The following is a 57,671-nucleotide window of genomic DNA, read 5'->3' as shown; positions in this document are numbered from 1 at the left end:
GGCTAGCAGCGCGGTGTGTTGTTGTGCCGCGAAACGCCGTTCCGCCCCGGTTTCCGGCACGGGCGCTGGGGCGTTCGGCACGGCTTCGTCCAGCGAAGTGTCGTAATGACAGGCCAGCAGCGCCAGCAGTAGCATGCGGTCGCAGCGCACTGAAATCTGTCCATGGTTGCATGCATAGGTGCGCCAGACGGCCGCATTGCGCGACCGCATCGCGGCGACAGAGAGCTCGGTGACGACGAAGCGCGTGCCACGGCGCAGATTGAACCGTTCATGAAGGGAGTGGTCGATTCTGCGCTTGATATCTTGCAGCACATCCTCGAGCAAATGGTATGGACGCCCCAGCGTGCACGGATCAAGCACCACCGGAGATGCGGCTCGGCTGCTGCGGGAGTGGGAGGGAGATGCTGACACGGTCAAGGGGTCGTTTTGAAGAAGAGTGGGCGCCATTGTCGGCAGCGTGCTGCATGGAGCGGAGAATGTTGAACAGAGTTTGAACACCCCAAAAAAAACGACCCGCTCGCGGCGGGCCGGTTTTGGACTCCAGTGAATCGCGAGGCAATGCTTACTGGAGCAGCGACAAGACCATCTGGTTCATGCTGCTGGTTTGCTTGAGCATGGACATGCTGGCTTGCAGCAGCACTTGCTCCGAGCTCATCTTGGCGGATTCCGATGCCATGTCGGCGTCCATGATGCGGCCTTCGGCGTCAGCCGTGTTCGTCGACATGTTGGCCAGGTTGTTGTGGGTGTGCTCGAGGCGGTTTTCTGCCGCACCGATGGCCGAGCGCAGCGCGCCCACGTCGTCAAGCACGTTGTTGATCAGATCGATCGTCGCGTTGGCCTCCTCAGTCAGCTCCTTGCCGGCCACTTCAGGCTGGCCTGCTTCCGGGCCCTTGTAAGTTGCCGACAGGCCCTCGAACTTGGTGTGCGCGTTTGTGACGTGCTTGGAGAAATCGACGGTCATCGTTTCGTCCTTGGTGGCGCCGATCTGGAAGGTGATTTCCTTGGTCAGGCGACCGCCCTCGCTCGCTACCGTGTCGTCTGCATTTTTGACTTCCTTCTGCATCAGCTTGGCGCCGCCGTACGACGTGTTCTTCATGATGTTCGACAGTTCCTTGCCCAGCGCATCGTACTCGGCCTGCATGGCAGACTTTTCGTTTGCCGAGGACGATCCGTCAGCGGCCTGCGTGGCCAGATCCTTCATGCGGTACAGAATGTTGGTGACTTCCTTCATCGCGCCGTCCGCGGTTTGGAGCAGCGACGATGCATTTTGCGTGTTCTGCATGGCCATGCCCATGCCGCGGGTTTGCGCTTGCAGGCGCACGGCGATCTGCAGGCCGGCAGCGTCGTCCTTGGCGGAGTTGATGCGCAAGCCGGTGCCCAAGCGGGTCATCGTGGTGTTCAGGCTGCTACTGGTGCTGCCGATCGCCTTCTTGATGTTCATGGCGGCGGCGTTGGTGTGCAGGCTCAGCATGGTATGTAATCCTTAAATCTAGACTAGGTTTGGGGTATTTGTTTGTCGCTGCCCACTTGTCAGGAGGCGACGCCTGTTCAAGACGGCAGGCGATCCACAGACGTTAAATCGAATCGAGTCGGCCAAGCGGGAGATGCGGCGCGGCGGACGTGCAAACGTCGAGATTGCTTCTCCGCTGGCGGGGGAATGCTTGCCATTTGAGCGGTGCCGAGCGATGGCGCTATGAGTCGCTGCAATAGCGCCAGTGAAAACTGGCCGCGGCCTTTTGCCGTGGACTGATCTCGCGTATGTCCGTGCGCGCTGAGATAGGCGGGCTCGCCACGGGGGGGGGGCAGTGAATACTGCTGTGCTGGCGTTCCCGCGCGTAGCGACATGCAATTGATTCGGCCCGTTAAAATGTGGCGACTCCGGAAAATAAGAGTTGTCTGATATTGGGCATGGCGGATTTCGCTCACACTTTAGCTCTACATTGGGATCTGTATCGCAGGTCCAAAAGGAGCTGGTTTGAGATTCAGGTCTCGCCGCGCAAACTTCACACTTGGCATTTCTCTTGCCACCGGTTCGCACTTGGATGGCCCGTCCGTTAGGTTGCTGGCGATTCGCCGGCAGTGACGAGCGTTGCGCATGACGCGTGTTGAGAAACGTACGAGTTCGGTTTGACTGACGTCTGATCTTCAATCTCATGGCCTTTCTCGCACCCTGTGCATGCGCGGGCTGCTGACGCAGTGCCGAGCGATTTCGGCTCCGCTGAAATGTTTGCGGCCTCGCGATATTTTTTCGCATCAAGGACGCCGCAATTCGTAGTGTGCATTCTGTCTATCCTTGCGGGGGGAACTCCGCTGCTTAACCGTGGGCTCCACGAATTCCGTTCGATCGCGTATTGACGGGGATACGTCAGTGGGTGCCTCCCAAAATCCTCATCAGTCTCGCAATCATGTCGACAGTCACACCCGCCGATGCAAAAAAGCCGCGCATTGCGCTCCTGGAAGACAACGTCGCACATGCGAGAACCGTTCGGCACTGGCTCGAGGCCGCGGGCTACGACGCTATTGTCGAGCACGACGGCAGCCGCTTTATCGACCGCATCGGCCACGAGAAGGTCGATATGCTTCTACTCGATTGGGATGTGCCCGGCATGACCGGCATCGACGTGCTGATAGACATGCGCAAGCGGGTCGACTATCTGATTCCCATTGTGTTGCTCACTCAGCATGACGACGAGCGCGACATCCTGCACGGGTTGAGCTGCGGGGCGGATGACTATCTGGTCAAGCCTATCAGCGAGCGAATGTTGATTGCGCGTGTTATCGCCCAGTTGCGCAAATGGTACCCGGGGGTCCAGCGCAATCAGCAAATCAAATTTTCCGGCTTCGTCCTGGACGAGACCACGCGCACGGCGACGTTGCCCGACGGCGAACAAGTCTCGCTGCCTGAGCGTGAATTTTCCATTGCGCTGTACCTGTTCGCGCACGCCGGACGCGTGGTGAGTCGCGATGTGCTGCTCAAGCAAGTTTGGGGTGCTGCGGATTCGTCGAATGTCGGCACGTTGGCGACCTATATCACGCGGGTTCGAAACGGCCTTCGCCTGCGTCCGAACAGGCTCAGAATTTCGAGCGTGTATCGCTACGGGTATCGCCTCGAGCGGTTGGCGGATGGTGCCGACAACGACCTGGATTGAGCTTGCAGCAAGCTGGTGGCTCTATGCGTGCACTCATTTCCCGCTTGATGACGATCGGCCCCTTGCGAGGCATTGTGGTCCTTGCGATGCTGGCGCTGGCTGCGTTGAGCGGTAGCCCCGGCAGCGGCGTGGTGTCGGGCGCGCTTGATCGTGTGCTGTTCGATATGATGGCGCAGGTGGTTGCGCATCGGTCGACGCAACAGGTGGTGGTGGTCAACATCGACGAAGGGGTGATCGCCCAACTGGATCCGCATGGCATGGACGCGTATTTGGCGCAATTGCTCGGCGCCCTTGGGAAGGCGCGCAGCGTCACGCTCGATTTGCCGCTGTGGCCCGGGTTCGATTATTCGAGTCTGCGCGCCGGCATGCGAGCATGTTCGCATACCGTGTTGGTCGAGCCGGGCCTCGCTGGGCACGCAGGAAGCTGTTCAAGCTTGCTGCCGCCGGCACTCAGTTCGCTTGCTGCCGCGCGCAGCCAGCGAATCGTTACGATGGGCCACTACGGTGTGGTGAGCGGTTTCGTACCTTACCGTCTGTCTGCAGGCGTCCGTTATGCACACGTTGCGCTCGACGCGCTGCGGGTGGCGGGCATCGAGCCGCCGTTGCCGGTCGTTGATTTCGTCAGGCCATACGCGCAGTCGATCGGGGCCGCCCGCACGCCGGCGGTAATGACAATGCTGCCGGCATCGATGCACCTCACGCAGTATTCGGATATTGATGTGCTGCAGCAACGCGTGCCTGCGGATGCGTTTGATGGGAAGGTGGTATTCGTTGGTAGTCACGCGTGGGGCGCCGGAGGGATGTTCCAGATCTCGTCGCTCAACTCGCACGAGGTTACGCGCTCACAACTCGACGCGCTCATCGCCGACGCCGTGGCGTCAGGCAATCTCGCGCGCGAAGCGCCCGCCGTCGTCGGGGTGTCGATCTATCTGGTCCTCGCGTTCGGCGTCGTGCTGATCTGCGTGTTTGTGCCTGGTCGGGCGGTGCATCTGGCGGCGCTAGGCTGGGGCGCGCTGATCTTCGCCGTTCCACTGGGAATGTTGGTATTCCATATCTGGTTGCCGCTGGGGCTGCTTCCGGTTGTTTGCCTGCTGATCTACGGCTTTTTTGCGTGGGAGCGACATGCTCGCATGCTCTCGATGTTGCGAGGCGAATTGCGCGAATGGGGAGCGATCGCCGCCGCGATCCATCCGCGAGAGGGTGCCGCCGCGGTCGCTGCGCCGTCCGGGCGGTCCGACGAGCTGGTCGGCATCAAGGCAGCGTTGCTGCAGGTGCGCGGCTGGCAAAAGCTCTACGTCGACATGGTCAACCAGTTTCCGTATCCAGTCTTTCTCACGATGGGCGGCCACGTTGCCGTGTGGAACGCGAAGGCTGCCACTTTAATGCGCGAGGACTCCGCGGGTGACCTGTCCGACGCTCGATTGCCATTCATGCAAGTCGAGCGGCTCGTGGCCGAGAGCGTATGCAAGGGCGGAGACACCAGTCGTGAAATCGAATGGGGCGGTCGTACCTATATGCTGATGTGCGAACGGCTGTCGAGTGGGCTGAGCGGGGATACTTCTTCCGACGGCGATATGCAGATGTCCCACCTGGTTTGTCTGATCGACCTTTGCGATCTGAAGGGATTTGTCTCGCACGACAAGTGGATGTTGCGTCATATCGCCCATGATCTGCGCAGCCCACTAACGGCCATCCTGTCGTTGATCGACCGCCGGGGCGCGTCCGTTGGCAGCAATCCGGACGGGGAGTCGGATCGCGCCTTCCTGAGCGATCTACGGCAGCAGGCTTCATACTCGCTACGTATTGCGAAGGACTTCATGCAGTTGAGCCGTGCCGAACGACTCGATCGGACCGAATTCGAACCGGTGGCATTGAGCGAGGTGGCCGAAGAGGCGATCGACCAGAACTGGCTCGCCGCCGAGCAAAAGGGCGTCGTGTTGCGCGAACCGGCATTCTTGGTCGAAGACACCCTCGTTGGCGGAAATGGTGACATGCTCATGCGTGCGGTCGTCAACGTGTTGGACAACGCGATCAAGTATTCGCCGCCTGGTGCCGTTGTGTCGCTCACCATCGGCTCGGCTGGCGAAGGCGCACTGGTACTGAAGGTGACTGACAGCGGCATCGGCATGACTGACGACACGGTCCGTCGCCTGTTCGAGCCGTTCTTCCAGGCCGAGCGCAAGGCCGACGGCAGCGCCAGCGTCGGATTGGGGTTGCCTTTCGTCAAGGCCGTGATCGAAAGACACGGTGGCACGGTTGCCGTGCACAGTGCACTTGGTGGCGGCACCGTGTTCGAGCTGATCCTGCCGCGCATCTCGGCGAAAGAGCGAGGCGTCGGATCGCTGGAAACGGTCAGCGTAATCCGACCTGCGACGATGGCGATGACTGCGGCGCCCGCGCGTGACTGCCGGTTCGCCATATAGCGCGACGCCGGGGGCGCACGTGAGCCGCACGTCGTGCTCTTGACTGCCAGGGCCTGACGTCTGACGGCACGGGCGCTCGGGCGCGGGGCCGCCCCGAACCCTGTTCCTCCGTTTTGTACCGGCTCATTTGCCGTATGGTCGTTCTCTGCCTGATTGAGCGCGAGAAGTAGCGACAGGCCGCCGTTAGCGCGCCAATCAATGTTTCGTTGAACATTCTCGTTCTACGACGGATGACGTCCCAGAATCCGTGCCATAGCCAATCTGGAGCCGCCATGACTGTCGACCTCTCGAGCGCGATGCTCGATTCGATTCGCCAATCCGTCATCCCAAAAAACGATGACCCGAAAACCGAAGCCGCCTCTGCCGACATCGCGGGAGGCTTCGCCGATTTACTCAAGCAGGCCGTGCGTGGCGCGGATGCGCAACAACATCACGCCGACGATCTCGTCACCGCCGTGGAAACCGGCGCCAGCGATGACCTCGTGGGCGCCATGCTTGCCAGCCAGCAGGCAAGCCTGTCGTTCTCCACAATGGTCCAGGTGCGCAACAAGGTCATGAGTGCTTTTGACGACATCATCAAGATGCAGGTTTGATGAGGACCGCAAACGTGCTTGCTCAAGTCAAGGCTCAGATTGCGCGCTTCGCGCCTCCCGGCCATTTCCGATTGCCGTCCCCCGCGGCGCTGTCCAAAGTGGTGCCCATCGTCATCCTGGCGATTAGCCTGGCCGCGCTGACCATGATGCTGATGCATCGTCAGGACTCGCGCTACAAACCGATTTTTGGCTCCCAGGAAACCGTGGTCGCCGCCGACATGATGGCCGCGCTGGACGCCGAAGGCATTCCGTACCGTATCCACCCGGACAGTGGCCAGGTGCTGGTGCCGGAGCAGAAGCTCGGTGCCGCGCGCATGATGCTGGCCGCCAAGGGCGTGGTAGCCAAATTGCCGGAGGGGCTGGAGCAGGTGGACAAGAGTGATCCGCTGGGCGTCAGTCAGTTCGTGCAGGACGTCCGGTTTCGGCGTGGCCTCGAAGGCGAGCTGATGCAGAGCGTTATGGCGCTCGAACCGGTGTCGTCGGCTCGTGTGCATCTGTCGATTGCTAAATCGGCGTCGTTCATTCTGGCCGATGGCGACAAGAGTTCGGCATCGGTGGTGCTCACGCTCAAGCCCAACCGCAAGCTGAGCAAGGAGCAGATTGCCGCGATCGTCGCGCTGGTAGCGGGCAGCGTGGCGAACCTCGACCCGGCCCGCGTGACGGTGATAGACCAGGCCGGCAATCACCTCTCCGCGCAGATCGATCCGGTACTGGGAAATTCCACACGCGATAGCGAGTTGGGTGCGCAAATGCGTGAACAGGTATTGCGCAATATTCGCGAGTTGCTCACGCCTGTGTTGGGGGACGGCAACTTTCGCGCGAGCGTTGCCGTCGAGCTGGACCACGATCGCGTGGAAGAGACCCGCGAGCAATACGGCGAGGCCCCGAAGGTGACACAGGAAGCGATTCGCGACGAGAAGGACATCGGTCAGGCAGCGTTGGGTGTACCGGGTTCATTGTCGAACCGCCCGGCGCCGCCGTCGACTGCCAGCATGCCCGAAGCGCCACACTCGGCCAAGAACGCGCAGACACGCCAATACGCTTACGACCGCAATGTCGTCCAGATCAAGCGCAGTCCCGTGCGCGTAAAGCGCGTGAACGTGGCGGTGGTTCTGAACAACGCCGCCGCGCCCGGCGGTGGAAAGGCTTGGGCGCCAGCACAACTTGCGCAGGTGGACACGATCCTGCGCAATGGCTTGGGCATCGATGCCGACCGTGCAGATGCACTGACGGTGTCGTCGCTGGACTTCCGCGGCACGCCGGTGTCCGTATCGCAGCCGTGGTGGAAACAGCCCGACAACATCGTAACGATTGGTACTTGGGCAGCGTGGGCATTGGGTGCGCTACTCGGGTTCGTATTCATCTTCCGCCCGCTGCTTAAGGTGCTTCGCATTTGGGCCAACGGCGGGCGCGACCCGCAGTCGCAAGGCGCCAACGCCGTACCCGGCGGTCCGGAAACCCCGGCGCTTGCGGCAGCCGCCGACGCCGACACGCAGCCCCTGCTGCTGGCCGACGCGAATCTCCCGCCGATTGGCTCCGGCGCCGACGTGCTGATCGCACACCTGAAGCATCTGGCCGCTCAGGACCCTGAGCGCGTTGCCGAAGTCATCAAACCCTGGATTCGAGACGATGAGCACACCAACTGACGTACCTGCGACCGTGGACACCGTCATAACGGCAGGCCCGCCGGCCCAGAATCTTGCCGCGGTAGAGCGTGCCGCCATCATCCTGCTCAGCATCGGCGAGGAAGCTGCGGCGGGCGTGCTGCGATGCCTTTCGCGCGAGGAGTTGCTGGACGTGACACTGGCCATGTCACGCATGCAGGGCGTCAAGGTGGAGGCTGTGCAGAGCACCATCGAGCACTTCTTCACGAATTTTCGCGAGCAGAGCGGTGTACGGGGTGCTTCGCGCTCGTTCTTGCAGCGCTCGCTTGAGATGGCGCTCGGCGGTGTGGTGGCCAACAGCGTGCTCAACAAGATTTACGGTGACGCGATAGGCCCGAAAATGGCGCGCCTGCAGTGGGCACAGCCGCAATGGCTTGCCGACCGCCTGCGCGATGAGCACGTACGCATGCAAGCCATGTTCCTCGTCTTCCTGCCGCCGGAGCAGGCGAGCCGCGTGATTCAGGCGCTGCCCGAAGTGCGACGCGAGCAAGTGCTGCTCGATATCGCGCGTCTGACCGAGATCGATCATGACCTGCTGCGAGACTTGGAAGACGTAGTCGACGGCTGCATCGCTAACCTTGGCACACAAAGCACGGCCGTCGAAGGTGTGCGGCAGGCCGCCGACATCATTAACCGTATGCCGGGCGACCGCGCCCACATAGTGGAAATTCTGCGTGCCCGAGACCCGGAGTTGGTGGCAGCGGTGGAAGACCTTATCTACGATTTCGCGGTGATCGCGAACCAGGATGATGAGGTGATCTCCGTCATTCTCGAACATGTCGACACGGCGCTGTGGGGCGTGGCGCTTAAGGGTGCCGACCCAGCTGTGCGCGACGCACTGTTGCGCTCGATGCCGCGGCGCGCGGTGCAGGCCTTCGAGGAGATGTTGCGCCGGACGGAACCCGCAATCCCGGGCAAAGTCGAGTCGGCGCGCCGCGAAATCATGGACATCGTACGAAGACTTGCCGACGACGGCGACATCGAACTTCGGCTCGTGGCGGAGGAAGCACTTCGATGAGGACGTACCGACGCTATGCATTTCCCTCGCTGGCACGCATTCGCGCGGCAAGCGAGCAGCTTGGCGGATTCACGGCGCCCGACGAGGTGGATCTGCTCTCCGAGCAACTGCATGTACCACCGGCCGCGGAATTGCTTGAAGAAGCTCGGCAAGCGGGTTACGAGGAGGGCTTTGCCGCCGGCGAACGAGTCGGCGCCGAAGGCGCACGCCGCGATGTGCGTTCTGGGTTCGATGCGCTGGTAGCACCGGTCGACGCGCTGGTTCGTGGCTTCCAGCGCGTGCAGGAAGCGTATCGAGCCAAGGTGCGCAGCGAAGTGGCCGAGCTCGTTGGCGACGTTGCCCGGCAGGTTGCGCGTGCGGAGCTTGAAACTCGTCCCGAGCGGATCCTCGCGTTTGTGGATGAAGCCGTCGGCACGCTGACGAAACCGCCCGAATCTGTCAGCGTGCGACTGAACCCGGCCGATTACGCGCGCTTAGCTGAAGCGGCACCCGACCGAGCGCAGGGCTGGCAACTGGTGCCGGACGACCGGCTCGAGCCCGGCGAATGCCGCGTGCGGGCCGATGACATCGAAATGGACGCGGGCTGTGGTCAGCGCCTTGTCGCCTGCATCGAGCGGATTACCTCGCAGCTTGCGCATGCCCATGCCGATGACTCGGACGGAGTGCCAGCATGAACGAATCCGTACTCGGCAAGCTTCACCTTGGCGATGTGCCCGTCGCAAGGCCGGTAGGGCGCTTGTCCGCCGTCTCGGGCCTCCTGCTTGAGGTGACCGGCTATGCATTCGAGACCGGTCAACTCGCACGGATCGAAACCGCATCGAATGACTGGCTCGACGCCCGCGTGGTCGGCTTTCGGGAAGGCGTGTCGTATTTGATGCCCTTCAGGCCCGCAGAGGGTTTGGCCGCGGGCGCGCGCGTGTTTGGCGATGAAGGTGCGCGCACACTGTCGATCGGCCCGGCATGGCGTGGCCGTATCGTCGATGGTCTCGGTGAACCGATCGACGGCCGTGGTCCGCTCGTCGGCGACGCCGTGCTCGATCTGGCTCCCCCGCGCGTGAACCCGCTGCGCAAGCAGCCGGTGGAGGGGGTGATGGACGTAGGCGTGCGCGCGATCGACGGCATGCTGACGTTGGGCCGCGGGCAGCGCGTTGGCCTTTTTGCTGGCAGTGGCGTTGGCAAGAGCGTGCTACTCGGCATGATCGCGCGCCAGGCCGCGGCCGATGTGGTGGTGGTTGGCATGATCGGCGAGCGAGGCCGCGAGGTGCGAGAGTTTATCGAGCACTCGCTTGGCCCCGAAGGCTTGTCCAAAGCCATCGTCGTGGTCGCACCGGCGGATGAATCCCCACTGATGCGTTTGATGGCGACCGAGCTGTGCCACGCCATTGCCACACACTTTCGCGATGTCGGCAACGATGTGCTGCTGATGATCGATTCCCTCACGCGTTACGCGATGGCGCAGCGGGAAATCGCGCTGGCGCTGGGCGAGCCGCCGGCCACGCGCGGTTATCCGCCCTCGGTGTTCGGCATGTTGCCACGTTTGGTGGAGCGCGCGGGCAACGGCGAAGGTGTTGGCAGCATGAGTGCCATCTACACCGTGTTGGCTGAAGGCGACGACGAACAGGACCCCGTGGTCGACACGGCGCGTGCGATTCTCGATGGTCACATCATGCTGTCGCGCGATCTCGCCTCCCAGGGGCATTACCCGGCGATCGACGTGCTGCGCTCGGTCAGCCGCTGCATGTCGCTCGTGGCGCCGCGCGAGCAGATCGACGCGGTACGCAAGGTCAAGCAAATGATGTCTCGCTACGTCAATGTTCGCGATCTGATCCCGCTGGGCGGCTACGTGGCCGGCGCGGATCTCGTTACCGATCACGCCGTGAAGATGCACGACCGGATCGAAGCCTTCCTGTGTCAGGCGCAGGACGAGGTCGCGCCGCGCCAGGCGACGCTGGATATTCTGGCGGAGATTGCCGCATGAACGCCCGACATGTCGTTGCCGGACTATCGCAACTCGTTGCGATGCGTGCGAAGGAAGTGGATCGGCTGGAAGTCGATGTCGCCGCGCGCGACGCGGAAGGCGCTCGCTATCGCCATCATATTTCGCAAATGACTTTGCTGATGCAAAGCGTCGACACCGGTACGCACGTACATCCCGAGCACGCAATGAACGGCGCGCGCTATCGCTCCGCGCTCGCCAATCTGATTCATCTGCACGAGCGTCAATTGGCAAAGCACGAGGCATTGGTCGCGGGCTTGCGCGCGGATTTGTGCCACGCACGCCTGCGTTACGAGCAGATCGATCGAGTTCGCAGCAAGAAGCTTGGCGCGCTCGAACTCGAGAAGCGCGCACGCGATCGCAAACTCGAAGACCAGCAGGCTTCCCAGGCGTGGCTGCGCAGGCGGCTGTCGCAGCAACGTTCGATATCCAACCCATTCTGATCAAGCGAGGACGCCATGTTCGGCAGTATTGGAGACCCAGTGGCAAGCGCGAAGGCGCTTACCGAAAAGTACATGCAGAATGCAGTTCAGCGCCTGAAAAGCCAGAAAGCGGGCAACGCGGTTGCCCAGGCCGGGCTTACCCGGTTACAAGGCGCGTTGAGTTCGTTTCAGACCGCGTTGAAGGCCTTATCCGGTGTTGGTGGCATCGTCAAACAAAAGGCTTCGCTGTCGAACCAGGCGCTAGGCGAAGCCACGGCGGCGGCCAGTGCGCAGCCCGGTCGTTACGCGTTCTTCGTCAAGCAGCTCGCGTCGGCGCATCAGGTGGCTTTCAAGGGCCTCTCGTCATACGGTGCCAAGGATGCGGGCACACTCGGAATCGCACTCGCGAACGGCGAATCGTTCAAGGTGGACCTATCGGCGGCCAACGCGGACGCGAGCGGAAACGTGTCGCCGGCCGAACTGGCTCGTGCGATCAATCAGGCCGCCGGCAACAAGGGCAAGGTATCTGCGTCGATCATCACGATCGAAGGTGAGCAGCGTCTCGTGTTGACCTCAGGCGGGACCGGCGAGGCCGGTGCGATTTCGCTCGACACCGGCGGCATCCGCGATGCAGCGCTATCTGCGGTTCTGTCGGGTACGCCAGACGAACTGTCGATGGCACGAGACGCCATATTCAAACTTGGCGGGGAGAGCGGTGTCGACATCAAGCAGTCCAGCAACACTTTCACCGGCATTCAGGGCGTGTCCGTCACGTTCAAGCAGTCGATGGTCCAAGATGACGCACCATTGTTGCTCGATATCAAGCTCGACCAAGGCGGCACGGCCGACGCCGTGCAGGCGTTTGTCGATGCATATAACAAAGTAATGGGCGTCCTGTCCGAGTTGACGAAGGTCAACCCTGACGATCCGTCCAGCGCAGGGCCGTTCGTCGGCGATGCCGGTGTGCGCAACCTCCAACTGCGGATGAACGCGCTGTTGCGCGCCACAGTGGGCGAGAAACGGATGTTGGACTACGGCATCTCGGCGGATCGTACCGGCAAACTGTCGCTCGATACGGGCAAGCTGAACGCCGGGCTGACCAAGAACCCGAACGGCCTCGACGCTCTGTTTGCCGATCCTCAGAAGGGCATCGTCGCGCGCATGGACGCCTACCTGAAGACATGGACCTCGTCCGTCGACGGTCAGGTCAAGCGTCGTCAGGAGTCCGTTGAGCTTGTTGAGCAATCGTTAAAGAAAAAGGAGCGCTCGCTCGAAGTGCAATACCGTCAGGTCTATGACCGATATCTGACCCAGTTCACGCGTGTGGCGGAGCTGCAGAAGCGGATGGAATACACGAAGCAGTTGCTCGACGACCTCCTTGGCGGACACAAGAAATGACGACCCGACATGGTTATGGCAGTTACCAGACGACGAACCTGGCGAGTCAGGCGGCAAGCGCGTCGCCGGTGCGGTTGGTGATTGTGCTGATGGATGGCCTGCTCGACGAGATGGCGCGCGCGCGCGCCCATATCGAAGCTGGACGCTACGAAGAGAAGGGCAACAGCCTGAATAAGTGCATCGGCATGCTGCATGGTCTGACCAGTGCACTCGATTTCGACGTCGGCAACGAGGTCGTCGTCAACCTTGCCCGGCTGTACGAGTACTGCACGGTACGCCTGAATGAAGCCGGACTCACTCTGGATCCGCTCCTTATCGATGAAGTCTCGATGCTGATTCGCACGCTGCGCGCGGCGTGGGAAGGCGTCGATCAACGATTCGGATGATAGACCATGGACCAGAGCGACTATGTGCTACGACTTGCAATGCGCGTACGACAAGCGATTGCGAAGTGCGATTTCGACGCGCTGGTGTGCTTGAGCGTCGAAGTACACGATATCGTGAGCAACATGGCAACCGGAACGGCGTTGACCGCTGCCGAGCTGGAAGCACTGAGACTTCTGACGATCGCGCACCGCGTCGCTATTTCGTTATTGGAAATTGAAGCCGAACGGCTGATCGAGGCGATGAACGATCTCAATGATCGCCGCGAAGTCTGGCAGGCCTATGCAGTTCAAGGGAGCCAGCAATGATGAGCGGTCTTTCGGCAATGGCCGACCTTGCGCCGGCAACGGCAGCCGACGGTAGCGCCGTGCTGGCTGCAGTGCTCAGCGTGCAGCCATCCGTGTTAACCGATGATTTCGAGTCCTTGCTGGTGGAAGGCTCCGGACTGGACGACGGCACGGACGCTACGGCGGATCCGGTGTCGGTGCTGGATCCGTGGTTGGCACTGGCGCGAGCGCCTGAAACCGAACCGCCGGCTAGCGACATGCCGTCGTTGCAGGACGGCGCGGTGGCCGCACCGGGCCTTATGCAGGCACTTGAAGCACGTGCAGTCGACACTGTCGCACCGGACCGGACGACAAGCGACACACCGGTCGATACCGTAGCAATGCAACGCCTTTCCACCATCGTTTCGTTGCCGGCACACACGCATGGGACAGCGCACCCAGTGGACTTGTACCGGCGCGGCGCGATCGAGCAAGCGGTTTTGCCGCAAGTTGATGCGAAGGAACCGGTCGCGCCCATGCTGGCCGCGCGCCTGTTCGACCATCGATCGAGTGCGGTGCCTGGGGCGCTATTGAACCAAAGCATGAATCTCGCGACGACGCACGTGTCGCAGATCTTCGGCCCGCTCGCGTTCGGTGACGCAATCGCTCCGACAGGGCCATCTGCGGTCACGCCCGACTGCGAGGTAGGCACCCGCGCAACACAAGCCGAACTGTTGACGGAAGCGGCAAGGGTACCGGACGCGGCAAGGGTACCGGAAGCGGCAAAGGTACCGGAAGCGGCAAAGGTGCCGGAAGCTGCAACGGTACCGGCAACGTCAACGAGTGCGCCGACCGCGCGTCAGCAGGAGCTGATCGACGCGTTGGGAGAGCGCCTGAGCGTGCAGATGGCTCAGGGCATGCGTCAAGCCGTGATCCGACTCGAACCGGGTTCGAACGGATCGATACGCATCGACCTACGCCAGAACGTCAACGGCATGGCAGTTCACTTGTCGGCCACTCATCCCGAGGTCGTTCTCCAGTTGCAGGCGATCGGAGAAAGCTTGCGCCAGGATCTCGGCGCGCGACATGGTGGCGACGTGACCGTGCAGGTCTCGGCAGGTCGGCAAAGCCATGGCGAGGCGGGCGGCTCGGGCGGCCGCGAGCACCATCCACGCGATGAGCCACCCACGCGAGGGCCTGGTGGCGGATTGGCCTCCGCAGGCGGCGATTCGATATTCGAATTGCCGCCTCGCGAATTAGCGTACGTGAAGAGGATGACGACATGAATCGGAACGCACGGCAACAAGGGCAACACGCGGCCGTGCAATCTGATGCCGGATCTGCTGCTTTCGAGCAACGAAGCGAGTTGCGCGAACGGCTGACGGCGCTGTGCGAGATGGTCCGAGGCGTACCGGCCGCGCGCACGCTGGTCGATGTGCAGTGCATGGAATAGCTCGAATCAGCAGCATTGCTCAATTTGGAATACGAACATTGTGCTGCGGCACCAATCGCACGCTCTCGTAACGTGACGGTAACGAAGGCCATGATGGACCGAATACGATGACTGCAACGATCTACACGGAATACCAAAGTGTACAGCGCGAGAACCAGACGTTGTCCCCTGCTGATGAGGCACGCTGGATGACGCAGTATGCGCCGCTGGTGAAGCGCATCGTGCGCAAGCTCGCGTCGCAGGCGGGCGGAGCGATGGAGGCCTGCGACCTCGAGCAACTCGGACTGATGGGCCTGCTCGAAGCGCTGCGTCGCTACGGCGAGCCCGATGACGAATTCGAGCATTTTGCTCTATTTCGCGTGCGGGGCGCGATTCTGGACGAACTGCGCCGCCAGGACTGGCGTCCGCGCTCGGCACGACAAGGTGCTCACCGTCTGCGCAGCACTGAGCGGGCATTGCGCCGGGAACTGCGCCGCGATCCTACGAAAGAAGAAGTGTGCAACGTGCTGAAAATCGGAGACGACGAATACGAGCAGTTGCAACTGGACGACTGCGCACAAGAGTTCGTCAGCTTTGACGCCTTGCTGGAAGAGGACGCGGAACGGTACGAGTGCGGCGGCAGCGATGGCATTGAACACCGGGCGATGCTGCGCCACTCGCTTGAACAGGCGCTGGGCGTGCTCGATGCGCGCGAGCAGCAGATCATCCAGCTCTATTACGAATTCGATCTGAGTCAAGCGGAGATCGGGGCGGTGCTGGGCCTGACGCGGGCTCGAGTCTGTCAGATCAACAAGAGTGCTCTGGTCAAGATGCGCAAGCGCCTCAGTCAGCATTGACATTGAAGAACATTGCGCCGCTCGCACAGGACGGCGCCCAGGTCGGGAAGAAATCATGCAACAGATATTTGGAATTTTGATCGTGCTTGGCTGTGTATTCGGCGGCTTCGTATTCATGGGGGGCGATTTCCGCAAGCTCTGGCAGCCTGTCGAATTGTTGATCGTCGTCGGCTCGGCCGTTGGTGCGCTGGTGCTCGGCAATTCGCGCCACGTGCTCGTCGACATGGGCAAGCAATTGCGTAAGGTGATGGGCAGGCGCAAGCGCATGGCCAACAAGGAACTCCAGCGCCAGCAACTGCTGGTGATGTATGAGCTATTGAACATTGGCAGAGACCTCAAGGCGCTCGACAACCACGTCGAGAACCCGCACGAAAGCCGGCTGTTCCAGCGCTACCCGCTGGTGCTACAGGGCCCCGAGTTGCTTACCTTCATTGTCGACAACCTTCGCTTGATGGCGATGGGCAAGATCAGTTCACACGAGCTGGAAAGCGTGCTCGAGCAGGAGTTGGTTGCCATTCAAGAGAACATCGAGTTGCCGTCGCGCTCGATCAAGAAGATTTCGGAAGCCATGCCCGGCTTTGGCATTGTGGCTGCAGTATTGGGCGTGGTGATTGCCATGGGCAGACTTGGAGACGGCGCCAGCGCGGCCGAACTGGCCGAGAATGTCGCGGCCGCCATGATTGGCACGCTTATCGGCATTTTCTTCTGTTATGGCGTTTTGGATCCGGTGTCGAATCTGATCAAGCAGGCGATGAAGGCCGAGATGTCGGAAATGGAATGCATGAAGGTGATACTGGTGGCCTTTGCTGGCGGCAAGCCACCGCTGCTGGCGATCGATGCAGGCCGTCGCATGATGCAACCGGCCTGCAAGCCAAGCTTCGCGCAGCTCGAGGGCTGGATCGGGCAATTGGACGCGGGGCGTGAATGAGCTTGGATAGCACCCACGAAAGCGTCACAGCCGAAGATGCACCCGTCTCGCCCGCGACGGCTAATCCTGCCAAGCGAGTTGAACGCCGGGCGGCCCCAATCGACTTGATCGTCAAACGCTCGGTTCGGCGCGATTACGATGACGATCATGGCGGTGGCTGGAAAGTCGCGTTCGCCGATTTCTGCCTCGCACTGCTGTGTGTGTTCATGTTGTTGTGGGCACTTAGTGCGCGCGACGAAGAGACGCGCCGCAAAATGGACGCAATGGTCGACAGTGCACTGTACGACGACGACTGGGACATGCCGGCCAGTGCGCCGTTGGGGCCGAATACTCACGCGTTGCAGGACACGTCGGCGTCGCACGTGGCTGACGATGGGGCTGGCGACGTGAAGCGCAGCCAGCCGATGGCGGACAGCCGCGAGGCGATGGACGCGCTTGCCGAGCGTGTGCGCAAGCTCGGCAAGGACGCCGGGGTGCTCGACAACGTTCAAGCGATCGTCACGCCAATGGGCCTGCGGGTCATGCTGCACGATACCGAAGAGCGCGGCGTGTTCGTCAGTGGTGGTGCGGTACCTTCCGAGCCGTTTCGGCCGATGCTGATCAAGCTGGGCGCGCTCATGGGCTCGATCGGCAATCCACTGTTCGTACTGGGGCACACTGATTCGGTGCCGTATCGCAACTCGGGCGCCGGCTCGCGTTCGAACTGGGATCTGTCGGTGGATCGCGCGATGTCCGCCCGGTCGTGGCTGTTGCAAGGCGGCGTGAACGCCGAGCAAGTGATGCAAGTGATCGGCATGGCCGACCGGGCGCCGCTGGTGAACAATCCTCGCGCCGCAATCAATCGACGCATTGAATTTCTGGTGCTGACGCCGGAACGCGCCCGCGCTATCTGCTCCATGTTCGGCCCAGTCGACCAAGTCGTGCCGCTGACGCCGGGAATTAACGCCACGTCGGCCGGCGATCCTGACGCGGGCCGAGTCGGTGCGGAGGTCGGTGTCAAGCTCGACAAAAAAAGGACTTAACAGATCGATCCGCTTGCTCGTTCTGAAGGAGTGTGAACGGGTAACAATTTTGAGGGCCGCGGGGCCTTAGGGTGACATCATGCGAATTGCTAATCTGGCGGCACACGCCGCAGTCAATGGGACGGAAAGCGTACAGCGTTCCGAGGGCGTGCGTCACAAGCGTACTGTGGCGTCAACTGAGGTGGTGCACGAAAAGACCCGTGATCGCCTCGTGCTGGATGCAGCACGCGCCGTGCTGGACGAGACGCCGGAAATCGACTTGGTTCGGGTGGCTCGCGTTCAGGCCGCGCTGGCCGCCGGCAAAATCCGGTTCGATGCCTGCAAGCTTGCGGGCACGATTCAACGTTATCACGGAGGTAGCGAATGACGGGCACGGGTTCCCCGCACCAACTGCTCGTGGATGTTATCGCCGACTGCGTCGGCTACCGCAAGCTTGTGCAATTGCTGGAAGATCAGTTTGCTGCGGCGCGGCAACTCGATACCGTGAGGCTTGGCGTGCTCGCTGGCGTGATCGCAGCTGAGGCCGATGCGATTGACATGCGGCGCCGCTACCGCATTGAGCGGCTCGGTCAGGTGCCGGGTGCGGTGCTGGAACTTGGTCGGCGTCTGCTGGCCGACGACAGGCACGCAATGCAACGCGCATCGTTCATCGAGCGGTGTGAGGAAGTGAAGCTGCTTGCGGCGCGATGCCACGCCCTCACTCGGCGCAACAGCGGCCTCTTGGTCGCGCAGTACGAGGTGATGCAGCGCCTGGTGTACGGGGAAAGCCACACCTATGTTCCGGCCTGACGTTGCATTCGTGCCCGCCGCGCCGGGTCCGTCTGCCCGCACTCCCTCTCCCGTTGCGTCCGCAAGCGAGTCGGCGATGGGCTTTGGTTCGTTGTACGCATCGCTGAATCGCGATATCCGCGGCACGATCCGTAACGGGTTCGGCCGCTCGAACGAGCCGCAGCTTTCGTCGCAGGCGGCAGCGTGGACCAATATGATGCGAGCCCGCGCGGAAGCGCTCGCGAAGCCGCAGCGGGGTGTCTTGGGAAGCGGCGCGCCTGCGACGGGGCCGAACTTCGCCGATTCGGATCAGCAGGCCTTTCTGGCCGAGATCATGCCGCACGCTCGTCGTGCGGGTGCGATGATTGGCGCGGCCCCGGAACTGATCGCCGCGCACGCGGCGCTTGAATCCGGCTGGGGGAGCAAACCGCTGAAGAACGTACGCGGCGAGACCACGCATAACCTGTTCGGTATCAAATCGACGGGCGGATGGGCGGGGGAGTCGGCTGCTGCCGTCACCACCGAGTATGTCAACGGTTCGGCCGTGAAGATGGTCGACCACTTCCGCGCGTACCGAAGCTATGGCGGCGCCTTTCATGATTACGCCAAGCTGCTGCGCGATTCGCCCCGCTATGCCGGCGTGCGCAACGTAGGCGACGACGCTAGCGCATTCGCCAGCGCGCTCAAGCATGGTGGTTACGCGACCGACCCTGCCTACGCGACCAAGCTTGTGGAAATGGTAGGGCTGGTCAAGCGGATGGTTCGCTGACGTTCGTTATGGCCGGGTGCCGACGGCCGTGTCACCTCTACTTCGTCACGCCGACCGGCTCGACGGTGTCGGCACTGATCACCCGCGCGAAGATTACTTTGCCGGTGCTCGCGTTTTTCACGCGGATAACCTCGTCGACCGCGCCATTCTGCATGGCGGTGCCCGGCACGGATACGCGTATCGGCCCGGAATTAGCCTCGATTTGGACCACCTGACCGCGGCGGATGGTTTCCGCGCCGTTGAGTAGCCGCGCCTGGATCACCTGGCCGGCTTTTACCGTGCGGCGCAGCGTGCGCCCAACAGCAAGGGTGGGATCGGTCAGCGCATCGGGGGTGAGCGCAAAGTCGCGGACATCCTGCTTGAAATCCGCTTCGTTGAGCGTGTGGCCGGAGCGCAACGCGGTTGCCGCTACCAGCACTGGCGTGTCGATATGAGCCTTCACCAGATAGGTCGTGGCGCGCGGGTCCCCCTTGCAGCGCACTGAAAAACGCATGCGGGTCAGCGTCTTGGTGTCAGTCGCGGCGATTTCGTAGGGCTCGCTGCACGTCGGGGCGGGCCGACGTGGGGACGACACCGCGACTGAAGCATGGGGTTTGGTTAGCGCGCGATCGGCAACATAGCGCTCAAGCCACGTCAGAGCCGCCTTCTCGACCTGCGGAACGGCCGGATCGCCCGGATGCGCCGCGGCGGGGGCGGGTGCCTGCGCAAAGGCTGCAAGCGGCATCGCCAACGCCGCGATGACTGCTGCCAGCACCACATGCTCGTGCGGTTGCTTGCGGGAGTGTGTCGGAGCCATCGCGTCCTTTTTCTTGAACTGAATGTCGCTCGATTATAGGGCGCCGCGCGGCTGTAGCGAACGCTCGAGCGCCGTGTTCAAGTTCTGTAAAACCTCTTCGCGGCCACGTTCGCTCGCCCGTAACCTCCAGCCGGTCTATGACTCAACCGCTGCCGGTAACAACCGCGTGGCACTTTCCGGAGGCAAGCCGCCACTATGGGATTGAATCTCGAACAAGCACTTGGCGTACATGCGGCCGCACTCAAAGTGCGTGCCGAACGCACCAAGCTCCTTGCATCGAACTTGGCCAACGAATCGACGCCGGGCTACCAGGCGCGCGATCTGGACTTCCGTGCGAGCCTCGGCTATGTGCTCGCCAACGATGCCTTCGATGCCGCGCTGCGATTCGGTGGCGATGAACCGATGTACCGCGTGCCCAGCAGTCCTTCGCAAGATGGCAACACCGTCGAACTGGGTGTCGAGCAGGCGGCGTTCTCGCAAAACGCGGCGGATTTCCAGACCAGCCTGACATTCGTCAACATGAAAATCAAGGGTCTGAAATCCGCCATCACGGGGAACATCTGATGAGCTTCAAGGACATTTCGCAGATCGCGGGTTCGGCGTTGTCCGCACAAGCCGTGCGACTCAACACCATCGCCAGCAACCTCGCCAATGCAGGTACGTCCGGCACCGAGGAAACCGCGTACCGCGCGCGCAAACCGGTATTCGCATCGGTGTTCCAGAACGGCGGTGCGCGCGTGCAGGTGCTGGACGTGATTGCCACCGACGATGCGCTCGCTGCTCGACATGAGCCGGGCCATCCGCTGGCAGATGAAAACGGCATGGTGTTTTACTCGAACGTCAGCGCCGTCGAGGAAATGGCCGACATGATGGCCGCTTCGCGCGCTTTTTCCACCAACGTCGAGGTGCTTACGCGCATCAAGGGTATGCAGCAGGACCTGCTGCGCATGGGTGAGGGCTGAACACGGTGGATATCCAGAACAATGTCAATAACGTCACTGGCATAGGCGGTTCGACCGCCACGCCAACAGCAGGCAATGGCGAAGGCGATGTGTCTGCCATGTTCACCCGGCTGTTGGTCGCGCAGGTCAAGAATCAAGATCCGCTGGCGCCGATGGAAGCCAACCAGTTCGTGACGCAGTTCGCGCAGATGAGCCAGGTGGAAGCCATGCAAGCGCTTGCCAACCTTAGCGCCGCCAACGCCAGGACGCAGGAAAGCATGCTCGTCGTGACGCTCGGGTCTCAAGTCGGATCACAAGTGCGCGTGCGATCGGAAAAGGTCGAGTTGGGCGATGCGGGGGTCAAAGGGGGCTTCAAGCTCGAATCGTCGGCGTCGGAGGTCGGCGTGATCCTGACCGATGGGGGCGGCACCGAGTACAAGGTCTCGCTTGGCGCAAAACAGGCGGGCGACGTCGACTTCAACGTCGACCCCGCAGAGCACGGCCTGCCGCCGGGCAATTACACGCTCCGTGTGGTTGCCGACTCCGGCGAGAAGCCCCCCGTCGAACTCGATGGCAATCTGCAAAGCGTGCGTCTCGGAACGGACGGTCGCGTGATCTTGACGATCGCGGGCATTGGTGATGCGGCGGCCACCGACATCACTCGCTTTCTCGGCCGTTCAAATCAGCAACGTATGTCTTCGGAAACCGCGTCTCTCCAGAGTCTCCCCATTTCAAAGAGGTTCCAGTCATGAGTTTCAACATCGCGCTCGCCGGCATCAACGCCATCAACGGGCAGCTCAACCAGATCAGCAACAACATCGCAAACAGTGGCACGCTGGGCTTTAAATCGGGCCGCGCCAACTTCGCGTCGAGTTACATCAATGCGATGCCGTCGGGCGTATCGATCGGTTCGACCTCGCAGTCGATGGACGTCACCGGGAATTTTTCCGCGACGGGTCGCAGCATGGACGCCGCGATCGCAGGCAAGGGGTTCTTCATCTCGCGCGACACCGACGGCTCGATGGTGTATTCGCGCGCCGGTGTGTTCAACATCGACAAGAACGGCAACGTGACCGATTTCATGAACCGCGTCGTGCAGGGGTATGGCGCGGACGGGGCGCTGGGCAGCCTGACGATTCCCCAGGGCTCGATTCCCGCACAGGCGAGCAGTTCGCTGGAATACGTCGGCAATATGTCTGCCGACTGGACCAAGCCGACGGTCTCGCCATTCAACAAGGACGATCCGAAGTCGTACAACGGCATCTCGGCCGCCACCGTGACGGATTCTCTCGGTCGCGAGCACACCGTCACCCAGTATTTCGTGAAGGATGCGGGCAACAAGATGCAGATCTATTACGCGATGGACGGTCAGGATGTCGGCAACCCCGTGGAGCTGAGCTTCGATAACGCCGGCAAACTGGTAACGCCGACCGCTACCGTAGAACTTGATCTCGGCACGCCAACCGACGCCGCACCGATGTCGATTGCCATCAGCTACGCCGGCACGACGATGTTTGGCGGCAAACAGACGACCGACAAGAATCGTGCGGACGGCTACAAGGCCGGCACCGCGACCGGTGTGTCGCTGGCCGAGGACGGCTCGATCGAGGTGCAGTACAGCAACGGCAAGAAGCTGTCGGCCGGCCAATTGGCCATCGCGACGTTCCAGAACGAAAACGGCCTGGTGCCGGTGGAGGGTTCCGCCTGGCAGGCCAGTTCCGCTACCGGTGAACCGCTGGTCGGCAAGCCGGGCACCGGCATGGCCGGCAAGCTCGCCGTGCGCGCGGTCGAGCAGTCGAACGTGGACATGACCGCGGAGCTCGTGAGCCTGATGGGCGCGCAGCAGAACTACCAGGCCAACTCGAAGGTGCTGTCGACCGAAAACGAAATGATGCGCGCGTTGATGCAGGCGCTGTAACGCGATGGACAACCTCCTCTACACCGCGATGACAGGCGCCGAGCATTCGCTGTGCGCGCTCAACGTGCGAGCCAACAACCTCGCCAATGCACAGACCAGCGGCTTTCGCGCCGATCTGGCCAGCGTGACAAGCGAGGCAGCCAGGGGTTATGGCTACGACTCGCGTTACCACGCAACGCTCACGTCGACGCATATGAATCACGAGCCCGGCAAGATCAGCGAAACGGGTCGAACGCTGGATGTGGCTATCGACGGAGCCGGCTATCTGGCGGTGGAAACCGCTCAGGGCGTGGCGTACACGCGAGCTGGCGCGCTCACGCTCGATGGCGACGGCGCACTGACCCTGAACGGTAACGCCGTATTGGGGGAAGGCGGTCCGATCGTGCTGCCCGAGCACGACGCGTTGACGATCGGCGCGGACGGCACGATCTCCGTCGTGACGGCGGGCGAGAAGGATGTGCAGGACGCGGGTCGCCTGCTGCTGGTGAACCCGGAGCCGACCGACCTGGTGAAGAACGCGCAGGGCCTCATCGTTTCGCGCACGGGTACCGACTATCCGGCCGACGACAGCGTGACCGTCAAGGGGGGCCATTTGGAAGCCAGCAACGTGTCGGCCGTCGAGGAAATGATGCAAACGATGTCGCTGACGCGCTCATTCGAGATGCAGATGAAGCTATACAAGGTGGCCGATGAAATGGCCGATGCCGGCAACCGGCTCATCCGCGGGTAAGCGCTCGGGTGGACCGGCGCCAAACGAATCAACCAACACTGAAGGGCAACGATGAATCACGCAATGTGGATCAGCAAGACGGGCATCCAGGCCCAGGACGCGAAGCTGCAGGCGATTGCCAACAACCTTGCGAACGTCAACACGGTCGGCTTCAAACGCGATCGTGCCGTGTTCGAGGACATGTTCTACCGTGCCGAGCGCCAGCCCGGTGCGCAGGTATCGGACAACGCAACCGGGCCGGGTGTGCAACTCGGCAACGGCACGCGGATTGCCGGCACACAAAAGGTGTTCACCACGGGTGCGCTCCAGGAGACCGGCCAGCCGCTGGACGTGGCCATTGTCGGCAATGGCTTTTTGCAGGTGGAAATGCCGAACGGCGAAGTGGGCTACACGCGCGCCGGCCAGTTGCGCCTGAACGACCAGGGCCGCCTGATCAATGCACAGGGCCTGCCGCTCGTGCCGGGTATCGACATTCCGCCTGAGGCGGTGGGTATCACCATCAGCGAGAACGGGACGGTATCGGTTTCGATGGGCGCAGGCAAGACGCTGGCCGAAGTCGGCCAACTTCAGCTTGCCCAGTTCGTTAATCCGGCTGGCCTGCTCGCATTGGGCGGCAACCTGTATGCGGAAACCGTTGCCAGCGGCGCGCCCACCGAAAGCGAGCCCGGTCAGAATGGCACCGGAACGATCAAGCAAGGTGCGCTCGAGGGTTCCAACGTGTTGGCCGTGGAGGAAATGGTCGAGATGATCGCTGCCCAACGCACCTACGAGATGAACACCAAGGTGCTGTCGGCTGCCGACAACATGATGCAGTACCTGTCGCAGGCAGCGCGCTGATGACGGTCGTCCGCTTCGTTGCTATGGGCGGCATGCTGGCCTTGCTGGGCGGTTGTGCGACCGGGCCGTTCGATCGTTCGCTGCCGGACTTCGACGACGGCATGCCCGATACCGTTTTCGATGTCCGCCGAGGCACTGCGGGCGGCGTGCTGGTTCCCGATCAGGCTTGGTCGCTCACGTCGGACGTGCGCGCCTTCCGCGCCGGCGACGTGTTGACGGTGGATCTCGAAGAGTCGACCCAGGCGAGCAAGAAGAGCGGCACGCAGGTCGGCAAGGACAGCAGTCTCAGCGCCAAGAAGCCGTCGCTGTTCGGCAAGACGCTGCCGGTCGAGGCCGAACTCGGCACGAAGAGCGGGTTCAACGGCGCGGGTTCCAGCTCGCAACAAAACACGCTGCGCGGCTCGGTGACGGTGGTGGTGCTGCGCGTGATGCCCAACGGCCTGCTGCAAGTGCGGGGCGAGAAGCGCCTCGTGCTCAACCAGGGCGAAGAGAACGTGCGTCTGGCGGGTTACGTGCGTGCCGCCGACATCGACTCGAACAATCGTGTGTCATCTCAACGCGTGGCGAATGCGCGCATTACCTACGCGGGCCGTGGGTCGCTGGCGGACGCAAATCAGCCTGGCTTGTTGACCCGATTCTTCAACAGCCCGTGGATGCCGTTCTGAGTTGACGACGACGAACGGACTGAACCAGGTCGACGCCCAATCGACCACAGGATGAAACGATGAAACCAATCCGACTCACCACCCGTGCCGCCGCCCTGGCTATCGTAATCGGCATCGCGCTGAGCAACACAATTGAAGCGCGCGCGCAGACCGTCGGTAGCCTGGTCGACGTAGAGGGCGTGCGTGAGAATGCGCTTGTCGGCTACGGCATCGTGGTTGGCTTGGCCGGATCAGGTGACGGCACGCAAGCGAAGTACACCACCCAGTCGCTGACGAATATGCTCAAGCAATTTGGCACACGGCTGCCGGAAAATATCAACCTGCGTTCGCGCAACGCGGCCGCGGTGATAGTGAGCGCGACTTTCCCGCCGGGCTATCGGCGCGGCCAGAAAGTGGACGTGACCGTTTCATCGCTCGGCGATGCGAAGAGCCTGCGTGGCGGAACACTTCTGATGACCCCGTTGCGCGCGGCGGACGGCGACGTCTATGCGCTGGCGCAAGGCAACCTGGTGATTCCAGGTCTGAACGTGCAAGGGCGCAGCGGTACCAGCGTCACCATCAATACGCCCACCACGGGCCGGATTCCCAAGGGTGCGACGATCGAGCGGGAGATTGCCACCGATTTTGCCGATACGCCCACCGTACGCTTGAACCTGAAACGTCCGGATTTCCAGACCGCCTCCAGTATCGCCGACGTGATCAACAACGCGCTCGGCAGCGAAGTCGCCAGCACGGTGGACGCCACCTCGGTGGATGTGGTCGCCCCCCCGGTGGCGAGCCAGCGCGTGGCGTTCGTTGCGCGCCTGAACGCGTTGAAGGTGAGTAAAGGCGCAGAGGTGCCGCGCGTTGTCTTTAACTCGCGCACCGGTACGGTCGTTATCAGTCAGGGAGTGACGGTCAAACCGGCGGTCGTCTCGCACGGCTCGCTCAAGGTGACGATTGCCGAAGGCACGATGGTCAGCCAGCCGAACGCATTCGCCAACGGCAGCACCGTGACGGCGCCCGTGAGTGAGATCGGGGTGACGCAGGCGGGCGGCAATGCGTTTCAGTGGACATCGGGCGCTAGCTTGCAAGCGATCGTCGACACGATCACCCGCACCGGTGCCACGCCGGATGACCTGATGGCGATCCTGCAAGCCCTTGCCGAAGCTGGCGCGCTGACAGGGGATCTGGTGGTGATCTGATGAAGAATTCGATTATGACGTTTGAACCCGAATACCTGTCACACGCACGGTACGCTGCGATCGAGACGGCGGCCGTCAAGGTGTCGGATCCAGCTTACCGCGCACGCGTGGAAGATGCAGCCGTGAAATTCGAAGGCCTTTTCATCGCCCAGATGCTGAGCGAAATGAAGAAGGCGACCGACCAGCTCAAGGGGGACGATGGCTTTGCCGACCGTTCCAGCGAAGCAATGCTTGACTACGCGAACCGTGCGGTGGCCGATGCCATCGCGAAGCAACGTGGTTTTGGCATCGCAGACACGCTGGTCGCGCAGATGCTGCCACCTGATGCGACGCCGTCGAAAGCCTGATGCATTAACACATTCACCGCCACACTTTTTGTACTCGAACGTCACTATGAAGATTACCCAAATTGGTTTGTCAGGCGCGCTCGGGGCGCGAGCAGCAATGGACAGGTCGGCACGCAACACGGCAAACCAGCAGACCGTCGGTTACACGCGCCAGGGTGTGCTGCGAACCTCGCGCGTGAGTGGTGGTGTCGATGCGAGTTCGGTGATCCGTTTCGGCAATCACACCAACACGCAGCAGAAGTGGGCGTCGCACGGATCGGTCGGCGAGCACCGGGCGGCGGAATCGTATTTCCGTCAGCTCGAGGAGGTGATGGGGCTCAAGGACGGCAGCATCAAAGTCTCGATGGGAAAATTTTTCAGTGCGCTGGATGCGGCCAGCGCCGATGTGACTAACTCTGCACTGCGGCAGCAGGTGCTGCTGGCTGCCGGCGGCATGGCGAAGAGCTTCAATAGTGTGCAGCAGATGATGCGTGGCCAGCTCGATACGCTGCGCCAACAAAGCGCGGCCACCGTGGAGCAGATCAACGGCCTATCCCGAACTGCCGCCGAGTTGAACCGTCTCGTCGCGGAGGCGGAAGCCAACGGTGGCGCACCATCCGAGCTTATCGATCAGCGCGACCAGGCCATCGACCAGTTGGCGACGTTGGTCGATATTCGCACCGTTCGTCAGCCCGACGGCACCGTCGACGTGAGTCTTGCGGGCGGTACACCGCTGATTGCGGGCCGTCAGGTCGCAAAGATGAAGGTGGAAACGCTGTCCGGCGGCACGTTCGAACTCAAGCTGGAACTGGCCGGTACGCAGTATTCGGTGGACGGTGCCAAGGTTGGCGGTGAGCTGGGCGGCTTGTCGTCTTTTGCAAAGGACACGCTGCTGCCGCAGATGGAGGCAATCCGCTCGCTGGCGGCCGAACTTGCGGGCAGCTTCAACGAGCAAGTCACTGCTGGCTTCGGCATGGGAGGTTCGCCGGGCAAGGCGCTGTTCACGTTCAATCCGGTAACGGGCCAACTGACGGCCAACGAGATGAAGCCCGAGGAGCTCGGCTTTTCGGGCGATCCAAAGACCCCTGGCAACAGCGACAATCTTCTCAAGCTGATCGAACTGCGCTCCCGACGGATCGATTTGCCGGGCTTCGGCGAGTCCTCGTTGGGCGACGCGTACGTCCAACTCGTCGGGAAGCTCGGCGCGCAGAGTGAGCAGAACCAGTCGAGTTTGGCAATTGCCGTGAATGTTCGCCAGCAAGCGGAAGAAGCGTGGCAGTCGCTGTCCGGAGTCAGCATGGACGAGGAAGCCGTCAATCTTTCCGAGGCCCTTCAGATTTACTCGGCCAACATGAAAGTGATTTCCGTCGCAAAGGAATTGTTCGACGCGACGATGCGCGCTTTCTAAGCGGGATGGAATGGATGGCTCGCACCTGCGAGCGTTGTGAGCCAATGAAGAGACGCCGGCAAGCCGTTCTGTCAAAGGCGAGCGGCATCAAAGAGCCCCGTTCGGCAATCGCAATTGGTGATGCAGTGGGGAAATCCGGTGCGATCGGTATGACGGCGTGTGGTCGCCCATACCGGAAAGGCCGAGAGACCGCTACGGCGGCGTAAGCAGCGGCACGGGGCGTCGAAGACTAACTTTTAATTCGGTAAACAGCACATGCGTATCGCCAGTCAACACTTCGGCAACACCATGCTCGCGACGCTACGCGCGTCGAACAGCAAGGCCGCCGATCTCACGTCCAAGATATCCACGGGTCAGCGAGTGCAGCGCGCATCGGACGACCCGATTGCGGCCGCGCGGCTGCTGCTTATTGAGCGCGACACCTCGGTGCTGGAGCGTTATCAGAAGAACATCGACACGCTGTCGGTGCGCTTGCAAAAGAATGAAGCGCATCTTGACGGCATGCTTGGCACGGTGATGTCCGTGCACGATTCGTTGCTGTCTGCCGCCGACGGCAGTCGCAGCGCGGCCGATCTGAATGCGCTCGCCGCGCCACTGCGCATGCGGCTCGACAACTTGAAGCAAGCCGCCAATGCCAAGGATGGCGATGGCAACTTTCTTTTCTCCGGTTCGCAAACGAATACGGCGCCGGTCGCATATGACGCGACCGCGCCTGTCGGCAGCCGCTACTCGTACGCCGGCAACGGTGAACTGCAGCAAGTGGTGATCGGCCACGGCGTCACGCAGCACGCCAACGTCACGGTCGAGCCTCTGGCCGATGTGATGAACAAGCTCGAAGCGGCCATTGCGGCCATGGAGAATCCTGACGTCAATCCGAGCGCACCGGCGGTGCGACGCGTCTTGACGGCGGCGTTGGACTCGGTCAAGCGCAACGGCATCGATGCCTTGAGCGTGACGATTACGGATCTAGGCGGTGCGCAGAACACGCTGGATCTGATGAGCGAGAATCATTCGGCGCAGCTTGTCGCCAACGGGCAAGCCGTTAGTCTGGTAGGGGAACTGGACTTTGCCGAGGCGATCGACCAGTTAAACAACTACATCGCAGCCGTGAAAGGTTCGTACGCGATTTATACGCGCATGACGCAGTTGTCGTTGTTCGACGCAATCTGAGGCCGCGTTCATGAAGATGGGATCTACCACACCCGTTCGCGGTCAGCTGGTTTCCCGGCGTGACGATGCACATGTGGCCAGCCGCGCGCAGCGGGGTGCTCGTACGAAGCACGCCGCCGCACTCACCGCGACACCGATTGCCCACCTGCCGGCATCGGGAATTTCCGCGGCGGCGCCGCGCTTCCCGGAAGTGTCGGTCGCCTTTACCGCACGCCACGCACAACTGAACGCCGACGTGACTGTCGCGCAGCGTGCGCTCGCGTTTGTCGAGACGGCCGCTGGGCAGCTGCGCGGGTTGAAGAGGGCAATCGGCATGGTCTTGAGCGGCGCGGAACGCGGAGGCGATGGTGCTGCTGCACTTATCGAGAAATTCGGCGCATTCTGGCGCGACCGTGCGGTGCTGGCGGGCGGTGTGCTGGATGCGCAGTTGGCGGTGCATCCGGCCGCCGATGCAGTATGTACGTTCCGCATGCGCGCGCTCGATGTCGAGCAATGGCGAAGCGGCGGTGCGGAAACGCTCGTTTTCCACCCGGCCGGCTTGGGCAAGCAGCCGATAGCGGTCAGCTTTGGCGATGCGCCGCTCGACGCAGCCGCCTTTGCGCGTGAGCTGGACGGTGCACTGGCCTGCATGGGTGTTCGCGCGGCGCTGGCCGTGGACGGCCAGATTGATTTCACCGTGGCGGAATCGCGCTGGCCTACCGTGCGCGATCATCTTATGGTGCAGGGTGGGGGCAGGCGGTTCCCTGGAGGCCGCCCCAGCCGCGCGCAAGTCGACGCGATGCCGGAAGCCGTCGATCCCGCGCGCTGGCAAGTGACCGACCGCGTGTCGCAACGCGCGACATTGCGCGACGTGGTGCGCGCGCTCGACGGGCTGACGCAAGCGGACCGCACGCTGCGCGCCCACCTCGATACCAAGGGACAAGCGCTGCAAGGCGACAAGAACGGACCCGCAGTCGCACAGGCGGCGACCGACATTCAGTCGGTATCGGATGCGCTTGCCGAGTCGGCGGACTTCAAAGTGCTGTCCATCGTCACGTCGACGTTGTCTGGTCTAAGCCGCAGGAGAGTCGAAGCACTACTTGTGCATTGACGCTGTGGGGGCGAGAAAAAGCCGCACGGTCCCGATGTGGGCAGGCACGTACGTGCGTGAAGTATGCCCTCGGGATCGAAGTCGCTCAATGGCGCCGTGTCGATTAAACCACCCATCGCTGCCGCGTTCGACGCCCGGTTTGGAACTGACGAACAAGTTGTTGCGCCTCCCGATCGCGATACCACGCAGCGCTCGCTCGGCAATCCGGTTGCGGATCGCGGCCCCGCACGTCGCTGCGGCTTCCCGACACGATTGGAAGAGCGCGATGCCGATTTCGCACTGCTTTACCCGTATCAAGTCAACATCGGGGGCTGAATCTCAACGCGCCTCCCATACGGAAGTCCGGATGTCTCCGGCAGAAGTGGGAACCGAGCGGCGTGGCGCTGATTGAAGACGCACGCCGCGCTGCTCACGTCATCCCCGAATTTCTCTAACGCCGCCGGCTCGAAGCCTGTGCCGAGGCCAACCCGAAACTCATTTGAGACATTTCTGATCGATGTGGTTTGCCACTGTCGGTACCATTAATTTCATTGGACTCCGCCGACAGGGTTCAAAATCTTGGCCACTGGAAACGAAAGGAGAGGGCTTCGGTGAATCACAATCGATGCGAAAACAAGGTAGTCGTTCTGGAGGTCCATCCCGGTGACTATCATCATGTAGAGCGGGCCGCAGAGAGGTTGGGCTACGGAACCCCGGAGTTTGTGATGTTGAGTGCCTCGCTCGTCGCATCCGCCATCGCGAACGGCGACGATGCACTAAGAACACCAGCGGCATTGCGCGAGAGCACTGATCGTTGGTCTCGATGACGCAAGGCGTCGAGCTGTACTCCGGGCGGTAACCCTCGCTCGACACCCTGGTCATCAAGTGCAATGCGTAGCCGTTAGCCGTTGGTCACGGGGCTCGACCGGGGATGGCTTCGATGATTTCGATTAGCAATCCTACTGTGCAAACGGTGGGCACAAATAAGAGTTGTCTGATTGGGTCGGGCTGACCAGAGGCAGAAAATGTGATTGGCGTGCGCATCCTGTTGCGCTGCCCCTATTAATTATTCGTGGAGTATGTATGCATCAATCAATCATTCGTGCGTGTCTGCTGGGCGCGGTCGCAATTGCCGGTACCGCGCACGCAGAGGTCAAGGAGCAGTCCTTTGAGATCAAGCTGAGCGCCGAGGTGCCGGCAGTGGGCGGCTTCGAGGTCAAGGCGCAGGATTGGGATCCTACCGTGCCGCTGAAGCTCGATTGGAACGAGGCCGAAAAGAAGTTCGATACGCAGAAGAAGAGCGTGCTTGCGAAAAGCGGGGTAGGCAACGTGCAGGTCAAGTTCTCGACCTCCGATGAGCTGAAGCTCAGCCACCAAACGAAAGAGGACGCGTTCTTCAAGTTGGGTGTCAAGGTTGGCGGCAAGGATGTCGGCGTTGATCCCGTCGAGGTGGTGACGAAGGACGAAGCGAAGAACGGCAAGTCGATCGAAGTGGAGATCACGCCGGGGGAAGCGAGCGATGCGATGAAGGATAGCCTGGTGGCGGGTGACTATACGGGCACGGTGTCGCTGATGTTTGAGACCAAGGTCGACGGGTAAGGAGGAATGCGGTGAAAAAGCTGGTATTGGCAGTTGCAGCGAGTGCATGGGCTATGTCGGTGTATGCGGCAAATCCGGATCCGATCAATCTCAATGTTCAGATCAAGGGCGAGGTGCCCTCGCAGGATTTCTTTGATGTTACGGTGAACAGCGGAGATTTGGATAACGTTGTCTTTACGCATCCGGATGGGTGGACGAAGGGCGATTCGTCAAAGGTGACCCTGAGCTGGAAGGTGCGCAGCAGCTATGGTGGAGTCCGCATGCTGGCCGGCAACTTGAATGAGGAGGCATCTATTGAAAACGTTACTGGCGACGCCATGCCGATCCGCTGGAACGTCTCGACGCTCAACAATAGTAACGGCTTCGTAGGCCCCTATAAAGTGGGGACTTGGCGCGAGGTTGTTGATGCAGAGGTAGCGAGGACGGGCGGACTGGCCATGTTGGCACTGTGGGTAAAGCTTGATGGAGCGCCGCGGCCCGGAGAATACAGCGGAACGTTTCCAGTGGTCTTCGAGACCGGGTTTGAGGAGTGAGTTTGGCCTGTGCCTTGGCATGGGCTAGACTCGTATGCTTCGGCGTAAATTTTGTGGCGCAGAGGGATTTTCTCTGAAGCTCGCGACTCTCTGCGTCGCTCAATTGGGTTGGCGCATCTTCGAAAATGGGTCTTGTGGGCCCCGTCTCGCGATGGTTAGAGGTCACCATCGCAAGAATTAGAGATGGTCATGTTTCTTTCGTTTCTATCGTCACTGATGTCGATGCAAGACATGCAGGATGCCGTTCAATGCTGCGCCGTCATGCACTGTGCGTCGGCGACCACCTTTGGGTGAAGGCCTGAACACCGGAATCGGCGACTCTAGTGCCGCCCATAACTAGTTACTGATTTTGCGTCTGACCGTGCCGCAACAATATGGCGCTCAGGGTTTTGCGTCTCGGTTGTGTTAGCAGCTCTAAGCGACCCTATATTCATCGACAGCACACAAGATATGAGTTGTCTGATTGGGACGGGCTGACCAGAGGCAGAAAATGTGGTTGGCGTGCGCATCCTGTTGCGCTGCCCCTATTAATAATTTGTGGAGTATGTATGCATCAATCAATCGTTCGTGCGTGTCTGCTGGGCGCGGTCGCAATTGCCGGTACCGCGCACGCGGAGGTCAAGCAGCAGTCCTTTGAGATCAAGCTGAGCGCCGAGGTGCCGGCGGCGGGCGGCTTCGAGGTCAAGGCGCAGGATTGGGATCCTACCGTGCCGCTGAAGCTCGATTGGAACGAGGCCGAAAAGAAGTTCGATACGCAGAAGAAGAGCGTGCTTGCGAAAAGCGGGGTAGGCAACGTGCAGGTCAAGTTCTCGACCTCCGATGAGCTGAAGCTCAGCCACCAAACGAAAGAGGACGCGTTCTTCAAGTTGGGTGTCAAGGTCGGCGGCAAGGACGTCGGCGTTGATCCCGTCGAGGTTGTGACGAAGGACGAAGCGAAGAACGGCAAGTCGATCGAAGTGGAGATCACGCCGGGGGAAGCGAGCGATGCGATGAAGGATAGCCTGGTGGCGGGTGACTATACGGGCACGGTGTCGCTGATGTTTGAGACTAAGGTCGACGGGTAAGGAGGAATGCGGTGAAAAAGCTGGTATTGGCAGTTGCAGCGAGTGCATGGGCTATGTCTGTGTACGCGGCAAATCCGGATCCGATCAATCTCAATGTTCAGATCAAGGGCGAGGTACCCTCGCAGGATTTCTTTGATGTTACGGTGAACAGGGGAGATTTGGATAACGTTGTCTTTACGCATCCGGATGGGTGGACGAAGGGCAACTCGTCAAAAGTGGATCTGATCTGGAAGGTGCGCAGCAGCTATGGTCTAGTCCGCATGCGGGTCGGTAATATGGGTGAGAACGTCTATATTAAAAACGCTAGTGGCGACGCTATGCAGGTCGGCTGGAACGCCTCGACGCTCGACAACAGGGACTGGATAGGGACCTGGATAGGCCCCTATTGGGTGGGGACTCGGCACGACGTTGTTGGTGCAGAGCTAGCCAAGACGGGGGGGCTGGCCGGGTTGGCACTGTGGGTAAAGCTTGATGGAGCGCCGCGGCCCGGAGAATACAGTGGAACGCTTCCAGTGGTCTTCGAGACCGGCATCGAGGATTGAGGTTGTGCTTTCGCTCGTGCATGTGCGGTGCTCCCCGCCAGCGCACGACGACGGATTCGTCCCTATAAGTCGGGGCGAACCCGTCTTTCCACAGGCGCCGATCAAATGGCCATTGCGTGCCGCTATCGCATTAACTTGAATGGTCCAAAGAACTTACTGCAAGGGTCAATTGTTCAGCATGATGAAAAGGCTCGTTGTGGCAATTGTTGCCAGTGCATGTGTAACGTCGGCGTATGCCGCAGATCCGAACCCGATCGATTTCAACGTTCAACTCGCCGGTAAAGTTCCGCTGCCGAATGTCTTTGAAGTAAAGTCAGTCGGTTGGGAAAATGGTGGGGAGGCCAGGTTCGACATTCCGGAGGAGTGGGACGATCAGATGCAAGTTAAAAAAGAACTCCCATTCCTGGTAAAAAGTAGCTATGGCGCTATTCATATGAAGGCGTGGTTGCTTTCGGGGGAGCAAAAGGCGAATGCTAAAGACGACTGGTATCTCCAGAGCAACGATGGAAAATCGAGGGTCGGTTTGTTGCGGCAGGTGTCCATTCCCGGCAAGCAGGAGTTAATATGGGCCGATAGGGATAAATTGGAGATCGCAAGTAAAGACCATGCTGCAAAAGGTGCTCAAATAAAATTGGTTCTGACTGCCTTGCTTGGAGATAGCGCGAAAATAAAAAGAGGCGTTCCGCATACCGGGACTGTGTTTGCGGTCTTTGAGACGGATCTCGAAGGCTAAGAGAGTTGTGTGTGCGATAGGCCATGATGTTTAGTGTATATGGCTTGTTCGTCGGTGAGGCCGCTCTTTGACGTCTTCGCAGTTCACGCGGGCGCACGGCGCGAAGCAGTAACCTTTAGACTCGGAATCCAACCTCCGCTCGGGCTAAAACCGGGCGGCAGATCATCAATCCATGTGTGTAGCCATTAGGTGATGACCATCGCGAAATCCCCGAGGAGCGGTGGCGATGGCATCGTTAGCGATCCTGTCTTCATCGGAAGTGCACAAATAAGAGTTGTCTGATTGGGTCGGGCTGACCAGAGGCAGAAAATGTGATTGGCGTGCGCATCCTATTGCGCTGCCCCTATTAATCATTCGTGGAGTATGTATGCATCAATCAATCGTTCGTGCGTGTCTGCTGGGCGCGGTCGCAGTTGCCGGTACCGCGCACGCGGAGGTCAAGCAGCAGTCCTTTGAGATCAAGCTGAGCGCCGAGGTGCCGGTGGCGGGCGGCTTCGAGGTCAAGGCGCAGGATTGGGATCCTACCGTGCCGCTGAAGCTCGATTGGAACGAGGCCGAAAAGAAGTTCGATACGCAGAAGAAGAGCGTGCTTGCGAAAAGTGGGGTAGGCAACGTGCAGGTCAAGTTCTCGACCTCCGATGACCTGAAGCTCAGCCACCAAACGAAAGAGGACGCGTTCTTCAAGTTGGGTGTCAAGGTCGGCGGCAAGGACGTCGGCGTTGATCCCGTCGAGGTTGTGACGAAGGACGAAGCGAAGAACGGCAAGTCGATCGAAGTGGAGATCACGCCGGGGGAAGCGAGCGATGCGATGAAGGATAGCCTGGTGGCGGGTGACTATTCGGGCACGGTGTCGCTGATGTTTGAGACTAAGGTCGACGGGTAAGGAGGAATGCGGTGAAAAAGCTGGTATTGGCAGTTGCAGCGAGTGCATGGATGCGGCAAATCCGGATCCGATCGATTTCAAGGTCCAACTCGCCGGTAAAGTCCCGTCGCCTAGCGTCTTTGATGTTACTCACGACGCTGCGGTATGGGATGGCTCGAACATAGCGTTGACCGCGCCAGTTGACTGGAAAGGCGGTGAGACGGATACGCTAAGGGAAGTCAAATGGAGTGTGAAGAGCACCTATGGCCCCGTCCGTATTAAACTTCGTTCCCCCCTGCAGGGCAAAGACGTGTCGAAAGAAAACCGTGGAGTGCTCGTACACGACAGCGGCGAGTCTATCGAGCTTATCGCGGCCGTATTTCAGTCGAACGGTTGGTGGGGGGAGTGGAATGCAGTGAATCGTGAAGACGGATTCGAGGTCTTGACGGCTGAATCTGCTGCAAGCGGCGGCAAGGTCCGTCTCCGTTTGCGTCTTGGCGCTCCTGGCGGCACTCCACGTAGCGGTACATACACTGGCTCGATGACCGCGACCTTCGAGACCGGCATCGAGGATTAAGATTGTGCTTTCGCTCGTGCATGTGTGGTGCTGCTCCGCGCCAGCGCACGACGACGGATTCGTCCCTATAACCCGGGGCGAGTCCGTCTTATCGCAGGCGCGGGTTCAATGGCCATTGCGTGCCGGCATGACGCCGGCCCGTCCAAACAAACCGGCGCCGCTTTTCATTATTTAATAATCTCCAGATTTAACAAGCCGCTTCAGCCGTGTCCTGGCCTCCCAAATCAGATTTCTCTGATTCGTTTCGGACATTCAATTTCCCATAATTGCCTCAGTCGACACAGACCGCATCCCGTCGGCGTTGCGCTTTCCGGCCGTCCACACCGATAAATTGCCGCGCGTCCGCTGCGGTGGTTTTGCTCGCGTGGCTCTGGAGCGAGTTTCGCCCATAAGGCGCGTCCGGTTCCGATTTTCCCGCGCATCTACCGGGTTATCCATTTAACCGAATTTAAAGAATGTTGGAGCAGCTATGCCAAAAATGAGCAAGATCAGCGTCGCTATTTTTCTTGCCATTGGCGCGCTGTGCCAACAGGCTGCGTTCGCGCGTGCGGAGGTGGCCGGCTCGGGGGCGGACCTGTTCGAGCAGGCGGAGCAGCTTCCGGCGGATTTTCTCGAGCAACTGTTCGATTCGCCGCTGATTGTGCGCATCGATTTTGACGGTCATTCGGCAGGCGAGGGCACGATCACGTTGAGTCGGGATGGAAAGGTTCTGTTGGTGGCGCTATCGGATGAGCAGCACGGCGGCATCGACCAGGGCGATCGCGCGCTGATCGAAAAATTTCTCCGTGAGCCGCGTGCGCTTGGCGCCTGCGAGACCAACTGCGACGGTGTGCTCGCGCTTCACTACAACCTCCAGGACTCCGTTTTATCGATCGTGACGCGCCGCGCGGAACAGGATGGTGAGCAGAAGAAATATCACCCGCTGCCGGCCAGTGGCAGCACCGGCCTGATTACATACAACTACCTGAATCTGACGGGTGGCCAGGGCCGTGAAATCGGCGGACGGTATGCGTTCGACGCCATCGGCAGCGTGGGAAACTGGTCGATCACGAGCGGATTGCAGGCGACGCAGAACCGCGGCATGCGGCGAGCCAGCGAGATTGAATACTCGGTGCCCCGGCTGTACGCGCAGCGCGAGTTCGAGGGCAAATTTGCGCGCGCGGGCTTCTTTACGCCGGACCTGGCAACGGGTATTCGGCCTCCGCGCATGCCAGGCGGAGGCGCGGCGACGACGCTTGGGGTGATGTTTGGCACGTCCGAAGCACGCGAGGTTGAAGGCGCGCGCCCGAGCCTCTATCCCGTTTATGTGACCGCGAATCGCCAGGGCATGGTCGAAATCTACCGCAATGGTGCATTGATCCACAGCCAATCGGTGCAACCGGGGCTGCAGGTGGTCGATACGCGCCCGCTGCCCAGCGGCATTTATGAAGTGGAGATCCGGCTTGTCGAGGATGGTCAGGTTGCGTCCACGCAGAACGAGCTTATCTACAAACCCGCGGCATGGAGCGATCCTACACAACGGTGGAAGTACGCATTCTTTGCTGGACAGGAACGCAACCTGATCGGCGAGGATCGCTCGCACGCGTTCACCGCGGGTGGCGCGATCAACTACCTCGCCCATCCGCGGGTCGTGCTCGGTGCGTCGGCGCAGCATGTGGCCGACGCCAACGTATTCGGCGCATCGCTTGACTGGCAGTTTACCGACCGTGCGCGAACCTACTGGAATGTGTACCACTCGTCGAAGCACGGAGTGGGCGGCGATGTGCAGATCCTGATGCCGTACCGGGACGGGAGCGTATCGCTGAGCCACGGCCAGCGCTGGCAACGCAACGACCGGCGCCAGCGGAATGCGCGCGCGAGCGTGCGCAGCGGCAAGGTGCATGACTCGGCGATCACGTGGAGCCATCGCTTCACGCCGCAAACGAGCATCATGTCGCGCGCTTCATACGCTAGCGGCGCGACGAGCGGCCTCGGTGTCGACCTGTCGGTTTCGCATCGACATAGCTTGTTCGGCAACGATCTTACTTGGCGTTTGTCCGGCTTCGATCGTCCCACCGGGACGTTGGCGAGAACCCGCAACCGAGGCGTCGATCTTGGCTTGAGTATTGCGCTGGGCAAGCAGAAGCGCAGTTACAACGTGAACCTCGGAACGCGAAGCGGCTCGGATGGCCAGCGTGATCAGTATGCGTCGCTGGGCGTACGGCAGGAGCTGGACACTGGCTTCTTCAAGTCGGTTGGAGCAAACGGAACCGTCGACCGGTACGGCTTGAGCATGGGTGCCACCACGCAGTTCGAACATTCGGTGGCGCGCGGCGATGCGTTCCTCCAGCGCTCGTCCAAGGAAGGGGGCATTGCCGGCGGGATGAACCTGTTCAGTACCGTTGGCACGAACGGCAAGTCCGCTGCCGTATCCGGCAAAAGCAATGCCTTCAACGGCGAGTCCGCGGTGATTGTGGACCTGGCATCCGATTTCGAGGGCGTGAAGGTGCGTGCGCAGGACACCGCGGGGGGCAGCATTGAACTGCGCCCGGGTCGCAATCTGGTTCCCGTGTCGGCTTATCGCGCAGGTCGACTCCAGTATTTCTTCGATCGATCGCAGGCGCCGGCGGCGACGCTGCAGCCGAGCACGACTCATTACCACCTGAACAAGGGCGGCGTCGGGTACGAGAAGGTGCACGTCATGAAGACGATGACGGTGATCGGCCGACTGGTCGACCATGCAGGCAACCCGGTGCGAGCCGCTCATCTGTCCAGCCCCGCGGGCCGGTCGGTCACCGAGGCCGACGGATTTTTCGCGCTCGAGGTGAGTCACGCGAAGCCGGCCGTCAAGGTCGAGAAAGGGGGCAAGCCGCTCTGCACGCTTCACCTGAAGCCGCAGGACCATCAAATGGAAGGTGACTCTCTGATTGTTGGGGAGCTGCAATGTGAACAGGAGCAGACCAATGCCGATTCAGCGGAGAACCATGATGAACAGGGGTAATCAGAAGGGTAGCGCCAGCCGTGGCGTGCGCGCATCAACCGCCCGAGCGCTCATCGTGCTCATGCGATGGCTGGCCGGTTCGGCTTTGGTGCTAGCCGGCGCAACCGTCGCGCGTGCCGCCGATGTGTCGATCGAGGCTGAATATCTGCCCGGTGCGCAGACCCAAGGCGAAAACGGCTTTCGCAATATCACGAGGCCGGCAGGCTTTTGTGCGGCCGATCCGGGTGGCTGTGCAGGCGTGACGACTGTCGATTTGCCGGTGGGCGATGTGAGTTACGGTGCGCTCGATAGCGGTGCGACTGGGCAGGATGGCGTCTATCTTCGGGCGCCGGCCAATCCGATTCGTGTCGAACTCAGGGACGAACGCACGAACCGGGTCACTGCGGTCACGTTCCGGGTCGTGGGCATGATCGGGCAATACACGCTCCGGCCCGATGTGTACCAACTGACCGGTACGCCGGCAGGAAGCGCTGAAACGGCGCATGCGGCCCTTTGGAATGGAGGCGGCTGGCTACAGCCGCCGGCAGGATGTACGGCGCTCTCCGTCCAGCCTATGGCCACGGCAAATGCCTACCGGTTCGGCTGGCGTTTGCCCCGCGACGGTGGGGGCTGTTTCAAGACTCCTCGCCAGCCGCTTCCCGCTGGCGCAGTCGTCCTCGATGGAAGTTCACTTGCCGTGGCCTACGAACTCGTCGCGCCGGATCCCGTATCGCTGCCCAATGGCACTTACCAAGGGGTGCACACCTTCACGGTTGGGCCAGGCAAGGATTTCGACTTCGGCGCGCACGCTCACGTGGCGCGATCGAGCGTCGATGTCGCGTTCGTGTTGAAGGTGCGCCACAAATTCATGATCACGGACTCGGGCGCCGGTAACGATGTCAAGCTCGCCCCTGCTCAGGGCTGGTTGAACTGGATAGCCGAAGGCAAGCCCTCTACCAGGATCGAGCGTGACGTCGCGTACGGGCTGTCCACGGGCGAGCCGCTGCGGGTGAGCGTGCGGTGCGAGGACGGTGAAGACGCAGCCGGCCGCTGCGTCATGCGCAACGCCCATGGCTCGGTCGTACCGGTCGATCTTGCGTTGACGGTGGCCGGTGCGACCACTGACCGTCAAGCGCCGTTTAGTCGGATTCCACTGACCACGCGGGCGCCCGCCGCGCTCGATGTCGACCGGTATCTGGACAACGCCGTGGCAACCGCCCATGTTGCCATTGACGGTCAGGGAGTCTCGGAGATGGGCCGGCATCCGGGGACGACCTATACGGGAAGGGCCTCCGTTGTATTTGATGCGATCGCCGAGTGACGCGGCGGACGGGGCCGCGGCCGGTGCTTTCAGATTATTCCGATATTCGCCGCAACCTGGCGTGCGGAAAATGGAATCTCTGACATGCAGCCGGTCCACGCAAGCGCTGCATATTTTTGAACTGGCACACATGCAATGAGCGAAAGACGGGCCCCAGAAGCATCGGGCGAGATCGCATTCAGTGCCGATAAAAGGAGTGTCGAATGAAAGTCAATCTCGCGAAGTGTATGTTTGCTGGCCTACTGGCCATGTGCTCTCTTTCGGCCCACGCGGGCTCGCCGTCGATCAACATTGGCCCCATGTTCGAGTACATGGGCGGAAAGCAGTCATCGATCCTCAAGCGGATCCGGAACAAGGGGGATGCGACCGCATTCGTACGGGTCGAGGTGAGCGAGGTGGTGTTCAAGGATGACGGCAAGCAGGAAGAGGTGCCGCTCGACCCCGCGCTGTTGACCCAACGAGATGGTCAAGGGCTGATCGCGAGCCCCTCTCGCCTGATCGTGCCGGCCGAGGGTGCCCAATCGGTGCGTCTGCTGTATCGCGGCAAGCGCGACGCCGAGCGCTATTATCGCGTGCGCTTTGTACCGGTGGTGCCGAAGTCGAAAGACGACTTTGTGCTGAGCAACGATGAAATCGAGCAATACAAGGAATCGCTGTCCGCGGGCATTAATGTCCTGACCGGATACGGGGCCATGGTGATCGTGCGTCCGGGCGACGAGCGCTATCAAACGGAGTTCAAGGTGGCCGGTGGCAAGAGCATCGTCGAGAACAACGGAAGTTCGATGGTGACGCTCGAGGCCTATCGCGTGTGCAAGGAGAAGAACGGTGCATGCGGTGAACCGACGGCGTACTACATCCGCCCAGGGAAAACGAAGGAGCTGCCGTGCGAAGCCGGCTCGCGGTGCGAGTTCGAACTGCGTGAAGGCGAAAAGCGAACGAGGATGCATGTCGAGGCCGGGCAAGCCGCGTCAGCGACGTGAAGATGGCCTTCCTCCGCTGACGTATTCCACCGGGAAGTTGGTGGCGCGGCCGCAGTGACCTTGGCCCGGCCGCCAACTTGCGCGCGGTGTACTCCTGAGCGGTAGGTCGGTTCGTCGACAACCCGTCGCGCGCTTCAAGATGAGCGGCCCCGCTGGCCTCTATGAGTGCTCCTTCGGCGGCAAGGACGCCGGCGCTGAGTCTGTCAAGGTTGTGACGAAGGCCCAGGCGAAGAGCGGCAAGCCAGTCGAGCGGGTGATCACGCCCGGGGGAGGCGAGCGACAAAATCAAGGCTGCCCGGGTGCCGGGGCAGTACACGGGCGCGGTACCCCTGATGTTTAAGACTGAAGTCGAGTAAGGAGTAGTCGGTGAGAAAGCTTGCTTTGGCAATTGCTGCGAGCGCATGTGCAATGTCGGCGTATGCGGGAAATCCGGAGCCGGTCGATTTAAAGGTCCAGCTCGCCGGTACAGTACCGACGCAGAATGTCTTTAAAGTAACGCCACTCGGCTGGGAAAATAGTCGTGAGATGAAATTTAAACCCGATGACGGGTGGAATGGTAGAGGGCTGGGCGAGGTCCTGTTCTTCAATGTAAAAAGTAGTTATGGCGCCATTCATATGAAGCTGACGTTGACTTCGGGTGGGGAGTCAATGACGACGGGTAACTGGTACCTCTTGGGCGAAGACGGAATCTCGAAGATCGGTGTACAGCGAGAGGTACACCCCCTCGACCATAAAATGGTGGATCCGGTAAATGAGGAGAAGATGGAGGTTGCAAGTAAGGACGCTGCTGCAAGGGGCGGCGACATGCAATTGAATCTGGGCGTCTATTTTGACAAGGATATCCCCGTGAAAAGAGGTATGAAATATACAGGCGTTGTGTCTGCGGTCTTTGAGACGGCCCTCGATGAGTAACGGGCTTGTATTGGCTATTGGTCGGAGTGGCCCTGACGGTACTTCACGTAATGGTACCTACACTGGCACGATGACTGAGGTTTTCGATACAGGGTTTCCGGCTTAAGGTGATGCTTTCGCGGGTACTGCGGGCATTCCCGTAAGCGTATCGCGATGACTCGCCTCTAGGAATAGAGGCGATTATTTACTTTCGAAAGACACCGGTTCAATGGATATAGAGCGCCGGTATTGCATTGACTTGAATTGTCAAAATAATTCCCGGATTTCGAGTTCATAAGCCGCGGCTATGTCGATCGCTACCGCATCGATGCACTCAGCTGCATCTTCGGACGCTGTTCGAATGGCTCAGCCGTTTCACACGAGCGTTCCTGGCCGATGCAAAGTATTTGCCGGGCGAGTGGATCGATCGCTAGTGTTGCGTAGCGTTGATCTTTATGAAGCGCGTGTTCGTCCAGCGCCAATGTCGGGTTGCCGACTAGTCGGGCACGCGCGCGCGTGCCTATAAGCGCATCTTGTCGAGCGATTTAACCGTGTGCCGCCCGAGATCGTGGAAGGCGGCTACCGCCTGCGCTGCGCTAACCGGTGTTCGGGTTCATGACCGCCGGCCGAAGCGCATCGGAGTCGCGCACGTAGCGAAACGCGCAGAACTACCTGAGCTACGCGCTGCTGTACGGTAGCCCATTTTTCCGACTCACAACTTGCCGTTCCTCGGCAAGGCCGGGACTTCTATCCGGACTTCGACACCAGCCTGGCCCGCGCGTGCTGTTACAGGCATTTACGGAGCACGACGCGAAAATGGCGGCGCGTGTCACGAGCGCTCGAAGCTCCTGCTCAATTCGGTCGGCAGCCACGACTCCGGCAACGTCGCCGTGTATTTCTACGCAATCGCATCGTTATATCGCGATGCATGACACATCGCATATTCTTTGGAGGCGTTGGCGCATGTATCAGGACTTGGACCTCGGCGAATGATTCACCGGATGCGGTGATGTCGGCCTAATCAACTCGCGGACGGATTAGATTGCGAATGCGGTCAACGCATGCTTCGCGAGGCTGAAAGAGACGAGCAAGGTGCCCCAGGCGACAGGGCTTCCGGCGTGTGTGTGCGTACGGTAGCACGTTCTGAGGGGCAAACTGAATTGCAGACAGGACGTCGATCGCTGATTCGGGCATTGGCAAGAGACACGCTGCCATGGCAAACGGATTAGGCCGGATTTCGGCTCTTTGTATAAATTTCCATGGAAAATCGCGACCGGGTATTATACGTGAGCGCGACTCATGGGCGTTGTGCGCCGCAAAATTTCAATGCTCGAGGCGAGACTTCGAGAAAGGTGGGCCGGCAAATTCCGTCATATCGAGGTGCACCGTTGCTCCGCAAGCCACCGTGGAAAACATGAATCCCCGCGCATGCACGCGCTGCGTTCGAAGAGAAATCTCGACTTGGTCGGTATCCGAATAGAAAGTTGATTAAGATTGACGGGGGCCGAACTGTGAGCCCGCAGATTGCAACCGCCATCGGAAGGATAGACAGCTGTTTTTGGGGAAAATGTTGATGAATGCATCCACTGAAAGTGGCAACGCTCGTCGTCGCATCAATGTCGTCGTGGCCGATGACCATCCGGTAGTTTCTACCGGCGTCGCCGCGATCCTGTCGGCCGAGATGGACATCAATGTGGTCGGTGTCGCATCGACAATTTCGGATCTGCTGCAGTTGTTGCAACAGCAGCCTTGCGATGTATTGATCTGCGACTATTCATTCAGCGGCGATCAGCTGCCGGATGGCGTGGCACTGTTCAAGCGACTCAGGCGTAGCCATCCGAATGTTGCGATCGTCGTGCTGACCGCACATCAAGATATCGCGCTGCTCGTCTCTCGCGTCATGAACACGGGCGTTGCCGGCTTCCTGAGAAAATCGAGCCAGGATTTCGCGCGCTTGGCTTCAATCGTGCGCCGTGTGCATGCCGGGCAAACGTTCGTTGATCCGGCCGTGGCTGTCGACCTGCTCGAAGTTGGACATGCGGCGCAGACTTCGATCGAATCGCTTAGCGAGCGCGAGCTCGAAATATTCCGGATGCTGGGGCGCGGGATGTCGGTGACGGAAATCGCGATGCATACGAATCGCAGCATCAAGACGATCAGCCATCAGAAAATGAGAGCCATGCACAAGCTGGGGGCAAGATCCGAAGCGGACCTCTACCGCATCTACTCGGAGCATTTCGGCTCATGAGCCAGTCTCGCGGCAACGCAGAAGAAGCTTCGGGTGGGGTCGACGATGGAATCGTGGCGGCAACCCCAGCTTACGTCCCGCTCAGGTTGACGTTTTCAAAGCGCCTGCTAATTGTTTCGACCATAACGCTGACGTGCCTCATCCTGGTATGCGCCGGGGGCGTGACCGAACTCCTGATATCACATCAGCACGAGGAATTTGCGCAGCAATTTTCCGCGCAGAGAGAGGCATTGAAGGAGGAGGTCGACAGGCGCGAGGCCCGCATTCGCCAGTTGGTCGTGACGTACCAGATTGCAAAGGAATACCTGGAATCAGGCGACTCGCAGGCGCGGAAGGTTCTGTTGCCCAGACAGAACCAGTTGGCGCAAACAGTGCCCGGATCTGCGGCGACACGCGCGTTCTCGGTCGTGTCGACACTCACTTCACCCTCGGACGCGGCTCGCCAGACAAATTTGATCGATCTGGCAAGATATGCGTCGACATTTTCACTTTCCCATCAGAACAATTCGCCGGCGCTATCGGAGGGGTTTATCTATACGCCGGACAAGCGATTTCTGGCAACGCTTCCGCCGCTCGCACCGGAGCAGATTGCTCGGCTGAACACTGAAAAGGCCGCGGAAGACTTCATCGGGAAACGGATGGAGGCTGTCGAAGAGGAGATGCAGCGCGATGCCCAGAGCGGAGTTCGGGGCAAGGTTGTGTGGGTGACCGGATCGAAGGATCCGCTCAACGACATGACGACCACGTATTTTGCGACATCCGTCTACGAGGGTGAGCAACGCAAGGCAACGATCGCGCTGTCAATTCCGTGTAATCGATTCAATCAGTATTTTCTGCACAACGAAGGCGATCCGCATTTTTTTGTTGTCTCTTGCGCGGTGCAGCGACTATTGGGTATCGACGAAACGAATCCGCAAGAGGCGCATTGGGCGGAAATCATATCGAGAAATCCGTGGGTATACCAGGCGGCGAACGGACGGCCCCAACGCATCTGGCGGGAGGGCAGCTTCTTCGTTATTCAGCGTGTGCCTGGCCCGCAGTGGGTCGCGGTATATGCATATACCTGGAGCGACCTTCTGGGCGCAATCGCCCAGCAACTGCTGCTTGTTGTACTAGCGACGCTGAGTGGGTGCGGTCTGGTCATTGGAGGCGCGTTCTGGATGAATCGCGAGGTGATTCGGCCGTCAAGGGAGCGGCTGCATAGCCTTTTGGAGGGCGAGGCGTTCAGCCGGTCCATCATCCAGGTCGCGCCAGTGAGCTTGACCGTCGTGGCCAGGGAGAGCGGAGCTATCCTGTTGCAGAATGCGGAAGCGCAAAGCCTTCAGATGGCCTTTGCCAGCCAAGGGGAAAAGGACGCCACCCCCGACAACGTACTTGCACGTGCCGGCGCACTGGTTCGGTTTCACGCGCGAAGTGCCGAGCGCTCCGGCGTGGTAAGCCGGTTTGAGATGGAGCCCGATCTCGAGGTTGCCTATGCGCAGGCAAAGTATCGCGGAGACGACGTTTTCGTGATCGGGATGGTCGATTTGGCGAAGCGAAAGGAAATCGAACGGCGGCTGCGAGAGTCCCGAGCGCGTGCTCAGGCCGAAAGTCACGAGAAGGGAATGTTTTTGGCGACGATGAGCCATGAAATCAGGACACCGTTGCACGGGGCATTAGGGAATCTTGAGTTGCTTTCGCGGATGGGACTGACCGAGGAGCAGCGCTCGCGCTTATTGATCGCGCAGGACTCGTTTGGCTCACTCCTTTCGCTGATCAACGGCGTGCTCGATCTGTCCAGAATTGAGGCAGGCGAATTCCTGCTACAGGAACAGCCACAACACATTGATCAACTCGTCGAGCAGGCAAGCCGGACGTTTGCGGTGGACGCGCAGAAAAACGGCGTACGGCTTCTCTGCCTGATCGATCCGGCGCTACGGGGCACGTGGATTTGCGACGGGTACCGGTTCACGCAAATAGTCACCAATCTCATTGGCAACGCCGTCAAGTTTACGTCTCAGGGGGCGATCACGGTTTCACTCGGCTCGACCGAGGACGGCCAGGTTCGGCTTCGCGTTGCTGACTCCGGCAGGGGTATTCCCGAAGACGAGATTGAAAAGATTTTCATGCCTTACGTCCAAGGCTCGGCCGGGCCGAAAAGTTCGCGAGCAGGTACCGGGCTCGGCCTGTCTCTTTGCCAGAAAATCGCCGAACGAATGGGCGGCAATATCACCGTCGAGAGCGAGGTTGGCGTCGGATCGATTTTCACCGTCGTGTTGCCACTTCGTCACGATTCAGCGGCGCGAATCGACGGCAACGCCGGCCAAGGCATCGATTTCGTCGTGAATTGCGATATTCCCAGTTGGCGTGGGCAACTGGTGGCACAGCTCAGCGCGTGGTATCCGGCCGCCCGCGTCACGAGTGGTCAGGATGACGGGCGGGAGGAAGCGCCTGCATCCACCGTTTTCATCGACGCGCGCGACTGGCTCGAACGTGACGGTTCGCCCAAAACGAGTGGTGCCTACCGTCGCATTACGATCGGCCTGGACGGGCCGCTTGTCCCGATCTCCGCAGGCCATGCTGTCGTCATTAGCGCCTACAGTGGCCAGTTGCTTCTCGACGCGATCGAAATGGTCCTTTCTGGAGCGGACGATGATGGCCGCGCAGGTAGCACTGACAGTTCCGGCGAGATCACAGGCGGTGCGTGGAGTGAGGCCAGCGTTCTGGTGGTTGAGGACGACCGAGTCAGTGCGCAGTTGATGTGCGATCAATTGCGAATGCTCGGGATCGGACATGTGGACGTCGTCGGTAGCGCGGAGGATGGCATTCGACGTTGCCAGTCCCGGATCTACGATCTCGTCGTTACCGATTCCAATTTGCCGGGCAAGGGCGGAGCGGAGCTGTTGTCCGACTTGCGAGCAGCGGGGATATCGTGGCCGGTCGTTTTGTGTACTGCCGATGCGACACTCGCGGGAGTGGCAAACACCCCGTTCGACGCGCTCATCACAAAACCGTCGACTTTGAACGACCTTTCTCTCGTGCTGCAAAACGTGCTCGGGCCTGGTGACGTTCAGCAACTGCCACGGGCTACACCGGGTGTCAGCCGGCTTCTGTCGTTGTTCGTCGAATCGTGGATTTCCGACAGAGAAGCACTCCGGTTGATGGTGCAGGCGGGTCACGTATCCGAGGTGCTGGAACGATTGCACCGGATCCAGGGCGCCTTGATGATTCTCGACAGGGGCGAACTGGTAAGTCACTTGGAAGAGTGGTCCGCGAAGATAGCGGAATCCAGATGGGTCGGGGAAGCAGACCTGCAGTCGTTTGTCGATGCGGTGGAGTCTTGGCTGGCGCCGCATGCTACAGCCAAAACAATGTTCCTGAAAGATGACGCCAGCGGTCGAGATACACGCTGAACAGCCTTCAAGGGTCCCACGCCGGTGGAGTTGGCCCTGTAATACCGGACACGGCATCACACTAAGGTTGCCGAATCCATCGAACGCCGGGACTCGCTAGGCGAGCGGTATTTCAGCGCGCTATGAGGATGCTTCTCGTGGCGATGCTCGAACGCGATGGCCACGTTGCATGCAGCAGTCGCTGCGTCCGGCTTCGGCATGAAGGCGACGTAGTTGCATTTCGTCGTCTTCACGAAGCGCTCGGCCATCCCATTGCTTTGGGGGCTGGACACCAGTGCGGTCAATGGCTTCAGGCCGATGGCCACTGCGAACCGGTGCGTGTCGTCGGCCATGTAGCTCGCCGTTGTCGCTCAGCCACTCGATTTCGGATGGCTTATGCAGTTCGTCGCCAAACCGATTTTCCACTGCAGCGAGCATCACGTCTCGCACGATGTCGCCGCTATGGCTTGCAGTCGTGGCTGCCCAACTCATCGCCTCACGATCACCTCAATCCAGTGTGAACGTTACGCACAGCGGCTCGCCGTTGTCGCCGCCGAATTCGAAGCCGCCCGAGCACCATCGGTGATTGCTGCGCGCGACGGCCACCTTGCCGTCTGAAAAATTAAATATGCCTGATCCACGATTTCAAAAGAGGATCGTGAAGGCGCGCGTTATTTTCACCTACCAATAAGAGTCTCCAATATAAATTCGATTTTTTAATTAAATCGACTCGTCTTTAGGTGGTCCCCCAGCGCTCGAATAGGAAATGGCCTATATTTTCGTCGAAAAATAGGACATCGGGCGACTTTTTTGCGTCGCTTCCTATATTTCATAGCACTGGGTGGGACCGATAATTCGATGGACTTTGGAGTCGGATCGTCATTGCGTCCATGAGCGTAAAGCAATGGGCGCGCGCATGAAGCCCGGCGGGTCTTATGGCCATTACCCGAATCGATGTGGCGCGGGATTTCGGTCGGCTGTTCGTTCGATAGCAATGGTCCTCCACTGATGGACGGACGCTATTTTGTGTTGAGATAGAGAGTGTTATATGAATAAGTCGTACAAGGTGGTTTGGAATGCATCCAGCGGTACATGGACGGTCGCCTCTGAGGTAGCGAAATCTTATGCCGGTGGGGCATCGTCGAGGGCTATTTTACGCAAGACTCCTGTAATGTTCGCAGCCGCTGCTATGGGAGTTGTGATGGCCGGGGCCACGGGTCATGCTTACGCAGCCGCAAATGAGGGCGGTCCGTATTTTGGATGGGAAAGTGGCGATAACAAAAAGTGCGCCAATGGATCAGACGAGAAATTTCGAAATTGCGCAGCGTGGGATGCCGGGTTGACCAATGTCTCCGGAACCACTTTTTCCGTTATGACCAGTGAAAATGGTTTGAGCGGAGGAGGTGTGTGGGCTGGGAACAAGTCGGCAGGTTTATTTTTTGGAGGTGGGGCGGAGCAAGGGAAAAGCCGGTTTGTGCTTGATGCCGCTGGAACGAGCATTTACGGCCAAAAAGTGACATTGTCATCGGCGAGTGACGTTAATGTTTCGAATTCGAAGATCACATCTCTCGCGGCCGGAGTTGCAGATGACGACGCAGTAACCGTGCATCAACTAAATGATTCGATTGCTCGCATTCCGATTCGCTCAAATTCGATATATGAAGATCTCAATTTTCCTCCAGAGGCGATTAATCGTCAGGACGTCGCCGTAGGTTGGGCCTCGCATGCCGAAGGCGGGGGTATTACACGCAAAGAGGACGAGTGGCAGGTCGCCTCGGCAACGGCACTTGGAGCGCGTGCGCAAGCTAAGGGCGTAGGAGCGGTTGCGCTTGGGGCGAACTCGTGGGCGAAGGGTGATTCCACGTCGGCAATCGGATCTTACAGCTATGCGGGTGGCTATAACTCCGTTGCGTTGGGTACAGATTCAAAAGCAAATCGTGACAACTCAGTGTCGATCGGCAGCAAAAATATTCAACGTCAAATTACCAACATGGCGGCTGGTACGGCTGACACCGACGCAACGAATGTGGCTCAGCTGAAAGGCATTGCCACGGCGCTGGGCGGCGGGGCGGGTATCGGGGCTGATGGCAGTGTGACGGCACCGGCATACACGCTGGACAGCGGCAAGACCATTGTTCAAAACGTTGGCGACGCACTGTCGAACCTCGACGGCCGCGTGACGACGAATGCATCCGACATTGAGAGCTTGAAGGGCGAACTGTCGGACTCCGATAAGTACATGAAAGCAAGGGGAACGACTGCGGCGCAAGCGACCGGGGCTCGGAGCATTGCTATTGGCGATAACGCAGTCGCAAAATACTCGTACGGACCCGGGGAAGGGGGAGATACCAATATCTCCATCGGCGCAAACTCATTCACGTCTACGGAATGGCACCAGGTAGCGCTTGGTGACGGTGCCTACGTTTGGGCGGCCAAATCGGCTGCCATTGGCTTCAATGCCAGTGCTACGTCCATAGACAGTGTCGCACTGGGCAGTGGCTCTGTGGCAGACCGCAGGAATACGGTATCAATTGGATCGGAGAAGAATCAGCGTCAGATCGTGAACGTTGCAGCAGGCACGCAAGGCACCGACGCGGTGAACGTGACCCAACTGAGCGGCGTAACGACTGCGCTGGGCGGCGGTGCGGGCATCGGCGCCGATGGCAGCGTGACGGCACCGCAGTATCACGTCGGCGACAAGACCTACGGTAACGTGGGTGACGCGATTACGGCTGCGGCGGAAACCGGCGGCGGTACGGATCCGAACGCGGTTGCATACGACGATGCGGCGAAGAGCACAGTCACGCTGGCTGGCGAGCAAGGCACGACGCTGAAGAACGTTGCGGCCGGCGCGGTGAATGCGACGAGCATGGAAGCGGTGAACGGCTCGCAGCTGTACGGCGCGTCGCAGAGCGTGGCAAGCGCACTGGGGGGCGGTTCGACGGTGGACGCAGCAGGCAAGCTGACGGCACCGGCGTATACGCTGGACGGCGGCAAGACGACCGCGCACAACGTTGGCGACGCGTTGTCGAACCTTGACGGCCGTGTGACGACGAATGCGACGAACGTCGAGAAACTGCAGGGCAACTTTGCTGATACTGGGCTGCTGGACGCAAAAACGGGCAAAGTGACTGCGGCGGTGACGTCGGACCAGATGAACGCCGCGATTGCGAAGGCTAGTAGTGACCGGCTTGATGCCGGTCGGGTCACGATCGGGAAGGATGCGTACGCAACCGGTAATAATGTCGCGGTAGGCGAGGGCGCGAAGGCGGATACTGGGGGAGCGGGAGCGGGCGTGATTGCTATTGGCGCTAACGCAGCCGCCGGTCGGCCGGGGTATTCGGGGGCTATTGCGATTGGCGACGGCGCACGCGCGGTCGATGGCTCGCAAGGCGGCTGGATGCGTGCAGTAGCAGTCGGAGCAGGCGCGCAGGCGCAAGGGGTTTCTGTTGCCATTGGACCCGATGCTCAGTCCAGCCCAGGTAATGGGGTCGCGTTAGGAGACCACGCCAGTGTAGGCGCGAATGCCACGTGGGCAGTGGCGCTTGGCACTGGCTCGGTAGCCGATCGAGCCGATACGGTCTCGGTGGGGAACGCCAAATCCCAGCGTCAGATCGTGAACGTTGCAGCGGGTACGCAGGACACCGACGTCGTGAACGTGACGCAGTTGAAGGGCGTAGCGACGGCGCTGGGTGGTGGTGCGGGCATCGGTGCCGATGGCAGCGTGACGGCACCGAAGTACCACGTTGGCGACAAGACCTACGGTAACGTGGGCGACGCGATCACGGCTGCGGCGGAAACCGGCGGCGGTGGCGGTGCGGATCCGAACGCGGTTGCATACGACGATGCGGCGAAGAGCACGGTCACGTTGGCTGGCGAGCAAGGCACGACGCTGAAGAACGTCGCGGCCGGCGCGGTGAACGCGACGAGCCTGGAAGCGATGAACGGTTCGCAGCTGTACGGCACGTCGCAAAGTGTGGCGAGCGCGCTGGGCGGCGGTTCGACGGCGGACGCAGCCGGGAAGCTGACGGCACCGGCCTACACGCTGGACGGCGGCAAGACGACCGCGCAAAACGTTGGCGACGCGGTGTCGAACCTGGACGGCCGTGTGACGACGAACGCGACGAACGTCGAGGAGCTGCAAGACAATCTTGCCGAATCCGGTCTGTGGGACAAAGACAAGAACCACGTAATCGCGGCGGTGACATACGGCCTCAAGGCAGATGGCACGGCGGATCGCGGCTCAGTGACGCTTGGCGGTGCGGGCGCAGCAGCGCCGGTGGCGTTGAAGAACGTTGCAGTCGGTACGGCTGACACTGACGCAGCGAACGTGAGCCAGTTGAAGGGCGTAGCGACGGCGCTGGGTGGTGGTGCAGGCATCGGCGCCAATGGCAGCGTGACGGCGCCGAAGTACCACGTTGGTGACAAGACCTACGGTAACGTGGGCGACGCGATCACGGCTGCGGCGGAAACCGGCGGCGGTGGCGGTACGGATCCGAACGCGGTTGCATACGACGATGCGGCGAAGAGCATGGTCACGCTGGCTGGCGAGCAAGGCACGACGCTGAAGAACGTTGGAGCCGGTGCGGTGAACGCGACGAGCATGGAAGCGATGAATGGTTCGCAGCTGTACGGCACGTCGCAAAGTGTGGCGAGCGCGCTGGGCGGCGGTTCGACGGTGGACGCAGCCGGGAAGCTGACGGCACCGGCGTACACACTGGACGGCGGCAAGGCGACCGCGCAAAACGTTGGCGACGCGGTGTCGAACCTGGACGGCCGTGTGACGACGAACGCGACGAACGTCGAGAAACTGCAAGGCGATATAGCCGAATCCGGTCTGGTGGACAAGGACACGGGCAAGGCGATTGCAGCGCTGACGTATGACCGCAAGGAAGACGGTACGGCGGATCGCGGCTCGGTGACGCTTGGCGGTGCGGGCGCGGCAGCGCCGGTGGCGTTGAAGAACGTTGCAGTCGGTACGACCGACACCGATGCAGTGAACGTGAGCCAGTTGAAAGGCGTTACCACGGTACTGGGCGGTGGTGCGGGCATCGGCGCCGATGGCAGCGTGACGGCACCGAAGTACCACGTCGGCGACAAGACCTACGGCAACGTCGGTGACGCGATCACGGCCGCGGCGGAAACCGGCGGCGGTGGCGGTACAAATCCGAACGCGGTCTCATATGACGACAAGACCAAAGGCGCGATCACGCTGGCTGGCGAGAAAGGCACGACGTTGAAGAACGTTGCAGCGGGCGTTGCCGAGACCGACGCAGTGAACGTCGGCCAATTGTCGGATGCAACGAAGTCGATCCGCGATTCGCTCTCGGACGGCAGCCTGTCGATGCGCTACATCAAGGTCAAGGCAACGGGGCAAGCCGCAAACGCGATGGGAACCAATACCGTCGCGATCGGCGCGGGTGCAAACGCGACCGGAAATGGCTCGCTGGCCTTGGGTACGGGTTCACGCGCGAACGGGCTCAACTCGGTCGCGATCGGTCTCAATTCGGTTGCTACGGAGGCGAACCAGATATCGGTTGGCGACGTCGGTCGCGAACGTCGCATTTCGAATGTAGCCGACGGTACGGAAGATACCGACGCAGTCAACGTGAATCAATTGACCGAAGCGATCGAAAAGATGTCCGACCGGACCGACAAGCTGTCGTCGGAACTCAGGTCGCGGCATGGCTCGCTGACGGCTAACGTCCTTGCAGCCAAGACAGACTTGGCATCGGCCGACCCATCGAAATTCTTGCAAGTTGCCGGTGCGGGAGCGGACGGTAGTCAGGAGAATACCGCGAACATCGTCGGCGGCGATCCGGCGAGCGACACTGCCGCCGCGATCGGTGTAGGTTCCATTGCCTCGGGCGCGAATGCGGTCGCCCTCGGCGTGCGTAGCTACGCGTACTCGGATGGCGCAGTGGCCATCGGTAATATGGCCCAAACGGGGGCCGGCCAAGCCAATTCGGTGGCCATCGGGTCGAATGTGACGACCAATGGGGAAAGCGCGCTTGCTGTGGGTTCGCAGGCGCGGGCAAACGGTGACAACGCGATCGCGCTCGGCAATAACGGCGTGGCGGCAATCGGCGCGAATTCCATTGCGCTCGGTAACAAGGCCAGCTCCGCAGCAGGTGCGACCAATGGCATTGCGCTGGGCGCGTCCGCGAGTGTTGCACGCAACGTGGCCGACTCGATGGCGCTGGGCGCAAATGCCAGCGTCGAAAAAGGCGCGAATAGTGCGGTCGCACTGGGTACCGGTTCCAAGGCGACGCGCGCCAATACCGTTTCGGTGGGTAATGCCGGAAGCGAGCGCCAGATCGTGAACGTTGCGGCGGGTACGCAAGGCACCGACGCGGTGAACGTGACGCAGCTCAGTGGCGTAACGACGGCGCTGGGTGGCGGTGCGGGCATTGGCGCCGATGGCAGCGTGACGGCACCGAAGTACCACGTTGGCGACAAGACCTACGGTAATGTGGGTGACGCGATTACGGCCGCGGCGGAAACCGGCGGCGGTGGCGGTACGGATCCGAACGCAGTCTCGTACGACGACAAGACCAAAGGCGCGATCACGCTGGCTGGCGAGCAAGGCACGACGCTGAAGAACGTTGCTGCCGGCGCCGTGAATGCGACGAGCATGGAAGCGATGAACGGTGCGCAGCTGTACGGCACGTCGCAAAGCGTGGCGAGTGTGCTGGGCGGCGGTTCGACGGTGGACGCAGCAGGCAAGCTGACGGCACCGGCGTATACGCTGGACGGCGGCAAGACCACCACGCACAACGTTGGCGACGCATTCTCGAACCTGGACGGCCGCGTGACGACGAACGCGACGAACGTCGAGAAACTGCAAGGCGATATTGCCGAGTCCGGTTTGATCGACAAGGATACGGGCAAGGCGATCGCGGCGCTGACGTACGACCGCAAGGCAGACGGCACGACGGATCGCGGTTCGTTGACGCTTGGCGGTGCGGGCGTAGTAGCGCCGGTGGCGTTGAAGAACGTTGCAGGCGGGATTTCGGATACCGACGCAGTGAACGTAGGCCAGATGAAGGGCATCACCACGGCATTGGGTGGTGATGCGGGTATCGGCGCCGACGGCAGCGTGAAGGCACCGACGTATCACATCGGTGACAAGACCTACGCTAACGTCGGTGACGCGCTTGCAGCCGCGGCAGCAAGCGGTGGCGGTGGTACGGATTCGAATGCGGTTTTGTACGACGATGCAGCCAAGAGCGCGGTCACGCTGTCTGGCGAGAAAGGCACGACGCTGAAGAAAGTTGCAGCTGGCGCGGTGAATGCGGATAGCACGGAAGCGGTGAACGGTTCGCAGCTGTATGGCGCCGCGCAAAGTGTTGCGAGCGCGCTGGGTGGTGAGTCGAAGGTAGACGAAACCGGTAAGCTGACGGCACCGACGTACACGCTGGAAGACGGCAAGACCACGGCAAAAAACGTTGGCGAAGCCGTGTCGAATCTCGACGGCCGTGTGACGACGAACACGACAAACCTCGAGAAACTGCAAGGCGATTTTGCTGAGTCGGGTCTGGTGGACAAGAACACGCGCAAGGTGCTTGCGGCGGTGACGTACGACCGTAACGACGGCACGGCGCATGGCAACTCGGTGACGCTGGGCGGCGCGGACGCGGCAGCGCCGGTTGCGTTGAAGAACGTTGCAGATGGCGCGGTGGCCAAAACGAGCACGGATGCGCTGAACGGCTCGCAGCTGTACGGCGCGTCGCAGAGTGTGGCGAGTGCGCTGGGCGGTGATTCGATTGTGGACGCAGGCGGTACGGTGAGGGCGCCGACGTACACGCTGGACGGCGGCAAGACCACGGCGAAAAACGTTGGCGAAGCGGTGTCGAACCTGGACGGCCGTGTGACGACGAACGCGACGAACGTCGGGAAACTGCAAGACAATCTTGCCGAATCTGGTCTGTTCGACAAGGACAAGAACCAGGCAATTGCGGCGCTGACGTACGACCGCAAGGAAGACGGCACGGTGGATCGCGGTTCGGTAACGCTTGGCGGTGCGGGCGCAGCAGCGCCGGTGGCGTTGAAGAACGTCGCAATGGGCATTGGCGACACCGATGCGGCGAACGTGCGTCAGGTGAAAGGCATTACCACGGCGCTGGGCGGTGATGCGGGCATCGGCGCCGATGGCAGCGTGACGGCACCGAAGTATCGCATCGGCGACAAAACCTACGGTAACGTTGGCGACGCGCTCGCAGCCGCGGCAGCGAGCGGAGGCGGCGGTACGGATTCGAATGCGGTCTTGTACGACGACGCAGCCAAAACCGCTGTCACGCTGTCCGGCGAGAAAGGCACGACGTTGAAGAACGTTGCAGCCGGCGCGGTGAATGCGACGAGCATGGAAGCGATGAACGGTTCGCAGCTATACGGTACGTCGCAAAGTGTGGCGAGCGCACTGGGCGGTGGTTCGACGGTGGACGCGGCCGGCAAGGTGACGGCGCCAACGATCCGAGTCGGCAACAAGACCTACGGTAACGTCAGTGACGCGATTGCGGCCGCGGCAGCCAGCGGCGGCGGTGGTGGTAAAGGCTCGAGCTTCGTCACGATCGATGGTATGGGTTCGGACGGTAGTCGGTTCAATACCGCGAGCATCGCGACGGGCGATCCGGAGAGTACGACAGCCGCCGCGATCGGCGTGGACGCTCATGCGGCCGGGGCGAACGCGATCGCGCTCGGGCTGAACACCGGGGCGCTGTCGAACGAATCGGTTGCGATCGGCAATATGGCACAAACTGGCTCGGATCAGTCGTACTCGGTGGCCATCGGTTCATGGGTGACGACCAATGGCGCGGGAGCACTGGCGATCGGCTCGAATGCGAAGGCAAACGGCGAGAACGCGGTCGCGCTCGGCAGTAACGGCATCAAGGCTATCGGAGCAAGCTCGATCGCGATCGGCAATGCAGCAGAAGCCGCGGTAGGCGCGACCAATGGCATTGCGATGGGCGCGAGTGCGAGCGTTGCACCGAACGTGACCAATGCGATGGCGCTGGGTGCCAATACGAGCGTGGAAGGCGCGGCGAACGGTGCCGTGGCGCTGGGCGCAGGCGCCAAGGCGACGCGCGCCAATACCGTTTCGGTCGGTGACACCGGAAGCGAGCGCCAGATCGTGAACGTTGCGGCGGGTACGCAAGGCACCGACGCGGTGAACGTGGCGCAACTCAGTGGCGTAACGACAGCGCTGGGCGGCGGTGCGGGCATCGGCGCCGATGGCAGCGTGACGGCGCCGAAGTATCACGTCGGTAACAAGACCTACGGCAACGTGGGTGACGCGATCACGGCCGCGGCGGAGATTGGTAGCAGCAAGGATCCGAACGCGGTTGCATACGACGATGAAACCAAGAGCACGGTCACGCTGGCCGGCGAGAAGGGCACGGCGCTGAAGAACGTTGCAGCCGGCGCGGTGAATGCGACGAGCATGGAAGCGGTAAACGGCTCGCAGCTGTACGGCACGTCGCAGAGCGTGGCAAGCGCGCTGGGCGGCGGTGCGACGGTGGACGCAGCAGGCAAGCTGACGGCACCGGCGTATACGCTGGACGGCGGCAAGACGACTGCGCACAACGTTGGCGACGCAGTGTCGAACCTTGACGGCCGTGTGACGACGACCGCGACGAACGTCGAGAAGCTGCAAGACGATATTGCCGAGTCCGGTCTGGTGGACAAGGACACGGGCAAGGTGATCGCGGCAGTGACGTACGACCGTAAGGAGGACGGCACGGCAGATCATGGCTCGGTGACGCTGGGCGGTGCGGGTGCAAAAGATCCGGTGGCGTTGAAGAACGTCGCAGCCGGTGCGGTAAACGCGACGAGCACGGAAGCGGTGAACGGCTCGCAGCT

At 60.9% G+C, this 57,671-nt stretch carries 47 protein-coding genes and 4 pseudogenes (1 of these 51 running past the window's edge); 45 read left to right on the top strand and 6 right to left on the bottom strand.

Translation table 11 applies throughout. From position 1 onward, the window contains the following. Positions 1-363, bottom strand: partial view of a FliM/FliN family flagellar motor switch protein gene (locus tag AP428_RS29870; protein ID WP_164725428.1) — the 5' portion only. It extends 432 nt beyond the left edge of the window; 363 of the gene's 795 nt are visible here — the first part of the coding sequence; its start codon is at positions 361-363; its stop codon lies beyond the left edge, outside the window. A 199-nt stretch (positions 364-562) separates the two neighbouring features. Beyond that, positions 563-1,471, bottom strand: coding sequence for a flagellin (locus AP428_RS29865; protein ID WP_054928521.1), 909 nt, complete (start codon positions 1,469-1,471; stop codon positions 563-565). 901 nt (positions 1,472-2,372) lie between these two features. Here AP428_RS29865 and AP428_RS29860 point away from each other — a divergent pair. The 18 genes from AP428_RS29860 to AP428_RS29780 all read left to right on the top strand — a co-directional run bounded on the left by AP428_RS29860 (position 2,373) and on the right by AP428_RS29780 (position 19,089). Next, on the top strand, positions 2,373-3,149 hold the full coding sequence (locus AP428_RS29860) for a response regulator transcription factor (RefSeq protein WP_306303131.1): 777 nt from the start codon (positions 2,373-2,375) through the stop codon (positions 3,147-3,149). A gap of 23 nt (positions 3,150-3,172) precedes the next feature. After that, entirely contained in the window at positions 3,173-5,572 is a 2,400-nt protein-coding gene (locus tag AP428_RS29855) for an ATP-binding protein (protein ID WP_054928520.1), read from the top strand. A gap of 272 nt (positions 5,573-5,844) precedes the next feature. Continuing rightward, positions 5,845-6,165 (top strand): flagellar hook-basal body complex protein FliE, encoded by a 321-nt coding sequence (gene fliE / locus AP428_RS37710; RefSeq protein WP_054928531.1) that lies wholly within the window; start codon positions 5,845-5,847, stop codon positions 6,163-6,165. Beyond that, on the top strand, positions 6,165-7,811 hold the full coding sequence (gene fliF, locus AP428_RS29845) for a flagellar basal-body MS-ring/collar protein FliF (RefSeq protein ID WP_082409474.1): 1,647 nt from the start codon (positions 6,165-6,167) through the stop codon (positions 7,809-7,811). The genes fliE and fliF overlap by 1 nt, the downstream gene beginning before the upstream one ends. Continuing rightward, positions 7,795-8,847 (top strand): flagellar motor switch protein FliG, encoded by a 1,053-nt coding sequence (locus AP428_RS29840; RefSeq protein WP_054928519.1) that lies wholly within the window; start codon positions 7,795-7,797, stop codon positions 8,845-8,847. The genes fliF and AP428_RS29840 overlap by 17 nt, the downstream gene beginning before the upstream one ends. Continuing rightward, entirely contained in the window at positions 8,844-9,521 is a 678-nt protein-coding gene (locus tag AP428_RS29835) for a FliH/SctL family protein (RefSeq protein WP_054928518.1), read from the top strand. The genes AP428_RS29840 and AP428_RS29835 overlap by 4 nt, the downstream gene beginning before the upstream one ends. Beyond that, positions 9,518-10,825 (top strand): FliI/YscN family ATPase, encoded by a 1,308-nt coding sequence (locus tag AP428_RS29830; protein ID WP_054928517.1) that lies wholly within the window; start codon positions 9,518-9,520, stop codon positions 10,823-10,825. The genes AP428_RS29835 and AP428_RS29830 overlap by 4 nt, the downstream gene beginning before the upstream one ends. Next, complete coding sequence (locus AP428_RS29825) at positions 10,822-11,286, top strand: hypothetical protein (RefSeq protein WP_125381088.1); 465 nt, start codon at positions 10,822-10,824, stop codon at positions 11,284-11,286. Before AP428_RS29830 ends, AP428_RS29825 begins: the two co-directional genes overlap by 4 nt. 15 nt (positions 11,287-11,301) lie before the next feature. Continuing rightward, a complete protein-coding gene (fliD, locus tag AP428_RS29820) occupies positions 11,302-12,663 on the top strand; it encodes a flagellar filament capping protein FliD (RefSeq protein ID WP_054928515.1) in 1,362 nt (453 codons plus the stop codon). Beyond that, complete coding sequence (gene fliS / locus AP428_RS29815; RefSeq protein WP_054928514.1) at positions 12,660-13,049, top strand: flagellar export chaperone FliS; 390 nt, start codon at positions 12,660-12,662, stop codon at positions 13,047-13,049. The genes fliD and fliS overlap by 4 nt, the downstream gene beginning before the upstream one ends. A gap of 6 nt (positions 13,050-13,055) precedes the next feature. Continuing rightward, on the top strand, positions 13,056-13,355 hold the full coding sequence (locus tag AP428_RS29810; RefSeq protein WP_054928513.1) for a hypothetical protein: 300 nt from the start codon (positions 13,056-13,058) through the stop codon (positions 13,353-13,355). Next, the gene (locus tag AP428_RS36990) at positions 13,352-14,599 is read left to right on the top strand and encodes a flagellar hook-length control protein FliK (RefSeq protein WP_054928512.1); all 1,248 of its coding nucleotides are present in this window, start codon (positions 13,352-13,354) and stop codon (positions 14,597-14,599) included. Before AP428_RS29810 ends, AP428_RS36990 begins: the two co-directional genes overlap by 4 nt. 274 nt (positions 14,600-14,873) lie before the next feature. Continuing rightward, positions 14,874-15,602, top strand: coding sequence for a FliA/WhiG family RNA polymerase sigma factor (locus AP428_RS29800; RefSeq protein WP_054928511.1), 729 nt, complete (start codon positions 14,874-14,876; stop codon positions 15,600-15,602). A gap of 55 nt (positions 15,603-15,657) precedes the next feature. After that, a complete protein-coding gene (gene motA / locus AP428_RS29795; RefSeq protein WP_054928510.1) occupies positions 15,658-16,530 on the top strand; it encodes a flagellar motor stator protein MotA in 873 nt (290 codons plus the stop codon). Next, the gene (locus AP428_RS29790) at positions 16,527-17,552 is read left to right on the top strand and encodes a flagellar motor protein MotB (protein ID WP_082409472.1); all 1,026 of its coding nucleotides are present in this window, start codon (positions 16,527-16,529) and stop codon (positions 17,550-17,552) included. The genes motA and AP428_RS29790 overlap by 4 nt, the downstream gene beginning before the upstream one ends. A 79-nt stretch (positions 17,553-17,631) precedes the next feature. Then, a complete protein-coding gene (locus AP428_RS36985) occupies positions 17,632-17,919 on the top strand; it encodes a flagellar biosynthesis anti-sigma factor FlgM (RefSeq protein ID WP_125381090.1) in 288 nt (95 codons plus the stop codon). Then, positions 17,916-18,341, top strand: coding sequence for a hypothetical protein (locus AP428_RS29785; protein ID WP_054928508.1), 426 nt, complete (start codon positions 17,916-17,918; stop codon positions 18,339-18,341). The genes AP428_RS36985 and AP428_RS29785 overlap by 4 nt, the downstream gene beginning before the upstream one ends. Positions 18,342-18,417: 76 nt before the next feature. Then, the gene (locus AP428_RS29780; RefSeq protein ID WP_054928507.1) at positions 18,418-19,089 is read left to right on the top strand and encodes a glucosaminidase domain-containing protein; all 672 of its coding nucleotides are present in this window, start codon (positions 18,418-18,420) and stop codon (positions 19,087-19,089) included. Between the two features lie 37 nt (positions 19,090-19,126). On the opposite strand, the gene flgA is transcribed toward AP428_RS29780, so the two are convergent. Next, entirely contained in the window at positions 19,127-19,843 is a 717-nt protein-coding gene (flgA, locus tag AP428_RS29775) for a flagellar basal body P-ring formation chaperone FlgA (RefSeq protein ID WP_197285616.1), read from the bottom strand. A 237-nt stretch (positions 19,844-20,080) separates the two neighbouring features. On the opposite strand from flgA, the gene flgB reads away from it, so the two are divergent. The 12 genes from flgB (at position 20,081) to AP428_RS29715 (ending at position 30,154) form a co-directional block, all read left to right on the top strand. Further along, positions 20,081-20,449 carry a flagellar basal body rod protein FlgB gene (gene flgB, locus AP428_RS29770; RefSeq protein WP_054928505.1) on the top strand — a complete coding sequence of 123 codons (369 nt, stop codon included), beginning with the start codon at positions 20,081-20,083 and terminating at the stop codon, positions 20,447-20,449. Beyond that, entirely contained in the window at positions 20,449-20,847 is a 399-nt protein-coding gene (flgC, locus tag AP428_RS29765; protein WP_027782020.1) for a flagellar basal body rod protein FlgC, read from the top strand. The genes flgB and flgC overlap by 1 nt, the downstream gene beginning before the upstream one ends. A gap of 5 nt (positions 20,848-20,852) precedes the next feature. Beyond that, positions 20,853-21,578 carry a flagellar hook capping FlgD N-terminal domain-containing protein gene (locus AP428_RS29760; protein WP_054928504.1) on the top strand — a complete coding sequence of 242 codons (726 nt, stop codon included), beginning with the start codon at positions 20,853-20,855 and terminating at the stop codon, positions 21,576-21,578. Further along, on the top strand, positions 21,575-22,744 hold the full coding sequence (locus AP428_RS29755; RefSeq protein WP_054928503.1) for a flagellar hook protein FlgE: 1,170 nt from the start codon (positions 21,575-21,577) through the stop codon (positions 22,742-22,744). Before AP428_RS29760 ends, AP428_RS29755 begins: the two co-directional genes overlap by 4 nt. Before the next feature lie 4 nt (positions 22,745-22,748). After that, entirely contained in the window at positions 22,749-23,474 is a 726-nt protein-coding gene (locus AP428_RS29750; protein WP_054928502.1) for a flagellar basal body rod protein FlgF, read from the top strand. A 51-nt stretch (positions 23,475-23,525) separates the two neighbouring features. Then, positions 23,526-24,311 carry a flagellar basal-body rod protein FlgG gene (flgG, locus tag AP428_RS29745; RefSeq protein ID WP_193760016.1) on the top strand — a complete coding sequence of 262 codons (786 nt, stop codon included), beginning with the start codon at positions 23,526-23,528 and terminating at the stop codon, positions 24,309-24,311. Further along, positions 24,311-24,976: a flagellar basal body L-ring protein FlgH gene (flgH, locus tag AP428_RS29740; RefSeq protein WP_054928500.1), complete on the top strand. Its 666-nt coding sequence runs from the start codon at positions 24,311-24,313 to the stop codon at positions 24,974-24,976. Before flgG ends, flgH begins: the two co-directional genes overlap by 1 nt. Positions 24,977-25,035: 59 nt before the next feature. Beyond that, positions 25,036-26,160: a flagellar basal body P-ring protein FlgI gene (locus AP428_RS29735; protein WP_054928499.1), complete on the top strand. Its 1,125-nt coding sequence runs from the start codon at positions 25,036-25,038 to the stop codon at positions 26,158-26,160. After that, positions 26,160-26,507 (top strand): hypothetical protein, encoded by a 348-nt coding sequence (locus AP428_RS29730; protein ID WP_125381091.1) that lies wholly within the window; start codon positions 26,160-26,162, stop codon positions 26,505-26,507. Before AP428_RS29735 ends, AP428_RS29730 begins: the two co-directional genes overlap by 1 nt. Before the next feature lie 46 nt (positions 26,508-26,553). Further along, entirely contained in the window at positions 26,554-27,894 is a 1,341-nt protein-coding gene (flgK, locus tag AP428_RS29725) for a flagellar hook-associated protein FlgK (RefSeq protein WP_063934026.1), read from the top strand. A gap of 255 nt (positions 27,895-28,149) precedes the next feature. Then, positions 28,150-29,064: a flagellar hook-associated protein FlgL gene (flgL, locus tag AP428_RS29720; protein ID WP_054928497.1), complete on the top strand. Its 915-nt coding sequence runs from the start codon at positions 28,150-28,152 to the stop codon at positions 29,062-29,064. A gap of 10 nt (positions 29,065-29,074) precedes the next feature. Continuing rightward, complete coding sequence (locus tag AP428_RS29715; protein WP_054928496.1) at positions 29,075-30,154, top strand: hypothetical protein; 1,080 nt, start codon at positions 29,075-29,077, stop codon at positions 30,152-30,154. Positions 30,155-30,213: 59 nt separating this feature from the next. On the opposite strand, the pseudogene AP428_RS37825 reads toward AP428_RS29715, so the two are convergent. After that, a pseudogene (locus AP428_RS37825) lies at positions 30,214-30,370 on the bottom strand (IS66 family transposase); the annotation flags it as partial. Between the two features lie 846 nt (positions 30,371-31,216). On the opposite strand from AP428_RS37825, the gene AP428_RS29710 reads away from it, so the two are divergent. The 11 genes from AP428_RS29710 (at position 31,217) to AP428_RS36965 (ending at position 42,215) form a co-directional block, all read left to right on the top strand. Next, positions 31,217-31,732 carry a CS1 type fimbrial major subunit gene (locus AP428_RS29710; RefSeq protein ID WP_054928495.1) on the top strand — a complete coding sequence of 172 codons (516 nt, stop codon included), beginning with the start codon at positions 31,217-31,219 and terminating at the stop codon, positions 31,730-31,732. Positions 31,733-31,743: 11 nt separating this feature from the next. Continuing rightward, positions 31,744-32,265, top strand: a complete 522-nt coding sequence (locus AP428_RS29705) for a hypothetical protein (RefSeq protein ID WP_125381093.1) — start codon at positions 31,744-31,746, stop codon at positions 32,263-32,265. Between the two features lie 548 nt (positions 32,266-32,813). Next, positions 32,814-33,329 (top strand): CS1 type fimbrial major subunit, encoded by a 516-nt coding sequence (locus AP428_RS29700; protein WP_054928493.1) that lies wholly within the window; start codon positions 32,814-32,816, stop codon positions 33,327-33,329. Positions 33,330-33,340: 11 nt separating this feature from the next. Further along, positions 33,341-33,871: a hypothetical protein gene (locus tag AP428_RS29695; RefSeq protein WP_125381094.1), complete on the top strand. Its 531-nt coding sequence runs from the start codon at positions 33,341-33,343 to the stop codon at positions 33,869-33,871. 178 nt (positions 33,872-34,049) lie between these two features. Next, the gene (locus tag AP428_RS36975; protein ID WP_125381095.1) at positions 34,050-34,604 is read left to right on the top strand and encodes a hypothetical protein; all 555 of its coding nucleotides are present in this window, start codon (positions 34,050-34,052) and stop codon (positions 34,602-34,604) included. Between the two features lie 367 nt (positions 34,605-34,971). Continuing rightward, positions 34,972-35,487 (top strand): CS1 type fimbrial major subunit, encoded by a 516-nt coding sequence (locus tag AP428_RS29685; protein ID WP_054928490.1) that lies wholly within the window; start codon positions 34,972-34,974, stop codon positions 35,485-35,487. A 46-nt stretch (positions 35,488-35,533) separates the two neighbouring features. Next, positions 35,534-36,043: a hypothetical protein gene (locus AP428_RS36970; RefSeq protein WP_156349361.1), complete on the top strand. Its 510-nt coding sequence runs from the start codon at positions 35,534-35,536 to the stop codon at positions 36,041-36,043. Positions 36,044-36,521: 478 nt separating this feature from the next. Beyond that, positions 36,522-39,023: a TcfC E-set like domain-containing protein gene (locus AP428_RS29680; RefSeq protein ID WP_054928489.1), complete on the top strand. Its 2,502-nt coding sequence runs from the start codon at positions 36,522-36,524 to the stop codon at positions 39,021-39,023. After that, positions 39,010-40,323 (top strand): hypothetical protein, encoded by a 1,314-nt coding sequence (locus AP428_RS29675; RefSeq protein ID WP_125381097.1) that lies wholly within the window; start codon positions 39,010-39,012, stop codon positions 40,321-40,323. Before AP428_RS29680 ends, AP428_RS29675 begins: the two co-directional genes overlap by 14 nt. A gap of 203 nt (positions 40,324-40,526) precedes the next feature. Then, the gene (locus AP428_RS29670; RefSeq protein ID WP_125381098.1) at positions 40,527-41,303 is read left to right on the top strand and encodes a molecular chaperone; all 777 of its coding nucleotides are present in this window, start codon (positions 40,527-40,529) and stop codon (positions 41,301-41,303) included. Between the two features lie 366 nt (positions 41,304-41,669). Further along, entirely contained in the window at positions 41,670-42,215 is a 546-nt protein-coding gene (locus AP428_RS36965; protein WP_125381099.1) for a hypothetical protein, read from the top strand. Positions 42,216-42,476: 261 nt separating this feature from the next. Here AP428_RS36965 and AP428_RS37575 read toward each other — a convergent pair. Continuing rightward, a pseudogene (locus tag AP428_RS37575) lies at positions 42,477-42,792 on the bottom strand (transposase); the annotation flags it as partial. Between the two features lie 975 nt (positions 42,793-43,767). On the opposite strand from AP428_RS37575, the gene AP428_RS29660 reads away from it, so the two are divergent. Together AP428_RS29660 and AP428_RS29655 are read left to right on the top strand one after the other, a co-directional pair. Beyond that, entirely contained in the window at positions 43,768-44,442 is a 675-nt protein-coding gene (locus AP428_RS29660) for a response regulator transcription factor (RefSeq protein ID WP_063934028.1), read from the top strand. Then, positions 44,439-47,834 (top strand): ATP-binding protein, encoded by a 3,396-nt coding sequence (locus AP428_RS29655; protein WP_054928484.1) that lies wholly within the window; start codon positions 44,439-44,441, stop codon positions 47,832-47,834. Before AP428_RS29660 ends, AP428_RS29655 begins: the two co-directional genes overlap by 4 nt. Before the next feature lie 56 nt (positions 47,835-47,890). On the opposite strand, the pseudogene AP428_RS29650 reads toward AP428_RS29655, so the two are convergent. Next, a pseudogene (locus AP428_RS29650) lies at positions 47,891-48,428 on the bottom strand (DDE-type integrase/transposase/recombinase); the annotation flags it as partial. A gap of 433 nt (positions 48,429-48,861) precedes the next feature. Here AP428_RS29650 and AP428_RS37820 point away from each other — a divergent pair. Beyond that, positions 48,862-48,990 (top strand): annotated as a pseudogene (locus tag AP428_RS37820) (ESPR domain-containing protein); the annotation flags it as partial. Positions 48,991-49,152: 162 nt separating this feature from the next. After that, positions 49,153-57,671: hypothetical protein (locus AP428_RS29645; RefSeq protein WP_231691720.1), on the top strand; the 8,519-nt coding region annotated here is incomplete at its 3' end.

Source organism: Burkholderia sp. E168m22 (genome assembly GCF_001319805.1).
Classification (GTDB): Bacteria; Pseudomonadota; Gammaproteobacteria; order Burkholderiales; family Burkholderiaceae; genus Burkholderia; species Burkholderia orbicola.
Note: the sequence above shows the minus strand (reverse complement) of the source record. Positions and strands in the feature narration are given on the sequence as shown.

Excerpts from the sequence above, each read along its gene's own strand:
- AP428_RS36990 (WP_054928512.1), top strand. The coding sequence starts at position 13,352 with ATGATGAGCGGTCTTTCGGCAATGGCCGACCTTGCGCCGGCAACGGCA.
- AP428_RS29730 (WP_125381091.1), top strand. The coding sequence starts at position 26,160 with ATGAAGAATTCGATTATGACGTTTGAACCCGAATACCTGTCACACGCA.
- AP428_RS29750 (WP_054928502.1), top strand. The coding sequence starts at position 22,749 with ATGGACAACCTCCTCTACACCGCGATGACAGGCGCCGAGCATTCGCTG.
- AP428_RS29755 (WP_054928503.1), top strand. The coding sequence starts at position 21,575 with ATGAGTTTCAACATCGCGCTCGCCGGCATCAACGCCATCAACGGGCAG.
- flgL (WP_054928497.1), top strand. The coding sequence starts at position 28,150 with ATGCGTATCGCCAGTCAACACTTCGGCAACACCATGCTCGCGACGCTA.
- AP428_RS29735 (WP_054928499.1), top strand. The coding sequence starts at position 25,036 with ATGAAACCAATCCGACTCACCACCCGTGCCGCCGCCCTGGCTATCGTA.
- AP428_RS29810 (WP_054928513.1), top strand. The coding sequence starts at position 13,056 with ATGGACCAGAGCGACTATGTGCTACGACTTGCAATGCGCGTACGACAA.
- AP428_RS29840 (WP_054928519.1), top strand. The coding sequence starts at position 7,795 with ATGAGCACACCAACTGACGTACCTGCGACCGTGGACACCGTCATAACG.
- fliE (WP_054928531.1), top strand. The coding sequence starts at position 5,845 with ATGACTGTCGACCTCTCGAGCGCGATGCTCGATTCGATTCGCCAATCC.
- fliS (WP_054928514.1), top strand. The coding sequence starts at position 12,660 with ATGACGACCCGACATGGTTATGGCAGTTACCAGACGACGAACCTGGCG.
- AP428_RS29715 (WP_054928496.1), top strand. The coding sequence starts at position 29,075 with ATGAAGATGGGATCTACCACACCCGTTCGCGGTCAGCTGGTTTCCCGG.
- AP428_RS29825 (WP_125381088.1), top strand. The coding sequence starts at position 10,822 with ATGAACGCCCGACATGTCGTTGCCGGACTATCGCAACTCGTTGCGATG.
- flgC (WP_027782020.1), top strand. The coding sequence starts at position 20,449 with ATGAGCTTCAAGGACATTTCGCAGATCGCGGGTTCGGCGTTGTCCGCA.
- flgK (WP_063934026.1), top strand. The coding sequence starts at position 26,554 with ATGAAGATTACCCAAATTGGTTTGTCAGGCGCGCTCGGGGCGCGAGCA.
- AP428_RS29835 (WP_054928518.1), top strand. The coding sequence starts at position 8,844 with ATGAGGACGTACCGACGCTATGCATTTCCCTCGCTGGCACGCATTCGC.
- AP428_RS29680 (WP_054928489.1), top strand. The coding sequence starts at position 36,522 with ATGAGCAAGATCAGCGTCGCTATTTTTCTTGCCATTGGCGCGCTGTGC.
- AP428_RS29785 (WP_054928508.1), top strand. The coding sequence starts at position 17,916 with ATGACGGGCACGGGTTCCCCGCACCAACTGCTCGTGGATGTTATCGCC.
- motA (WP_054928510.1), top strand. The coding sequence starts at position 15,658 with ATGCAACAGATATTTGGAATTTTGATCGTGCTTGGCTGTGTATTCGGC.
- AP428_RS29685 (WP_054928490.1), top strand. The coding sequence starts at position 34,972 with ATGCATCAATCAATCGTTCGTGCGTGTCTGCTGGGCGCGGTCGCAGTT.
- AP428_RS29780 (WP_054928507.1), top strand. The coding sequence starts at position 18,418 with ATGGGCTTTGGTTCGTTGTACGCATCGCTGAATCGCGATATCCGCGGC.
- fliD (WP_054928515.1), top strand. The coding sequence starts at position 11,302 with ATGTTCGGCAGTATTGGAGACCCAGTGGCAAGCGCGAAGGCGCTTACC.
- AP428_RS29710 (WP_054928495.1), top strand. The coding sequence starts at position 31,217 with ATGCATCAATCAATCATTCGTGCGTGTCTGCTGGGCGCGGTCGCAATT.
- AP428_RS29655 (WP_054928484.1), top strand. The coding sequence starts at position 44,439 with ATGAGCCAGTCTCGCGGCAACGCAGAAGAAGCTTCGGGTGGGGTCGAC.
- AP428_RS29670 (WP_125381098.1), top strand. The coding sequence starts at position 40,527 with ATGAAAGTCAATCTCGCGAAGTGTATGTTTGCTGGCCTACTGGCCATG.
- AP428_RS29865 (WP_054928521.1), bottom strand. The coding sequence starts at position 1,471 with ATGCTGAGCCTGCACACCAACGCCGCCGCCATGAACATCAAGAAGGCG.
- flgB (WP_054928505.1), top strand. The coding sequence starts at position 20,081 with ATGGGATTGAATCTCGAACAAGCACTTGGCGTACATGCGGCCGCACTC.
- AP428_RS36985 (WP_125381090.1), top strand. The coding sequence starts at position 17,632 with ATGCGAATTGCTAATCTGGCGGCACACGCCGCAGTCAATGGGACGGAA.
- AP428_RS29855 (WP_054928520.1), top strand. The coding sequence starts at position 3,173 with ATGCGTGCACTCATTTCCCGCTTGATGACGATCGGCCCCTTGCGAGGC.
- AP428_RS29830 (WP_054928517.1), top strand. The coding sequence starts at position 9,518 with ATGAACGAATCCGTACTCGGCAAGCTTCACCTTGGCGATGTGCCCGTC.
- AP428_RS29700 (WP_054928493.1), top strand. The coding sequence starts at position 32,814 with ATGCATCAATCAATCGTTCGTGCGTGTCTGCTGGGCGCGGTCGCAATT.
- flgH (WP_054928500.1), top strand. The coding sequence starts at position 24,311 with ATGACGGTCGTCCGCTTCGTTGCTATGGGCGGCATGCTGGCCTTGCTG.
- AP428_RS36975 (WP_125381095.1), top strand. The coding sequence starts at position 34,050 with ATGATGAAAAGGCTCGTTGTGGCAATTGTTGCCAGTGCATGTGTAACG.
- AP428_RS29790 (WP_082409472.1), top strand. The coding sequence starts at position 16,527 with ATGAGCTTGGATAGCACCCACGAAAGCGTCACAGCCGAAGATGCACCC.
- fliF (WP_082409474.1), top strand. The coding sequence starts at position 6,165 with ATGAGGACCGCAAACGTGCTTGCTCAAGTCAAGGCTCAGATTGCGCGC.
- flgG (WP_193760016.1), top strand. The coding sequence starts at position 23,526 with ATGAATCACGCAATGTGGATCAGCAAGACGGGCATCCAGGCCCAGGAC.
- AP428_RS29800 (WP_054928511.1), top strand. The coding sequence starts at position 14,874 with ATGACTGCAACGATCTACACGGAATACCAAAGTGTACAGCGCGAGAAC.
- AP428_RS29660 (WP_063934028.1), top strand. The coding sequence starts at position 43,768 with ATGAATGCATCCACTGAAAGTGGCAACGCTCGTCGTCGCATCAATGTC.
- AP428_RS29675 (WP_125381097.1), top strand. The coding sequence starts at position 39,010 with ATGAACAGGGGTAATCAGAAGGGTAGCGCCAGCCGTGGCGTGCGCGCA.
- AP428_RS36970 (WP_156349361.1), top strand. The coding sequence starts at position 35,534 with ATGGATGCGGCAAATCCGGATCCGATCGATTTCAAGGTCCAACTCGCC.